Origin of the sequence: Blautia sp. SF-50, assembly GCF_900101315.1 — a bacterium.
GTDB lineage: Bacteria > Bacillota > Clostridia > Lachnospirales > Lachnospiraceae > Blautia_A > Blautia_A fusiformis.
The window spans coordinates 1-57,671 of sequence record NZ_FMUW01000005.1 but is presented as its reverse complement, the minus strand read 5'-3'; the positions used below and the strand labels follow the sequence as shown (position 1 = coordinate 57,671).

Annotated in this window: 47 protein-coding genes, 1 riboswitch and 1 other annotated feature; of the genes, 10 read left to right on the top strand and 37 right to left on the bottom strand. The window is 45.4% G+C overall.

The annotated features are described in order from the left end of the window. Positions 1-118: 118 nt before the first annotated feature. From BLP57_RS04585 to BLP57_RS04515, 15 genes are all read right to left on the bottom strand, one after another. Positions 119-1,495 (bottom strand): radical SAM protein, encoded by a 1,377-nt coding sequence (locus tag BLP57_RS04585; protein WP_021652466.1) that lies wholly within the window; start codon positions 1,493-1,495, stop codon positions 119-121. A gap of 56 nt (positions 1,496-1,551) precedes the next feature. Next, positions 1,552-2,106 carry an HdeD family acid-resistance protein gene (locus BLP57_RS04580; RefSeq protein ID WP_015526279.1) on the bottom strand — a complete coding sequence of 185 codons (555 nt, stop codon included), beginning with the start codon at positions 2,104-2,106 and terminating at the stop codon, positions 1,552-1,554. A 209-nt stretch (positions 2,107-2,315) separates the two neighbouring features. Further along, positions 2,316-2,867, bottom strand: a complete 552-nt coding sequence (locus BLP57_RS04575) for a TetR/AcrR family transcriptional regulator C-terminal domain-containing protein (protein ID WP_092069733.1) — start codon at positions 2,865-2,867, stop codon at positions 2,316-2,318. A 155-nt stretch (positions 2,868-3,022) separates the two neighbouring features. Then, positions 3,023-4,351, bottom strand: a complete 1,329-nt coding sequence (locus BLP57_RS04570; RefSeq protein WP_242872553.1) for a hemolysin family protein — start codon at positions 4,349-4,351, stop codon at positions 3,023-3,025. 262 nt (positions 4,352-4,613) lie between these two features. Then, positions 4,614-6,296, bottom strand: a complete 1,683-nt coding sequence (locus BLP57_RS04565) for a sensor histidine kinase (protein ID WP_330389337.1) — start codon at positions 6,294-6,296, stop codon at positions 4,614-4,616. A 188-nt stretch (positions 6,297-6,484) separates the two neighbouring features. Beyond that, positions 6,485-7,168, bottom strand: a complete 684-nt coding sequence (gene phoU / locus BLP57_RS04560; RefSeq protein WP_059086668.1) for a phosphate signaling complex protein PhoU — start codon at positions 7,166-7,168, stop codon at positions 6,485-6,487. A gap of 4 nt (positions 7,169-7,172) precedes the next feature. Beyond that, complete coding sequence (gene pstB, locus BLP57_RS04555; RefSeq protein ID WP_015526284.1) at positions 7,173-7,931, bottom strand: phosphate ABC transporter ATP-binding protein PstB; 759 nt, start codon at positions 7,929-7,931, stop codon at positions 7,173-7,175. Positions 7,932-7,940: 9 nt separating this feature from the next. Next, complete coding sequence (pstA, locus tag BLP57_RS04550; protein ID WP_021652473.1) at positions 7,941-8,855, bottom strand: phosphate ABC transporter permease PstA; 915 nt, start codon at positions 8,853-8,855, stop codon at positions 7,941-7,943. Continuing rightward, the gene (pstC, locus tag BLP57_RS04545; protein WP_021652474.1) at positions 8,845-9,702 is read right to left on the bottom strand and encodes a phosphate ABC transporter permease subunit PstC; all 858 of its coding nucleotides are present in this window, start codon (positions 9,700-9,702) and stop codon (positions 8,845-8,847) included. The genes pstA and pstC overlap by 11 nt, the downstream gene beginning before the upstream one ends. Positions 9,703-9,825: 123 nt before the next feature. After that, entirely contained in the window at positions 9,826-10,689 is an 864-nt protein-coding gene (locus BLP57_RS04540) for a substrate-binding domain-containing protein (protein ID WP_021652475.1), read from the bottom strand. 154 nt (positions 10,690-10,843) lie between these two features. Next, entirely contained in the window at positions 10,844-11,278 is a 435-nt protein-coding gene (locus BLP57_RS04535) for an RrF2 family transcriptional regulator (RefSeq protein ID WP_021977005.1), read from the bottom strand. Positions 11,279-11,731: 453 nt separating this feature from the next. Continuing rightward, complete coding sequence (cysK, locus tag BLP57_RS04530) at positions 11,732-12,664, bottom strand: cysteine synthase A (protein ID WP_015526291.1); 933 nt, start codon at positions 12,662-12,664, stop codon at positions 11,732-11,734. A 230-nt stretch (positions 12,665-12,894) separates the two neighbouring features. Beyond that, a complete protein-coding gene (locus tag BLP57_RS04525) occupies positions 12,895-13,905 on the bottom strand; it encodes a DUF4097 family beta strand repeat-containing protein (RefSeq protein WP_092069726.1) in 1,011 nt (336 codons plus the stop codon). Beyond that, on the bottom strand, positions 13,898-14,611 hold the full coding sequence (locus BLP57_RS04520; protein WP_092069724.1) for a DUF1700 domain-containing protein: 714 nt from the start codon (positions 14,609-14,611) through the stop codon (positions 13,898-13,900). Before BLP57_RS04520 ends, BLP57_RS04525 begins: the two co-directional genes overlap by 8 nt. Further along, complete coding sequence (locus tag BLP57_RS04515) at positions 14,608-14,928, bottom strand: PadR family transcriptional regulator (RefSeq protein ID WP_021652481.1); 321 nt, start codon at positions 14,926-14,928, stop codon at positions 14,608-14,610. The genes BLP57_RS04520 and BLP57_RS04515 overlap by 4 nt, the downstream gene beginning before the upstream one ends. A gap of 175 nt (positions 14,929-15,103) precedes the next feature. Between BLP57_RS04515 and BLP57_RS04510 the strand changes: the two genes are divergently transcribed. Both BLP57_RS04510 and BLP57_RS04505 read left to right on the top strand, forming a co-directional pair. Then, a complete protein-coding gene (locus BLP57_RS04510; RefSeq protein ID WP_227945550.1) occupies positions 15,104-16,129 on the top strand; it encodes an N-acetylmuramoyl-L-alanine amidase family protein in 1,026 nt (341 codons plus the stop codon). 21 nt (positions 16,130-16,150) lie between these two features. Continuing rightward, a complete protein-coding gene (locus tag BLP57_RS04505; RefSeq protein WP_092069721.1) occupies positions 16,151-17,305 on the top strand; it encodes a serine hydrolase in 1,155 nt (384 codons plus the stop codon). Positions 17,306-17,373: 68 nt separating this feature from the next. Here the strand turns inward: BLP57_RS04505 and BLP57_RS04500 are convergent, their stop codons facing one another. The 10 genes from BLP57_RS04500 to BLP57_RS04455 form a co-directional block, all read right to left on the bottom strand. After that, positions 17,374-18,600 (bottom strand): hypothetical protein, encoded by a 1,227-nt coding sequence (locus BLP57_RS04500; RefSeq protein WP_015526296.1) that lies wholly within the window; start codon positions 18,598-18,600, stop codon positions 17,374-17,376. Between the two features lie 42 nt (positions 18,601-18,642). Then, positions 18,643-19,458, bottom strand: a complete 816-nt coding sequence (locus BLP57_RS04495) for a PP2C family protein-serine/threonine phosphatase (protein ID WP_092069719.1) — start codon at positions 19,456-19,458, stop codon at positions 18,643-18,645. Between the two features lie 30 nt (positions 19,459-19,488). Next, a complete protein-coding gene (locus BLP57_RS04490) occupies positions 19,489-21,438 on the bottom strand; it encodes a serine/threonine protein kinase (RefSeq protein WP_092069716.1) in 1,950 nt (649 codons plus the stop codon). Between the two features lie 98 nt (positions 21,439-21,536). Continuing rightward, a complete protein-coding gene (gene rpoC / locus BLP57_RS04485) occupies positions 21,537-25,235 on the bottom strand; it encodes a DNA-directed RNA polymerase subunit beta' (RefSeq protein ID WP_015526299.1) in 3,699 nt (1,232 codons plus the stop codon). A 17-nt stretch (positions 25,236-25,252) separates the two neighbouring features. Continuing rightward, complete coding sequence (gene rpoB, locus BLP57_RS04480; protein WP_021652198.1) at positions 25,253-29,110, bottom strand: DNA-directed RNA polymerase subunit beta; 3,858 nt, start codon at positions 29,108-29,110, stop codon at positions 25,253-25,255. Positions 29,111-29,335: 225 nt separating this feature from the next. Further along, entirely contained in the window at positions 29,336-31,972 is a 2,637-nt protein-coding gene (locus BLP57_RS04475) for a right-handed parallel beta-helix repeat-containing protein (protein WP_139148824.1), read from the bottom strand. A gap of 149 nt (positions 31,973-32,121) precedes the next feature. Continuing rightward, positions 32,122-32,496: a 50S ribosomal protein L7/L12 gene (gene rplL, locus BLP57_RS04470; protein ID WP_015526302.1), complete on the bottom strand. Its 375-nt coding sequence runs from the start codon at positions 32,494-32,496 to the stop codon at positions 32,122-32,124. Positions 32,497-32,571: 75 nt separating this feature from the next. After that, positions 32,572-33,081 (bottom strand): 50S ribosomal protein L10, encoded by a 510-nt coding sequence (gene rplJ, locus BLP57_RS04465; RefSeq protein ID WP_092069712.1) that lies wholly within the window; start codon positions 33,079-33,081, stop codon positions 32,572-32,574. A 51-nt stretch (positions 33,082-33,132) separates the two neighbouring features. Beyond that, positions 33,133-33,269, bottom strand: a sequence feature (ribosomal protein L10 leader region). Positions 33,270-33,319: 50 nt separating this feature from the next. Continuing rightward, positions 33,320-33,949 carry a uracil phosphoribosyltransferase gene (gene upp, locus BLP57_RS04460; RefSeq protein ID WP_044961929.1) on the bottom strand — a complete coding sequence of 210 codons (630 nt, stop codon included), beginning with the start codon at positions 33,947-33,949 and terminating at the stop codon, positions 33,320-33,322. 157 nt (positions 33,950-34,106) lie between these two features. Next, positions 34,107-34,985, bottom strand: a complete 879-nt coding sequence (locus BLP57_RS04455; RefSeq protein WP_092069709.1) for a Cof-type HAD-IIB family hydrolase — start codon at positions 34,983-34,985, stop codon at positions 34,107-34,109. 322 nt (positions 34,986-35,307) lie between these two features. Between BLP57_RS04455 and BLP57_RS04450 the strand changes: the two genes are divergently transcribed. After that, positions 35,308-36,444: an FAD:protein FMN transferase gene (locus tag BLP57_RS04450; RefSeq protein ID WP_092069706.1), complete on the top strand. Its 1,137-nt coding sequence runs from the start codon at positions 35,308-35,310 to the stop codon at positions 36,442-36,444. A gap of 149 nt (positions 36,445-36,593) precedes the next feature. Here BLP57_RS04450 and BLP57_RS18835 read toward each other — a convergent pair whose 3' ends face one another. Then, positions 36,594-36,743 carry an MGH1-like glycoside hydrolase domain-containing protein gene (locus BLP57_RS18835; RefSeq protein ID WP_412123123.1) on the bottom strand — a complete coding sequence of 50 codons (150 nt, stop codon included), beginning with the start codon at positions 36,741-36,743 and terminating at the stop codon, positions 36,594-36,596. Between BLP57_RS18835 and BLP57_RS18830 the strand changes: the two genes are divergently transcribed. Genes BLP57_RS18830 through BLP57_RS18650 form a run of 3 tightly spaced genes read left to right on the top strand, consistent with a single transcriptional unit; the run spans position 36,734 to position 37,412 of the window. Then, the gene (locus BLP57_RS18830) at positions 36,734-36,862 is read left to right on the top strand and encodes a response regulator (RefSeq protein WP_084449174.1); all 129 of its coding nucleotides are present in this window, start codon (positions 36,734-36,736) and stop codon (positions 36,860-36,862) included. The genes BLP57_RS18835 and BLP57_RS18830 overlap by 10 nt on opposite strands. Positions 36,863-36,901: 39 nt before the next feature. Continuing rightward, on the top strand, positions 36,902-37,189 hold the full coding sequence (locus tag BLP57_RS17970) for a hypothetical protein (RefSeq protein ID WP_092069704.1): 288 nt from the start codon (positions 36,902-36,904) through the stop codon (positions 37,187-37,189). Positions 37,190-37,208: 19 nt separating this feature from the next. Continuing rightward, positions 37,209-37,412 (top strand): helix-turn-helix domain-containing protein, encoded by a 204-nt coding sequence (locus tag BLP57_RS18650; protein ID WP_255363757.1) that lies wholly within the window; start codon positions 37,209-37,211, stop codon positions 37,410-37,412. A gap of 87 nt (positions 37,413-37,499) precedes the next feature. Here the strand turns inward: BLP57_RS18650 and BLP57_RS04430 are convergent, their stop codons facing one another. The 5 genes from BLP57_RS04430 to BLP57_RS04410 form a co-directional block, all read right to left on the bottom strand. Then, positions 37,500-37,751, bottom strand: coding sequence for a hypothetical protein (locus tag BLP57_RS04430; protein WP_044961921.1), 252 nt, complete (start codon positions 37,749-37,751; stop codon positions 37,500-37,502). 108 nt (positions 37,752-37,859) lie between these two features. Continuing rightward, positions 37,860-40,028, bottom strand: coding sequence for a glycoside hydrolase family 2 protein (locus BLP57_RS04425; protein ID WP_092069699.1), 2,169 nt, complete (start codon positions 40,026-40,028; stop codon positions 37,860-37,862). Between the two features lie 9 nt (positions 40,029-40,037). Then, a complete protein-coding gene (locus BLP57_RS04420; RefSeq protein ID WP_092069693.1) occupies positions 40,038-40,880 on the bottom strand; it encodes a carbohydrate ABC transporter permease in 843 nt (280 codons plus the stop codon). Next, entirely contained in the window at positions 40,877-41,749 is an 873-nt protein-coding gene (locus BLP57_RS04415) for a carbohydrate ABC transporter permease (protein WP_015526310.1), read from the bottom strand. Before BLP57_RS04415 ends, BLP57_RS04420 begins: the two co-directional genes overlap by 4 nt. A 59-nt stretch (positions 41,750-41,808) precedes the next feature. Further along, entirely contained in the window at positions 41,809-43,116 is a 1,308-nt protein-coding gene (locus BLP57_RS04410; RefSeq protein ID WP_092069690.1) for an ABC transporter substrate-binding protein, read from the bottom strand. Positions 43,117-43,328: 212 nt separating this feature from the next. On the opposite strand from BLP57_RS04410, the gene BLP57_RS04405 reads away from it, so the two are divergent. From BLP57_RS04405 to BLP57_RS04395, 3 genes are all read left to right on the top strand, one after another. Beyond that, positions 43,329-45,134 (top strand): sensor histidine kinase, encoded by a 1,806-nt coding sequence (locus BLP57_RS04405; RefSeq protein WP_092069688.1) that lies wholly within the window; start codon positions 43,329-43,331, stop codon positions 45,132-45,134. A 1-nt stretch (position 45,135) separates the two neighbouring features. After that, positions 45,136-46,743 (top strand): response regulator transcription factor, encoded by a 1,608-nt coding sequence (locus BLP57_RS04400; protein ID WP_021652212.1) that lies wholly within the window; start codon positions 45,136-45,138, stop codon positions 46,741-46,743. A 183-nt stretch (positions 46,744-46,926) separates the two neighbouring features. Beyond that, entirely contained in the window at positions 46,927-48,300 is a 1,374-nt protein-coding gene (locus tag BLP57_RS04395) for a sodium-dependent transporter (RefSeq protein ID WP_021652213.1), read from the top strand. A gap of 179 nt (positions 48,301-48,479) precedes the next feature. Here the strand turns inward: BLP57_RS04395 and BLP57_RS04390 are convergent, their stop codons facing one another. Beyond that, complete coding sequence (locus tag BLP57_RS04390; protein ID WP_092069685.1) at positions 48,480-51,872, bottom strand: DEAD/DEAH box helicase; 3,393 nt, start codon at positions 51,870-51,872, stop codon at positions 48,480-48,482. A gap of 202 nt (positions 51,873-52,074) precedes the next feature. Next, positions 52,075-53,505, bottom strand: a complete 1,431-nt coding sequence (locus BLP57_RS04385; RefSeq protein ID WP_092069682.1) for an aspartate ammonia-lyase — start codon at positions 53,503-53,505, stop codon at positions 52,075-52,077. 397 nt (positions 53,506-53,902) lie between these two features. Here BLP57_RS04385 and BLP57_RS04380 point away from each other — a divergent pair, with 397 nt between their 5' ends. Continuing rightward, on the top strand, positions 53,903-54,349 hold the full coding sequence (locus tag BLP57_RS04380) for an Lrp/AsnC family transcriptional regulator (RefSeq protein ID WP_021652217.1): 447 nt from the start codon (positions 53,903-53,905) through the stop codon (positions 54,347-54,349). 574 nt (positions 54,350-54,923) lie between these two features. Here the strand turns inward: BLP57_RS04380 and thiE are convergent. The 4 genes from thiE to BLP57_RS17780 form a co-directional block, all read right to left on the bottom strand. After that, positions 54,924-55,565 carry a thiamine phosphate synthase gene (gene thiE, locus BLP57_RS04375; RefSeq protein ID WP_015526321.1) on the bottom strand — a complete coding sequence of 214 codons (642 nt, stop codon included), beginning with the start codon at positions 55,563-55,565 and terminating at the stop codon, positions 54,924-54,926. 16 nt (positions 55,566-55,581) lie between these two features. Next, positions 55,582-56,484: a hydroxyethylthiazole kinase gene (locus BLP57_RS04370; protein ID WP_092069679.1), complete on the bottom strand. Its 903-nt coding sequence runs from the start codon at positions 56,482-56,484 to the stop codon at positions 55,582-55,584. Further along, positions 56,447-57,001, bottom strand: coding sequence for an energy coupling factor transporter S component ThiW (gene thiW, locus BLP57_RS04365; protein WP_015526323.1), 555 nt, complete (start codon positions 56,999-57,001; stop codon positions 56,447-56,449). The genes BLP57_RS04370 and thiW overlap by 38 nt, the downstream gene beginning before the upstream one ends. A gap of 141 nt (positions 57,002-57,142) precedes the next feature. After that, positions 57,143-57,322: a hypothetical protein gene (locus tag BLP57_RS17780; RefSeq protein WP_092069676.1), complete on the bottom strand. Its 180-nt coding sequence runs from the start codon at positions 57,320-57,322 to the stop codon at positions 57,143-57,145. An 18-nt stretch (positions 57,323-57,340) separates the two neighbouring features. Then, positions 57,341-57,443: riboswitch (TPP riboswitch) on the bottom strand. Positions 57,444-57,671: the final 228 nt, after the last annotated feature.

Here is a 57,671-nt window from a genome sequence, read left to right as displayed (position 1 = left end):
ATCTGTCAGTACACGTATCGTGTCTCTTCTGTTTCGACACTCTTATCTGAACTGTTATTTCAGACTCCTGAAAAACGGGTTCATTATACAGTATCCCAACATCTATATCAAGTGTTAATTAACAAGTTGTTGATTTTTTTGCAGCTTTTTTTGCCTGGCTCTCACTCCAGAGCTCATCGGCCTGTTTCTTCCATACCTCTGCATAGTGATCACATTTTGCACAGAGATGCTCTGCTGTTTCCGGAGACTGAAGATCTGTAGATTTCGCTCCTGCACGCTCAACCATCTTGCGGAGAAGCTCAGGATTTTCAAGCATCGGACATGGACGAAGCATGTTTTTGTTGAACGGCTGACCCTTGTGATACTCCATAAAAATCGGGCTCTTCAGCGCCTCAAGGAGTGTACATTCTTTAATGTTCGCATTGGAGAAATGAATGAATACGCAAGGATCCACGTCTCCGTTTGCATTGATATGGAGGTAACGACGGCCACCTGCGATACATCCGCCTACATACTCTGCATCGTTCTGGAAGTCCATAGTGAAGAGAGATTTTGTGGCACGGAATCTGCGGACGCTGTCGTACATTTTGATTCTCTGCTCCGGTGTGGGGAGGAGATCTGCTGCTGCATCATTTCCAACCGGCATATAGTGGAAGAACCATGCAAAATAAGCTCCGCACTCGATCAGATGATCAAAATACTCCTCACTGCTTACTGCATCTACGTTTGCGGATGTGTAGCATGTGGAAACACCGAACGGAAGGCCGTGGCTCTTCAGAAGCTCCATGGCGTGCATAACCTTCTGATATACACCATCACCACGACGTCCGTCTGTAGTTGCCTCTGTTCCCTCAAGGCTGATAGCCGGAACGAAGTTTTTCACACGGAGCATTTCCTGACAAAATTCTTCGTCAATAAGAGTTCCGTTTGTGAAGGAAAGGAACTCGCAGTCCGGATTCATCTCACAGATCTTAATGAGATCCTTTTTGCGGACCAGTGGCTCACCGCCTGTGTAGATGTACATATAGGTTCCCAGTTCTTTACCCTGTTTTACGATAGAATCGATGGTCTCAAGATCCAGGTTCAGCTTGTGGCCATACTCTGCTGCCCAGCATCCTGTGCAATGAAGGTTACATGCGCTGGTAGGATCAAGAAGAATTGCCCACGGTACATTGCAGTCATTCTCTTCTGATACCTTTTCCTGCGTTGCGCTTCCCTTAAGACTGGCATTTACAATAAAGTTGCGGAAAAATGTCTGGCGTACGCCGGCATCCAGCTGATACATACGAAGGATCAGCTGATACCAGTTGTCCTTTGCCTCGATGGAGTGACGGATCGCATTTCTCTGTCCTGCATACCAGCCATCCGGTGTTACTTTATCAACCATTTCCATGATCTTCGGTATGTTTGTCTCCGGATCCTTCTCAAGATAATCCAGTGCTTTTGTTACGGTAGCTGCGATCGCTGCCTGTTTTGCTTTGTCTACGATTCCCATACTCTATTTCCTCCTATGTTATTATCTAAAGTGATTGGTTATTTTTATGTTTATGTTTAAAGCCGACTCTTGATGATCTTGATCGTCAGGATCCCGACCCATAGATTGAGGATCCCTTCCAGTAAAATGGAAAATCCTACCAACACCATCATCATAGCTGCTGCTTCAAATGGTCTGATAAAAACCAGAACTCCGATCACTCCGGTGACCAGTGCGATCAGCAGGATCTGCCACCACAACGCCAGACCGAATCTCTTCGCATCTACAGACATCTGGATCTTAAACAGGGCATCTGCCAGGATCAGGATTCCGAACACGGAAAAAATAAGATCCACTGCGAAATTTTTTCTGGCTATCAGGATCACTCCCACTGCCATCAGCAGGATCCCGAAAGCCAGATCAAACTGAAATGCCAGACAGAAAGCATCTCTCGTGAAATATCCGCTGATCTTAATAGCTCCGTACAGAATCAGCATGATTCCCATGAGCACGCACAGCATTTTTACAGAGCTTTTGGGCCTTGCCATCAGAAAAATACCCAGCACACAGAACAGTAATGACATGACGATGTAGATGTTTTTTACAAGCTTCAGCTGTTTCAGGTCATCCATACGTTCCCTCCTTGATAATTTTTTCTCATTTATTGTACTGAATTATACATCCCTGTGTCGTTTAAAAAAACAGACAAAAAAGAGCCAGTGCCTAAATTTCAGACACCAGCTCAAAATTAACCGTTTCTATACCTTAATAAAATTCGAGGACATTCCTGTTCTACACTAAATGGATATTTTTAATCTTCATTTAGTTGAAATCATAGCTTTTATTTCAGATTTTTGTACTGACTCTCAAGGCTCTTCTCGTAAATATACTCCAGCTTATGCATATCTGACAGGATATCATAATCCATATCATGCCGTAGCCAGTCCAGGATCACTCCCACAAATACACATTTATAATACCGGCTTATAAGATGCCTATCTTCCTGATCCATTTCAAAGTCTCCGACCGCCCTGTTGATCAGCTCCTCCACCACACGCTCTGCGGCATGATCCAGATAATCGGCAAATACATCCCTCTGGATCGAGCGGTACAGATGTATCATGGCTTTTTTGTTCTTCTGAACTGCGTTGACAAGGATTTCCATACAGTCGCTGACTGATTCCGGTACTTTCTGATCCTTCAGAATGTCATTCAGCTCTTCCTTTACCATTGCTTCCACTGCATCCGGAATATCTCTGAAATGGTAGTAAAATGTATTCCTGTTTACTCCACAGCGTTCCACAATGTCCTTTACCGTAATCTTGGACAATGGTTTTTCGTTCATAAGTTCCGTCAGTGTATGCAGTATGATCTGTCTTGTAAAACCTGGCATTTTCTCTCCCCCATCACAAGCTTTCCTCGGGTTATTTCCTTATTATGTCATAAAAATAACATACTTTCAAGCAACAACATGTTCGAAAATGTCCATAAATCCCCGGAGATCTTTCTCCCGATAACTGTCCCATGACCTGGTTGAACAAGGTTTTGTCAGATCTCTTCTTTCTGTTCCTGCACTTTTTTCTCTGGCTGAACATGAACGATTCCCTCCACAACGGTATGGTTTCTGACCTGATTTACCACAATATCCAGGTTTTTCCAGCTGCATCGGAACTGTTCTCCGTCCTCCGGTACACGTTCCAGAACTCCGCAGACAAAGCCGCTGAAAGTATCATATTTTTCTACAGGAAGCTCCACATTTATGACCTCTGCCACATCATCCAGGATCGCTCCTCCCTGTATTTTCCAGATATGTTCTCCTGTCTTCTCAATATCATCCGGCTTCGGCAGATCTGTCCTGTCGTCAATATCTCCCACCAGCGTCTCCACAAGATCATGCAGAGTGACAATTCCTACAAAGCAGCCATATTCATCCAACACTACTGCAAAATAATCCCGTTTTTCCCTCATTTCCCGGAAGATCAGGTTGGCACGCATGGATTCCGGTACAAAAAACGGCGAATAACAGGCATGATGCAGAACAGCTTCTCTGGATCTGTCATCCAGGCGGAAATAATCTCTGGTGTCCAGAATATGGATAATATCATCTTGGTCTTCCCCGCATACCGGATAAAAGGTGTGACGGTTCTCTCTGATGATCCGTTCCCATTCCTCATCAGAGTCTTCCATATAGAGGACAACCACATCTCTTCTGTGTGTACAGATCTCATCTGCCGCAGTATCATCCAGGTCAAAAACATTCTGGATCATCTCGCTTTCTTCCTGCTGGATGCTGCCCTGTTCATTTCCCTCTGTAAGCAGCATACGGATCTCTTCCTCTGTGGCCTGCTCCTCTTTTTCTTCCGGTTTGATTCCCATCAGATACAGCACACCATTGGCAGTTACTGTCAGAAGTGCAGTAGCCGGCCAGACTGCGATCATCGCGATCTTAAGAAGTCCTGCCAGACGCAGAGACAGCTCATCCGGATTTTTCATTCCCAGACGTCTTGGCACCAGTTCTCCGAACAGAAGACTTACATAGGAAAGCAGTATGGTCACAATGATCATGCATACGATCTTCAGAACATTCTGTGGTACATCTATCCCTGACCTTATCAGTGCCTCTGTCATCGGCTGTGCAAAATATTCTGCCGCAAAAGCGCTCTGCAGAAATCCTGCCGTAGTTACCGTTACACGGATCGCTGTCATAAAATGTGCCGGCTGTTCTGTAAGCTTTATCAAAATCTGCGCCCGGTGATCTCCCTCTTCTGCCAGCTCCTTCATCTTCGCTTCATTCATGGACAGAACCGCCATTTCCGCACCTGCGAAAACAGAATTCAGAAAGATCAGGAACACCAGTAAAACAATTGCCTGTATCATATTTTTATTCCCCTCAGTATAGTCGTCCGGAATTATCCCGAACCAATTATAATACAGAAAGCGGACCGTTATCATCCGCTTTCCTGTTGCTTACTCTGATTATTATTACATAAGATAGCATAACCCTTCCGGTCTGTCAAACCATCAACCTCCAACCAGCAATATACTATGATATAAAAAGCAGCAGATACATACAACAGAACGGCCTTTCATCTTCCACTCTGCTGCATGCCTATGAACATCATCGCTGCACGACCTATGTTCACTCTGCTGCTTCCTTTTCCATATGATGTTTCGGAAATTCCATAATGATCTCGGTTCCCTGTCCCGGTTCACTGTTAAGCCACAGCCTGCCGTTCAGAGTTTTTACCCCGTGCTTCACAATAGAAAGGCCAAGGCCGGTTCCGCCGATTTCCTTGGAATGGCTTTTGTCCACCCGATAAAAGCGTTCAAAAATGCGTTCCTGATCTTCCTTCGGAATACCGATCCCTGTATCCCGCACATTCACGCGAACTGCATCCTCGCCATCCTTCAGTCTCACAAAGACCTCTCCACCCCGGCGGTTATATTTGACAGCATTATCGCAGACATTATAGAGAACCTCTTCCATGATCGTCGGCACTGTATCCAGCACTGTACTTCCGCCTTCCATATACATATGCACTTCCTGCTTTTCGGCAGCTTCATGTAAGGTAGAAAAAATATCATGAGTCAGACTGTAAAGATCCAGTTTTTCCCACTGATACGGCAATCCGCCTTCATCCAGACGGGAGATCCGGATCACATCTCCAACCAGACGGATCAGTCTCTGCGCTTCCTTATAGATGCGTCCTGCAAAAACCTTCACATCCTCATCCTTCACAAATCCGTCCTGCATGATCTCAGCAAATCCGGAAATGGAAGTCAGCGGCGTTTTCAGTTCATGGGAAACATTGGCGGAAAATTCTCTTCGCAGCTGTTCCCTTTCTACTTTTTCGGTCACATCCACCAGAAGGATCACCGCACCCTCTGTCTTATTTTCTCTTGTGACAGGATTGGCGATCACCTGAATCTCACTGCCATCCAGACGAAGGATCTTGTTCTCATGCTTTCCTTCAAGGACCTGCCCAACGACACCTCGAAACTCCTCCGAGCGGTTCAGAAGATATACACTTTCTCCTGTTTTGATCTCCTTTACTTTAAGAAGCTTTCCCACACTGGAGTTGACAGAAAGTACCATGGTATAACGGTCGATCACAAGAAGTCCCTCCTGCATGTTCTCCGTGATAATAGAAAATTCTTTCTGCTGTCTTCTGGCTGCCTCAAGCTGCAGACGGATCTGCCGGCTCTGTCTGCCGATCTTGCTAAGAAGCGGCTGTACCTCATCATAGGCATCATTCTCATCCGGATGCTCCAGATCAAGCCCATTAAGAGGTTCCACAACCTTCCCGGAAAGCCTGGATGCAAATACGCCGGACAGGAGCAGCATAAGTATCAGAACTGCAGCAAAAGGCGGAAGCAGCTGCAGGAGCAGCATCCATACAGAAGCCTGGTTACTGGAAACTCTCAGCACATTGCCATTTTCAAGGCGTACTGCATAATACATTGTTTTTTCGGAAAGCGTGGATGACATTCTTTCATCCGCACCTTCTCCGTTGATCTCTGCTTCACGGATCTCCTTGCGATGTCCGTGATTATCCATGCTTTCCACATTTGCCTCATTGTCGTAGATAACTTTTCCACTTTCATCCACATAAGTGATCCTGGAATCCTCATCATTCAGCTTCTTCAGATAATCTGTCCCGGCACTTTCCACACCTCTGGAAATATACACGGCTTCTTTCTTCAGCTCACCCATCAGCTGTCCCTGAAAATAGTGATAAAGGATCCCCACGACAAATGCCAGTCCCAGTACTGTGATCAGTGATGAAACCAGCATGATATACTTAAATATTTTTTTACTCAAAGCTCAGCCCTTTCCTTTCTCCGAAATCTATATAGCATTTTACAAAAGCAATGTAAAAATAATTATCCGGAAAAAGTTAAATCCTTGTAAATTTCATCACATTATAAAAAGTGCTGTGATATCCTTTCAATACCACAGCACTTTTTTTTGCAATAATGCAACTCTTTGCAATCTGCTCTTACTTATTTCTATTCCTCAACAAAATAGTTATCTGTATGACTGGAACCGCTTCTGTGGTTTCCTGTGATGGAATATTCCACCCACTCTGCAATGTTCACAGCGTGATCACCGATACGCTCGAAATATTTTGCAGCCATAAGGATATCCAGACCGATGTTTGCATCCGGCTTTCCGTTATTCAGGACCTCGGCCAGCTTTTCCTTAATATCATTGAAGGCATCGTCCACCTTATCATCATCGTCAATAACCTTTCTGCAAAGCTCAAGATCACCCTTTACAAAGGCATCGATGCTTTCTGTAACCATCCGGACAGTATCCTCTGCCATCTTCCGGATATTAATGATATCTCCGGTAACTGCTTTGTCCTCGATATGCTTGGACAGATCCGCAATATCTGCTGCCTGATCACCGATGCGTTCCATATCGGAGATCATCTTCAGCGCTGCGGAAATGGATCGCAGATCTCCGGCTACCGGATGCTCATGAAGAAGAAGCTTCATGCAGAGATTTTCAATCTCTTTTTCCTGTGCATCGATCTCTTTTTCCGTCTCAAAGATCTTGCCAATGAGAGTCATCCCGCCTTCACCCTGAATAGCTTTGGCAGAAAGTGAAATTGCTTTTTCGCAGAGACTTCCCATGGTGATCAGTTCCACGTGAAGCTCTTCCAGCTGTCTTACAAAACGTTCTGACATAATATCAACCAAACCTTCCTGTAATATAATCCTCTGTACGCTTATCTGCCGGCATGGAGAACAGCTTGTCTGTATCCGCAAATTCCACAACCTCACCAAGAAGGAAAAATGCTGTCTTGTCGGAGATACGGGTTGCCTGCTGCATGTTATGTGTGACCATAACAATGGTGTAATCCTTTTTAAGCTCTACTGCCAGATCCTCGATCTTGGAAGTGGAGATCGGGTCCAGGGCAGATGTGGGCTCATCCATAAGAAGCACCTCCGGCTGTACTGCCAGGGCGCGGGCAATACAGAGACGCTGCTGCTGTCCGCCTGACATTCCAAGAGCACTTTTTTTCAGGCGGTCCTTGACCTCATCCCAGATTGCCGCATCACGGAGAGATTTTTCCACGATCTCATCCAGCTTTGCCTTGGAACGGATACCGTGTGTTCTCGGACCGTATGCAATATTATCATAGATGCTCATTGGGAACGGATTGGGCTTCTGGAATACCATACCCACACGTTTACGCAGAAGATTCACGTCCATATCTCCGTAAATATCTTCCCCGTCAAGCTCTACCTTTCCTGTGATGGTACAGCCTTCCACAAGGTCATTCATACGGTTTAAAGATTTCAGAAGTGTGGATTTACCGCAGCCGCTTGGTCCGATAAATGCTGTGATCTCCTTTTCCGGGATCTCCATATTGATTCCCTTCAGGGCATGAAAGCTTCCGTAATGAAGATTCATATTGTCAATTGAAATTTTTGTATTTTCACTCATGATCGATCATTATCCTTTCGCAATTTTTCTGGCTACCAGACCGGACAGTCCGTTGATAACAAGTACAAATGCCAGAATGACTACTGCTGTTGCAGATGCCTGGTTTACATGAAGTCCCTCACTGGAAAGCACATACATGTGAAGTGCCAGGGTACGTCCGGAACCCATCAGGCTGTTTGGAACTGCCGCAACAGTACCGGAGGTATAAAGAAGTGCTGCAGTCTCACCTACCACACGTCCGATGGCCAGGATCACACCTGCCAGGATTCCAGGAACTGCGGAGGGAAGTACAATCGTAAAAATAGTACGGAGCTTGCCTGCTCCAAGTCCGAAGCTTGCCTCACGGTAAGAATCCGGAACAGATTTCAGTGCTTCCTCAGCGGTACGCATGATCAGGGGAAGTACCATGATCACCATAGTCAGCGCACCGGAAAGAAGAGACATGCCCCAGTGCAATGCAGTTACAAAGAACAGCATACCGAACAGACCATATACGATAGATGGAATACCGGAAAGTGTCTCTGCGGTAATACGGATCAGCTTTACAAAACGGCTGCCTTTTTTTGCATATTCCACAAGGAAGATCGCTGCAAAGATTCCTACCGGAGCGGCAATCGCCAGAGATACCAGTGTCATGATCAGGGTATTGATCAGTGACGGGAGAAGGGAAACGTTCTCTGAGGTATAAGTAAGGCTGAAAAGACTTGCATTCAGATAGGGAATACCTTTTACAAGCACATAGCCGATCAGGAAGAACAGCAGTGCAAAAGTGATCACTGCTCCTAGCAGTGTGAGAAATGCCAGGACTCCTGCACCGGGATGTTTCGCATAGGACTTCAGCTGGTCTCCTATGGTAAGTGTATTTCTTTTTTTCATGTTTGCTTCTGCCGCAGGATCTGCGGCTACAGATACGTTAGTTTGCATACTCCGCCCTCCTGTTCAGCAGTGAAAGACTTAAGTTGATGATCAGGATAAATACAAAGAGTACAACTCCTGTTGCGATCAGTGCTTCTCTGTGAAGTCCTGATGCATATCCCATCTCTGTTACGATGTTTGCAGTCATGGTACGGACACCCTGAAGAAGTCCCTTCGGCATACGTGGCTGGTTTCCAGCTACCATGATCACGGCCATGGTCTCACCGATGGCACGTCCGATCCCAAGGACAACGCCTGCCAGGATTCCTGACTTTGCTGCCGGAAGCATAACAAAGAAAATGCTTCTTTCTTTTGTTGCGCCAAGTGCAAGTGAGCCTTCATAATAGCTTTCCGGAACGCTTCGTACTGCCGATTCCGTAACTCCGATGATCGTCGGAAGGATCATGATTCCCAGAAGGATACATGCTGCCAACATACTGCTTCCGGTTCCTCCGAACAGCTGGCGGATCAGCGGCACCAGGAGAACCAGACCAAAATAGCCATATACGATGGATGGAACGCCTGCCATAAGCTCAATACCGGATTTCAGTGGTTTATAGATTTTTTTCGGGCAATATCTTGCCATAAATACGGATGTAAAAAGTGCGATCGGAACTCCGATAAGGATTGCTCCTGCAGTTACATAAATACTTGCCACGATCATTGGCAGGATTCCAAATTTATCGTTTGTTGGTCTCCATTCTGTTCCGAAGAGGAATTTTAAGGGACCGATCTTTCCCATTGCAGGAAGGCCGTTTGCAAAAAGGAACACACAAATAAGAAATACTGCAAGAACCGATGCACAGGCCGCAATGAGAAAAACGACCTTCATGGCCTTTTCTCCTAAATGATTCATAAGACACCTTTCTCTCTGTTCCAGTGGATATCCACTGTGCTGATATATAACGGAGCGGCTTTCCTGACCTTGTCATGATCGCCGCTCTTTGTAAGATACTTCAATCGTTTTTTACCTGGGAATTTATTTGGTCACGTCTTCCCAGTCTGTGATATCACCTGTGAAGATGGATTTTACCTGGTCACTTGAAAGCTCCTCAAGGTCATTGTCGTTATTTACGATGACTGCGATACCATCTTTTGCGATCTCTGTAGCTTTAACACCTTTCTCTGTTTCCTCGTCCTTCAGCTCACGGGATGCCATTCCGATATCACATACACCCTCTGTTGCGCTATTGATTCCTGTTGTGGAATCGCTGACCTGAACTTCTACTGTGATGTTTTTGTTTGTTTTCTGATATGCCTCCGCAAGCTTCTCCATTACAGGTCCTACGGAAGAAGATCCCATAACTACGACTTTGCCTTTTGCATCTCCGGCTTTGTATGCCTCTGCTTTTTCATCTACTTTGATGTAGCCTTCTTTTTCGATGATGTCCTGTCCGTCAGAGCTCATGATGTAGTTGATGAAATCCTGTGCTGCATCACTGAGCTTGTCGCCTGTTACGATGTTGAACGGACGTGCTACCTTGTATGTATCATCTGCAACGTTCTCTGCTGTTGCCTCTGCTCCATCGATCTTTACTGCTTTTACTGTATCGTTGAGGGAACCAAGGGATACGTATCCGATAGAGTTCTCATCGCCTGCTACTGTGGTAAGCATTACATCTGTGTTGTTTGTGATACTTGCTTCCTGTGTTGTCATATCTACTTTCTCGCCGTCTTTTTCTTCTTCGATCCCAAACAGCTCTACGAATGCTCCACGTGTTCCGGATCCATCCTCACGGGAAATTACGTCAATTGCTCCGGATGGTGCTGCCATTACGACTGTTCCCATTACTGTAGTTCCGATAAGTGCTGCTGTTAAGATACCTGCGATTCTTTTTTTCATAATTTTTTTCTCCTCATTTCTATGATCATTCTTACTTGCTTACTGCTTAAATACAGGTGTTATTATAGGAATGGAAGGTAAAATATAAAATCGCGGTTTTGTAAAATGTTAGTAAAAAAATGTGATATAAAAAAAGCTGCTTGCGCAGCTTTTTTTATATGATGTATTCGTCTGCCTTGACAGATTGCCAGTTCATCAGGTCTTCCAGTGTTATATGATCCACCACACCTTTGATAGCATCGTCCAGCTTTTTCCAGAGGATCTGGGTGACACAGTTCTCCTCACGTTCACAGAAGGCTCCGTTGTCGTCCAGACATTCCACAGGGGAAAGGCTTCCTTCTGTGAGGCGGAGGATCATTCCGACCGTGTATTTATCCGGGGTCTGCTGCAATGCATAGCCGCCCTGAGGGCCACGGACACTGCGGACAAAGCCTGCTTTGTTCAGAATGGAGATGATCTGCTCCAGATATTTATCGGAGATCTCCTGGCGCTTCGCCACATCCTTCAGGCGGATCGGTTTTCCTGTATAATTTGTAGCAAGATCCAACATCAGTCTCAGCGCATATCTTCCTCTTGTAGAAATCCTCATGTAATATTTACCTCCAATATTTCAGTATTCTTCTGATTTATAGCCTTTTGCTCTTTCTGTTATTGTGTAGCTGTTCAGCCGGAAATATTCCTCTGTATTCCATAACCGGCACCCTTCTCTGTGATACACAGGCAGCTTCCTGTATCTTCTTTCATAGGAAGCAGAATCTGCTTTGCAGACTTTATTCTTTATATTGTTAATAGGTTTTGTTTGTTTTCTCTATTATACCTGAAAAAGCTACAAGATACAAGCAAGTCCACACACACTGCTTATTGCTTTTCGCGGGACCTTACCAGTGAACAGTAACCACAGCCCCACAGAGGGCTTACTTAATTCGATGAAATCAAGAATAAAACCGGCGCTCCGGCAGCCTGCTTGGACAGGCATTCAGGAGCGCCGTAAATAATCCCGCAGAATCACGCTTCGGGGCAAAAGAAGCGGTCTTCGGATCGATTATTTTGTAAACAGTGGTGTGGAGTAGTAACGGTCTCCACTGTCCGGAAGAAGTGCTACGATCACTTTCCCCTTGTTCTCCGGGCGTTTTGCAAGCTGGATCGCAGCATAGAGAGCTGCACCGGAGGAAATTCCTGTAAGGATTCCCTCTTTCTTGGTAAGGAGTTTGGATGTTTCAAATGCATCCTCGTTCTCTACCGGAATGATCTCGTCATAAACCTTGGTGTCAAGTGTGTCCGGAACAAAACCTGCGCCGATACCCTGGATCTTATGCGGGCCTGCTTTTCCCTCAGAAAGTACAGGAGAAGTTGCAGGCTCAACAGCAACTACCTTCACATTCGGGTTCTGGCTCTTCAGGTACTCACCTGTACCGGTGATCGTTCCGCCTGTGCCGACACCTGCTACGAAAATGTCTACCTTTCCGTCTGTGTCATTCCAGATCTCAGGACCTGTTGTTGCTGCATGTGCCTTCGGGTTAGCCGGGTTCTCAAACTGTCCCGGGATGAAGCTTCCCGGAATCTCCTTGGCAAGCTCTTCTGCCTTGGCAATGGCCCCCTTCATTCCCTTGGCTCCGTCTGTGAGAACCACCTCTGCACCATATGCCTTCAGGATGTTTCTTCTCTCAACACTCATGGTCTCCGGCATGGTGAGGATCGTCTTATAGCCCTTGGCAGCTGCGATGGCTGCAAGTCCGATTCCTGTGTTACCGGATGTTGGCTCGATAATGGTTGCGCCTGGTTTCAGGACACCTTTCTGCTCTGCATCCTCGATCATTGCCTTACCGATTCTGTCCTTAACGCTTCCTGCCGGGTTAAAATACTCAAGCTTGGCAAGTACTGTAGCCTCAAGTCCCTCAGACTTCTCTACGTTCTTAACCTCTACAAGCGGTGTGTTTCCGATCAGTTCCAGTGCGCTTCCGTAAATTTTACCCATGATGATATCCTCCTTATTTCCTTTATGTCCATTTCCTTATTTCCTAGTAACTATATATGTTTTCTGTGATTTGATTGAATTATATCATAGTACAGGGATTTGTCAATACATTTCAGCCAAAAAACGCAGGAATTTTTCTCCGGAAAAACCCCTGCGCTTCATATAATTTCATTTATTCTTTTTTAGGATTTTTACAAGCAGATGCATAGTCAGACGGATATTCATATTCTTTATTTTTCAGATTCTGTTAATGTAATATCCCCATCGCTGCATTCCACATTTAAAGTCGGTGCTGAAGCACCGGCCTTGTTCTCATAAACAGAGGTGTCTTCCTCATTGTCGGTTTTTCCCCTGGAAAGCCCCTCCGTGTCCACATCTCCGTCTGCAGCTTTCAGATAAATATTGGTTTTCTCTGCACTGCCGTTCTTCATTTCTACAGAAACATCACCGCAGGAGCTATTGATCTTCATATCTCCGTTAAAGCTGCTGTTGTCTATCTGAATATCTCCGTCGCTGAGAGCTATCTGCCCATCTGCAAGCTCTGCCTTTTTTATGGTCACATCTCCGTTTCCGGATTTCAGCTGCATGTTATCTGTACACTGAAGTTCTTTTACATTCAGATCCCCGTCGGAAAACTTTGCATCAAACTTTTCGAACTCGCCCTTATCCAGCATCAGATCTCCACTGAGAAGTTCCAAGGTCATTTCTTTACACAAAAGCTGATCAGCAGCAAGATCCCCGTCGGAAAGCCGAAGCTCCGCTTCGGAAAGCTGTGCCTTCTCCGGAATATAAAGAACCACCGTATTCAATGCATCTTTCTTTTCTGTTAGATCCGCATGTGTAGAGAATATCCCCAGATCATAGGTTATATAATAACTTCCACTGCCGCCTGCAGGCTCCTCAAGCGTGAGCTCTCCATCCTTATCCTTCCAGGTCAGAGGATTTTTCCTCCCGTTTTTCTCAAGCTTATATTCCATATAATAATGGTCATCATCTGAGGTACGGATATCCAGATCAAAATCCTCAAAATCCACATTCAGCTTCGTAAAATCATCAATCTGTTCTTTTTTCATTACTGTAAGATTTTTACGACTGGAAGAATTTCCTCCGGATACATACATATGATCTGAAGTATATGTGAAATCTTTTCCCCCTGCAAAATATCCTGCTGTGGAAAGAACAACTCCCGCTGCACAGAGTGCTGTACCTGTCATCAGCACTGTTTTTGCAATCTTATTCATTTTTATGCACCTTCTTTCTTACAAGTCTGTTAACCAGACGGCCGATTCCCATTGCACACCATTTACATATATATATGGTAAGTACTCCAACGAGGATTCCCGCACCTGCCATCAGAAATCCACTACCGACCATCATGCAGGCTGCTGCCAGAGATCTTGCGATCAATGTCACGCCGAAACCTGTGAGCACGATACCTCCGGCAATTGCTGATACACCTGTAACTGCCATGGAAAAGATCACTGCTGCGATGACAAGCACCACTGCTGCCAGTACTGCAAGGCCTGCAAACAGCAGCGCAATGCTCACCGGCGATGCACAGATCACCAGAAATGCGAGAAGAATGATCTTTCCGGGGGAACGCTTCTTTCCTGCGGATGTACTGTACCCTGTTGTACTCAGGTTTCCTGAATCTGTCCGGCTATGTGCATGGGAGCTCTCTCCGTAATATGAACCTGCTGCCGGCAAAGCTGCTGTTTTTTCCTCGGTGATGTCTTTACTGTCACCAACACTCTCCTGTAAAAGGTTCAGAAGCAGTTCCCTTGCCGCCTCTTTAGGCTGTCCCAGTTCTTCCATAACCTGCTGTTCATTCTCAGGTCCAGCCTCATCGAAGTATTCCGAAAAATACTCAATGGCATTGTCATAATCTTCTTTTGGAAGCCGCTTCAGATATTTCTTCAGCTGCTCCATATACTCTTTTCTTGTCATTTTCGAAGTCTCCCTTCCACAATATCGTCTATAGTATCGCGGTATTCTCTCCACTCTTTCCTCAGATATTCCAGCTGATCACGCCCGGCTTCTGTGATGGAATAATACTTTCGCTTCCTGCCCTGGAACTCTTGGGAATACGTTGTAAGATAACCACCTGTCTCCAGCTTCCGCAGGATGGGATACAGGGTAGACTCCTTGATGGATGCAACCATCTTTACAGTCTGGCTGATCTCATATCCGTAGGAATCCTGCTGTTCCACAACAGAAAGGATCAGACATTCTGTCAGCACAGCTGATACCGGATAGTAATACATACGCTCACCTCTTTATGTAATTATTTTATATATAAAATTTTTATATATAATTATTTTACATATATAGTATCATATTTTCCCCTGTTGTCAAGCCCAATTTCACAATTGCTTTTTCCTATCTCCTTATTTATAATATTTACAAATGCAAACACCCACCAAGAAAGGACGTATTTTTATGGAAAAAAAGCCTCATCTGATGGCGATCGTCCTGTTTCTGACGGGTCTTATCTGTATTGGACTGCTTTTTGGACTCAGCTATAAAACCTACCGGAAGATCGATGCCGTTGACCAGAAAATGGCCTCCGTGATCAAACCGGTCCAGAAAAAGCAAAAATCCATGAAAGAGGATATCGAACTTTATACAGCCAAGATCGAAAAGAAACAGGCAGCCAACAAATACCTGCAGCAGCGGGCACAGACAGAAAAAGCTGTCAAAAACAACACTGGTGAACATGAACGGGCACCGGAATCCGAAAACAGTCAGAAAACGACCAAACCCTCTGTTTTCAGTGAAGCTGGTGGTGAAGGATTCACCGATGGCGGTAATGATACCTCTTCTGCTTCCAACAACGGCCATATCGTCGGGATCGATCCCGGACATCAGAGTGAAAATGTTGATATGAGCGCCACAGAGCCGAACGGCCCCGGTTCCTCCACCATGAAGGCCAAGGCTTCCACCGGAACCAGAGGCTCCTTCAGCGGTCTCCCGGAGTATCAGCTGAATCTGGACGTTTCTCTTCTGCTTAGGGATATCCTGGAACAGCGTGGATACCAGGTAATAATGACAAGGACAGACAATGATACCGCTATCAGCAACAAGGAGCGTGCAGAGCTGGTCGCTTCCCAGGGTGCGGAGATCTGTGTCCGTATCCATGCAAACGGAGATGATTCTGCAGATGTCTCCGGTGCTCTGACCATGTGTCCGTCCCAGCAGAATCCTTATGTTTCCAGTCTCTATGACAGTTCCAACAAACTATCCAAATGCATTGTGGATTCCTACTGCGCAGCTACCGGCTTCCAGAACCGCGGGATCATCTACACAGATTCCATGACAGGTATTAACTGGAGCACGATCCCGGTGACGATTGTGGAAATGGGATTTATGACCAACCAGAGCGATGATCTGAAAATGGCGGATTCCTCCTTCCAACAGACTATGGCAGAAGGGATCGCCAATGGAATCGATGCTTATTTCCAATAATAAAAAGGAGTTTGTTTATATATGAAAAAAAATACATTTCTGTATATTGTGATCGCAGTGCTTGTCATCGCACTGGCAGGACTTGGGGCACTGAATGTCCGCTCCCTGGACAAGCTTGCATCTCTCCAGACAAAAGTTAACAAGCTGCAGAAAAGTGTGCAGGAGGTTTCTGATTCTGCCGCTGAGCTCAGCAGCAAAGCCGATCAGCTGGATGCTCTTTATCCTGATGATCCTACCGTTTCCAGCGCTGCTGCCGCAGCATCTTCAGCTGAGGTCCAGGGTCCTTCCGCACAGGAAGAATCCACAGATACATCTGCAGCCTCCGATTCTTCCGAAGCTTCTGGCAGCAAGGACAGTTCTTCTTCCACTCAGGAAGAAGGAACTCTTTCCCCATCCAGCGGAAGCACTTTCACAGACAATTCGGATTCCAGCATGGACAACCTTCTGAACCAGGTACAGTCTCTTCTTCCCACCGATAACGGAACCTGGTCCGTATATGTATGCAATCTTGCAAAAAATACCGAAGGTACCATCAACGATCAGCAGATGCAGGCTGCCAGCCTGATCAAGCTCTATATCATGGGTGCCGTATATGAAGATTATGACAGTCTTTCCTCCAAATACAGCAAGGATCAGCTGGACAATGCACTGAACTCCATGATCACAGTCAGCGACAATGATGCTGCCAATACACTTGTCAATTATCTTGGCGGCGGGGATGACGCAGCCGGAATGGCCCGTGTGAATAAATTCTGTCAGGATCACGGATACACCAGCACTTCCATGGGACGTCTTCTTCTTGCAGATAATTCCAATGGGGATAACTACACTTCCGCAAAGGATTGTGGAAAATTTCTGAAGACCATCTATCAGATCGACAAGGGTACTGCTACCGATAACAACGATACTCTGGCAGGAGCCGAATATATGTATCGTCTTCTGAAAATGCAGACCAGGAAAAACAAGATCCCGGCTCAGATGCCTTCCGAGGTAAAGGTTGCCAACAAGACCGGTGAACTGGATCACGTAGAAAACGATGCCGGCATCATCTATGACACAGCAAAGGGGATCGACCTGGTAGTCTGTTTTATGTCACAGGATCTTAACGATACCTCTGCTGCACAGAACACCATCGCACAGGACAGCCGTGCGATCTATGGATACTATAACGAATAACAAAATAACAGACTTACCGGATCGGACAAAAAAAGGATGATGCGTCACCGAAACGCATCATCCTTTTTTCAGTTCTTTTCTTCTCCCTCTTCATAGGATTTTTCCCAAATCTCGGAAAATACTGCCAGCGGACAGTCTGTCAGCAGGCACATCAGAAGAAAGCACTCATATGGATTCACTATGTAGATCTCACTCATTTCGCAGCGGGCCAGGATCTCCTGGATCTCCTCCAGGAAATGGCGATATCTCGTATACGGATCATCCTCTGCCATCTCCTGAGAGATCACAAAAAACTCCAGCGTGATCAGATCAAACCGCTCCACCGGAAATTTATGGTTCAGGATATTGTTGATCCTCTGGCGGCTGAAGCGCTTCTGGCTGAAATGCTTTGCCAGAATGGATGCAGACATCTTTTTGAGATTTCCCATTTTATTAATAGGGATCCCGCTGCAGATAACCTTTTCCAGATCCGAAGCACTGATATTCTCAGGCTTCCAGATTTTTTTGCCACCGTTTTCTTCCTCATCTTCCTGATACATGGCTGCAATGATCTTCCTTGCCCGCTCCAGAAGGATCATAAATTCCTGAAAAGCCTGGCTCTTCTCTGATTTCGGATCATCATGTCTTCCTTTCAGAAAAGCCAGATATTCCAGAAGCTTTTCTTCACTGTCCAGACAAAGCCCTGTGCCATACACGATCTCTCCGGTCTTTTTTTCCACCGGAGTCATCTGTTTGTAAGTTTCTTTATATTCCTCCGCTTTATAATAGCCAAGATGATTCCGGTAACAATACCAGTAGATCACTTCTTCCGGATTATGGAAATCAAAATCCTGCTCACGAAGCACCCGGGTCAGAAAATCTGAAACATCCTCTGTACTCATCCGAAGTCCGAACCCCAGCAGAAAAACTGTTTCACGCTTCACAGATGCCTGAGTCAGCCAGTTATTCACCAGAGAACTCAGCTTGGCTGATGTAGGTGACATGGATTTCGGTGTGTAGGTTTCCTTGAAGGATTCCACAACGATCTCTCTGTAGACTTCCTGCGGCACCTGGGAAAAAGGCTCCTCAAGCTCTGCACGCTCATACACATATCGTTTCAGATAGTCACCAAAGGAAACCAGTTCCATTTCCTTGTAAAGATAATGAAAAATAACATCTGCATCCTCATCCTCAAAGGAATCCAGACTGACAACCTGGCGGAACTTCTGTGCCGCCTTTCTTGTAAATTCAAAGTCCTTCACTGAATCGAAGGCAACTGTCTGTTCAAAATCAAGATCCTGCATTCGATTTCTCATCGCAAATTTTCTCCTTATCCCTTTTCTTACTCCCCGGGTTTATTACCGTCCGGTACTGTGGCGCTCTGCCCAGCGTTTGAGAATATTTTTTTCTTCATAGCCGCTGATCTGTGCAAGGACCAGTGTCACATTATCTCTGCCGCCTCTTTCCAATGCCTGTTCCAGGATCTTACCTACTTTTTCTTCTGCGGTTTCTGTCCCGTCAAGGATCTTCTGAAGCTCCTGATCAGAAAGCATGTCTGTCACTCCATCTGAACAGATCAGATACGAGCTTCCCGGCTGATAACCGATCTCCACGATAGAAGGCTCCAGTGCCATGTTTTCTTCCTGGAAGCCCAGATACTGCGTCAGCGGAGCTTTTCCCAGCATTTTTCCGCCGATCACATGGTCCGTGGAAATCTGCTGAAACTTCCCCTGAAAATGACGGTAGATACGGCTATCCCCAAGGTTGCAGGCATAGATCGCCTTTTCACTGAAAGACAAAAGTGCCATGGTTGTTCCCATGCTTCTGATACAGTTTTCATTGTTGTAGCGACATACTGCCTCATTCATATTTTCGCAGGCTTCTGTCAGAAAAACCACAGGCTCTTTTTTCAGGGTCTTTTTGTTTTCTTCATAGAAGCCTCCCAGCGCTTCCACAGCTGCAGAAGCTGCCATTTCACCGCAGCTTTCTCCGCCCATGCCGTCAAAAACAGCCAGCATTGGAAGCTGCCAGTGCTGTGTATGACCTGCCAGGATTCCGTCAACCCCCTGGTTGTGCACCGGCAGGCGCACTCCGCAGCACCAGAAATTATCCTCATTATTTGTCCTCACCTTTCCGGTGTGACATGTATACGCATAATCAATCTGATAGGCCATTCTTTTTCCTTTCGTAAAAACCCTTCGACATTACTGCTGAAGCTCCACTACAGAATTACTCCAGTATTTGTCTCCCAGTTCTACATATTTGTCGTTATCGCTCTCTTTATCATGAACCTTACCATCTGCATCGATCCATCGGATCAGAAGGCCGTCCTGATAATAAAAATACTGCTTCTCATCTCCGTCCCATACATAAGTATAAAACATCTGCTCGCCCCAGTAAAAATATTCCTCATAAACGCCATCTGCGGAACTGCCGGGATATACAAGTACTTTGGCGATCTCTCCTGATCCATTATAAAAGCGCAGGCGATCCCCCTCTGTACCTTCACGTCTATAGCTGTCCAGAGCATTTTCTATGGTTGTCGCATGGTCACGTATCGTTTCCATTGCCTGTGCGAAACTTTTATCCGAATTGTCTGCAGTACCGAAATTTCCTTTGTTCAGAGCATCAGAATCATCGGAATCTGTATACGAAGGTTCCCCGTTATCCACAGGTTTCCGTATCGTTCGTACCGCAAGGATCCCGCCGATCAGCACAACAAGGATCCCGGCTGTTATAAGCATTCTGAAAATACCTTTCCGTTTCCTTCTGTCATCGTCATTTCCGTCATTCTCTGGTACGGATCCTTCCCACTCCTGGAGATTCTGGTCACGGTCGTCTTCCAGATCTGTGATAGAGGTAACTCTGGGCTTTACAGCTCCGGTTTTTCTTATACCGGGATCTGACTGACGGGAACGTCCTGACGGATAACCGGACAGGCTATCCTTTTCGGATGCTGTTTTTCCGGATGCAGATTTCTGAGGCTTCTGTATTGTGCTCTGAGCCTTTGGCGTATTCCGGGCTGCATTTTTTGCTATTTCTCCGGCTATCGGTTTATCCGGCTGTATGGATACCGGCACAGGATTTTTACGTGCCTGACGGATCGCATCCGTATTCAGCTGACTCGTTCTTGCCAGCTGTCTGGCTGCACCCTCCTGGAGAAACTTCGGCATGGACTCCGGAACAGGTCTTTCCTCCACTGGTTTCGGTTTCTCATGAACTCCCTGTTCTCTGTTTGCTGCTCCATACCGGATTTCTTCCAGTGCTTCCCGAAACTTCTCAGGAGTCTGATATCGTTCTTTTGCATCATAAGCACAGGCTTTTAAGATAACGGAGCCGAAAGCCTCTCCTGCATCCACAGGTGGTGGCGGTGTTTCGCCTGACATCCTCCTCGTGAGTGCGTTTTCCTTATCTCTGTATGTGATCAGCTGTTTTTCAAGATTCAGAAACGGAAGCCTGTTATGATTCATCAGTTTATATAACACCAAGCCAAGTGCATAAATGTCCACTCTGCTGTCGTACTGTTCTCCCCTGTACATCTCCGGCGCCATATAGGAATAAGTTCCCTTTTTGGAAAGGGTACTCATAGTTTTTTCCAGTTCTCTGGCGATTCCAAAGTCCCCCAGTTTGAAATCCCCGAACCTGGATACAAAAATATTCTCAGGTTTGATATCCCTGTGGATGATGTGAAGCTGCCCACAGTATTCCAGTGATCTGCAAAGATCGATACCCAGCTTCATCACTTCTTTTTCTGTGAGATTTTTTCCCGCATAATATTCCATGAAGCTTGTGAGATATTCCATGCGGATAAAAATATCCCATCCGATCTCGTCCAGATATTCCATCACCTTGTAATCCTCTACAGATACAATATGGGAATTTCCCCGGAAATACTCCATGGTGCTTACTTCCTGAATGCACTCCTCCACCAGATTTTCAAAATAACCGCGGACAGATTTTTCATCACCGGATTCTGAGCGCACACTGTCCAGCTCCCCTTTACTGGCGGGGATTGTGATTATCTTAATTGCCGAGTAAAAAGAACGTCCCTTCTCAGTTCTCTGAGCTTTATACACTCTTCCAAAAGAGCCTTCCCCGATCTTGCTTACGATCTTCCATTCCGGCCACGGGGAAATTGGCAGTTCCTTGTCCATCGCAATCCCTCCTCTCTCAGAAAATCCCTGCTTATAAACAGAAATCTCCCTCCGGATTTCCGGGGGGAGATTTATTTATATTAGCAAGGTATATCGACTTATTCTTCTACCGGTGCAGTTTCCTCTGCTGTCTCTTCAACAGCAATGGTCTCTTCCTCCGGAGCAGTCTCAGTCTTCTCTTCCTCTACGGAAATTTCCTCTGTATCCTCAGGCTCCTCGGAAGCTGTTTTTACCTCCGGCATTCCTGTGTCAAGACTGATCTCACTGTAACGCTTCATACCTGTACCTGCAGGAATCAGCTTACCGATGATAACGTTCTCTTTCAGACCAATCAGCGGATCGATCTTACCTTTGATAGCAGCCTCTGTCAGGACTTTTGTTGTTTCCTGGAAGGAGGCTGCTGACAGGAAGGAGTTTGTAGCAAGGGATGCTTTGGTAATACCAAGCATAACCTGTTTTCCCTCTGCCGGCTGTTTGCCCTCTGCCTCAAGTTTCTCGTTAACTTCCTCAACATCAAGGACATCAACAAGTGTTCCTGGCAGGAACTCTGTATCTCCGTTATCCTCGATACGGATCTTCTTCAGCATCTGATGAACGATAACCTCGATATGCTTATCGTTGATCTCAACACCCTGCAGACGATATACACGCTGAACCTCACGGATCATGTAATCCTGAACTGCACGCACACCCTTGATTCTCAGGATATCATGCGGATTTACACTACCTTCTGTCAGCTCATCGCCGGCCTCAAGAACCTGTCCATCAAGGACTTTGATACGAGAACCGTATGGGATCAGGTAAGTCTTGGAATCGCCTGTCTCCGGATCGTTTACGATGATCTCACGTTTCTTCTTAGTGTCGTTGATCGTGGCAACACCTGGGATCTCTGTGATGATCGCAAGACCTTTCGGCTTTCTTGCCTCAAAAAGCTCCTCGACACGAGGAAGACCCTGTGTGATATCTCCACCGGCAACACCACCGGTATGGAAAGTACGCATGGTCAGCTGTGTACCTGGCTCACCGATAGACTGTGCTGCGATGATACCAACAGACTCACCAACCTGTACCGGCTCACCGGTAGCCATGTTCGCACCATAACATTTTGCGCAGACACCAACCTTGCACTTACAGGAAAGGATGGTACGGATCTTCAGTTTGTCGATCGGTCCGCCTGTCTGGTTGCTTACGCCCTCTTTCATGATACGGGCTGCACGCTTCGGTGTGATCATGTGGTTTGCTTTAACAAGGATTTCTCCGTCTTTATTCTTAACTGTCTCACAGGAGAAACGTCCTGTGATACGCTCCTGAAGGCTCTCGATCTCTTCTTTTCCGTCCATGAATCCACGAACGACCATACCGGAGATCTCTGCTCTGTTCTCACAGCAGTCCGCCTCACGAACGATCAGATCCTGGGATACGTCAACAAGTCGTCTTGTCAGGTATCCGGAATCGGCTGTACGAAGAGCGGTATCAGAAAGACCTTTACGAGCTCCATGAGCGGACATGAAGTACTCCAGTACGTCAAGACCTTCACGGAAGTTCGACTTGATCGGGAGCTCGATGGTATGACCGGTTGTATCAGCCATCAGTCCTCGCATTCCGGCAAGCTGTTTGATCTGCTTATCGGAACCACGGGCTCCGGAGTCAGCCATCATGAAGATGTTGTTGTACTTATCAAGACCTGTAAGAAGTGCCTTTGTAAGCTCATCATCGGTCTTCTTCCAGGTATCAACAACCTCTTTGTAACGCTCTTCCTCTGTGATAAGACCACGTTTGTAGTTCTTTGTGATACGGTCAACAGTATCCTGAGCCTGCTTGATCATCTCCGGCTTCTGCGGCGGCACGGTCATATCGGAAATGGATACGGTCATGGCTGCACGTGTGGAGTATTTGTAACCCATAGACTTAACGGAGTCAAGTACCTCGGCTGTCTTTGTTGCACCGTGAGTATTGATAACCTTTTCAAGGATCTGCTTCAGCTGTTTCTTACCTACAAGGAAATCAACCTCAAGAAGCAGTTCGTTTCCAGGTACGCTTCTGTCCACAAATCCAAGGTCCTGCGGAAGGATCTCGTTGAACAGGAAACGTCCCAGTGTGGACTGAACATTGCCGCTTAAAACAGTTCCGTCCGGCATTGTCTTATGACAATGGACAATGATCTTTGTCTGGAGTGTGATGACCTTGTTCTCATATGCAAGAATTGCCTCGTTGACGCTCTTAAAGAACTTGCCCTCACCCTTGTTTCCAGGTCTTTCCTGTGTCAGGTAGTAGATACCAAGGACCATATCCTGTGAAGGAACGGCTACAGGACCACCATCTGACGGTTTCAGAAGGTTGTTCGGTGATAACAGAAGGAAACGGCACTCTGCCTGTGCTTCCTGGGAAAGCGGAAGATGTACAGCCATCTGGTCACCATCGAAGTCAGCGTTGAACGCGGTACAAACAAGCGGATGAAGCTTGATCGCCTTACCTTCTACAAGGATCGGCTCGAATGCCTGGATACCCAGACGATGCAGTGTAGGTGCACGGTTCAGCATAACCGGATGCTCCTTAATGACGTCCTCAAGGACATCCCATACTGCCGGCTCAAGCTTCTCTACCATTTTCTTGGCATTTTTGATGTTGTGGGAAGTTCCGTTGGCAACAAGCTCTTTCATAACGAAAGGTTTGAACAGCTCGATAGCCATCTCCTTCGGAAGACCACACTGATAGATCTTCAGTTCAGGTCCTACGACGATTACAGAACGTCCGGAATAGTCAACTCGTTTACCGAGAAGGTTCTGACGGAAACGTCCGGATTTACCCTTCAGCATATCGGAAAGGGATTTCAGAGCTCTGTTTCCAGGGCCTGTTACAGGACGTCCGCGGCGTCCGTTATCGATCAGGGCATCTACAGCCTCCTGCAGCATACGCTTCTCGTTGCGGACAATGATATCCGGAGCACCAAGCTCCAGAAGTCTTTTCAGACGGTTGTTTCTGTTGATGATCCTTCTGTAAAGATCATTCAGGTCAGATGTTGCAAAACGTCCTCCGTCCAGCTGTACCATAGGACGAAGATCCGGCGGGATAACCGGGATAACGGTCATGATCATCCACTCAGGACGGTTGCCGGACTCACGGAAGGACTCCACAACCTCAAGACGTTTGATGATCCTTGCACGCTTCTGGCCTGTTGCGTCCACAAGCTCTGCCTTCAGTTCTTCAGAATCTTTTTCAAGATCGATAGCCTGAAGGAGCTCCATGATGGACTCGGCACCCATACCTACACGGAATCCTTCTCCGTAAGACTCACGTGCTTCCTGGTACTCACGCTCGGTGAGTACCTGTTTGTACATAAGTCCGGAATCTGCAGGATCCAGAACGATATAGTTAGCAAAGTAAAGCACTTTCTCCAGTGTTCTCGGAGAAATATCAAGGATCAGACCCATACGGGACGGAATTCCTTTAAAGTACCAGATATGAGACACCGGAGCTGCAAGCTCGATGTGTCCCATACGCTCTCTACGAACGGCAGATTTGGTTACTTCAACACCGCATCTGTCGCAGACAACGCCTTTATAGCGAATTTTTTTGTACTTTCCACAGTGGCACTCCCAGTCCTTGCTCGGTCCGAAAATCCTTTCACAGAAAAGACCATCCTTCTCAGGCTTCAAGGTTCTGTAGTTGATCGTTTCAGGTTTTAAAACCTCACCGTGTGACCACTCTCTGATCTTCTCAGGGGACGCCAGTCCGATCTTGATGGCATCGAAAGTCATTGGCTGATATGTTTCATTGGCGTTGGTTGTTTCTGCCATGTATTCTTTCCCCTTTCTTATTCCTCATCATCAAAGGACTCTTCAAACTCGATCATATCATCTTCGTCTTCCATGTCCTCATCTTCTTCTACATTGACAAGCTCTTCTCCGCTGAACTCCTGCTTGGTGTAGCCGTGTTTACCGAAGGACTCCTCATCTCTGCGTCCTCTGGAATCGCCCTCGATGACATGACGAAGATCAGTATCTCCGTAATCAGAGGTTTCCATAATGTGTACCTCTGATCCGTCTTCGCTGAGCACACGTACATCCAGACCAAGAGACTGAAGCTCTTTAAGAAGTACCTTAAAGGACTCAGGAATACCTGGCTCAGGAATGTTGTCACCTTTGATGATCGCTTCATAGGTCTTAACACGTCCGATCACATCATCAGACTTCACTGTCAGGATCTCCTGCAGTGTGTAGGAAGCACCATATGCCTCCAGTGCCCAAACCTCCATCTCTCCGAAACGCTGTCCACCGAACTGAGCTTTACCACCCAGAGGCTGCTGTGTTACCAGGGAGTATGGACCTGTGGAACGTGCATGGATCTTATCATCTACCAGATGATGCAGCTTCAGGTAGTGCATGTGACCGATAGTTACAGGGCTGTCGAAGTACTCGCCTGTTCGTCCGTCACGAAGTCTTACCTTACCGTCTCTGGAGATCGGAACGCCCTTCCAGAGTGCTCTGTGAGCTTTATTCTCATCGAGATACTGCATAACATCCGGTGCAAGGATGTCTTTATATTTCTCACGGAATTCCTCAAAGTCTTCCGTATTAACATAATCGTTGGCAAGCTCCAGAGTATCCTGGATATCAACCTCGTTTGCGCCATCGAATACAGGTGTTGCAATATTGAAGCCAAGTGCTTTGGCAGCAAGGCTCAAGTGGATCTCCAGGACCTGTCCGATGTTCATTCGGGAAGGTACACCCAGAGGATTCAGTACGATATCAAGAGGACGTCCGTTTGGAAGGAATGGCATATCCTCAACAGGAAGTACACGGGAAACGACACCCTTGTTACCATGACGACCAGCCATCTTATCACCAACGGAGATCTTTCTCTTCTGTGCAATATAAATGCGTACTGCCTGATTTACTCCAGGGCTCAGCTCATCGCCGTTCTCTCTTGTAAATACCTTGGCATCTACGATAATACCATACTCACCGTGCGGTACCTTAAGGGAAGTATCACGTACCTCTCTTGCCTTCTCACCGAAGATAGCACGAAGGAGACGCTCCTCAGCAGTAAGCTCAGTCTCTCCCTTAGGAGTAACCTTACCGACAAGGATATCACCGGCACGTACCTCAGCACCGATACGGATGATACCGCGCTCATCCAGATCCTTCAGAGCGTCATCGCCGACACCCGGAACGTCACGTGTGATCTCTTCCGGTCCCAGCTTGGTATCACGGGATTCTGCCTCATATTCCTCAATATGGACAGATGTATAAACATCATTCTGTACCAGTTTCTCACTAAGAAGAACAGCATCCTCGTAGTTATAACCCTCCCAGGTCATAAATCCGATCAGCGGGTTCTTACCAAGTGCAAGCTCACCATTGGATGTAGACGGGCCATCCGCGATAACCTGTCCTGCCTCAACATGCTCACCCTGGAACACGATCGGTCTCTGGTTGTAGCAGTTGCTCTGGTTGCTTCGCATGAATTTAGTCAGATGATAATCATCTTTTGTTCCGTCATCATTCTTGATAGAGATATCTGTAGATGTGGAACGAAGTACTGTACCTGCTTTTCTTGCAACAACGCATACACCGGAGTCAACAGCTGTCTTGGTTTCCATACCTGTACCAACAACCGGAGCCTCTGTTGTAAGAAGCGGAACGGCCTGACGCTGCATGTTGGATCCCATCAGCGCACGGTTCGCATCATCGTTCTGCAGGAACGGGATCAAGGCTGTAGCAACGGAGAATACCATTCGTGGAGATACATCCATGTAATCGAACATGTGCTGCTCGTACTCCTGTGTCTCCTCGCGGTAACGACCGGAAACGTTCTTATGAATGAAGTGTCCCTCTTCATCCAGCGGCTCATTCGCCTGTGCTACATGGTAATTATCTTCCTCATCCGCTGTCATATATACAACCTCATCGGTTACACGCGGGTTGGAAGGATCTGTTTTGTCAATCTTTCTGTACGGAGCCTCTACGAAGCCGTACTGATTGATCCTTGCATAGGATGCAAGGGAGTTGATAAGACCGATGTTCGGTCCCTCAGGAGTCTCGATCGGGCACATTCTTCCATAGTGGGAATAATGTACGTCTCGAACCTCGAATCCGGCTCTGTCTCGTGACAGACCGCCAGGTCCCAGTGCGGAAAGTCTTCTCTTGTGAGTCAGCTCTCCAAGCGGGTTGTTCTGATCCATGAACTGTGACAGCTGAGAAGAACCGAAGAACTCTTTTACTGCTGCAGTTACAGGTTTGATATTGATCAGGGACTGCGGAGAAATACTCTCTGTGTCCTGTGTTGTCATTCTCTCACGTACCACACGCTCAAGTCTGGAAAGACCGATGCGGTACTGATTCTGAAGCAGCTCACCGACAGCACGGATACGACGGTTGCCCAGGTGGTCGATATCATCATCGTTACCAAGGCCATACTCCAGATGCATATTGTAGTTAATGGACGCAAGGATATCTTCCTTGGTGATGTGTTTCGGGATCAGGTCGTGGATATCACGTTTGATCGCATCACATCTGTCCTCAAATGTGTCATTTTCTTCCAGAATTTTTTCGAGCACTGGGTAGTATACTAATTCTGTAACACCCAGGGACTTCGGATCCTCAAGCTCCGGCAGATAGTGACGGATATCAACCATAAGGCTGGAAAGGACTTTGATCTCTCTCTCCTCACCCTGGATCCATACGTACGGAACTGCGGAATTCTGTAATGTATCAGCAAGCTCTTTTGTAACAAGTGTCTCAGCCTCAGCAAGGATCTCACCTGTTGTTGTATCTACAACATCCTGGGAAAGCTTGTGGCCTACGATACGTTTATTGAAATGAAGCTTCTTATTAAATTTATAACGTCCGACTTTGGCAAGGTCATATCTTCTCGGATCGAAGAACATTGCCATGATCAGGCTCTCTGCGCTCTCTACTGCAAGCGGCTCGCCCGGACGGATCTTCTTATACAGCTCAAGGAGACCTTCCTGATAGTTTGTGGAGGTATCCTTTGTAAAGCTGGCAAGGATCTTTGGCTCTTCACCAAACAGATCAATGATCTCAGCATTGGTTCCAATGCCCAGTGCACGGATCAGAACAGTGATCGGAACCTTTCTTGTTCTGTCTACACGTACATAAAATACATCATTTGAATCTGTCTCGTACTCCAGCCATGCACCTCTGTTCGGAATTACAGTACTGGAAAACAGTCTCTTACCAAGCTTATCATGAGCGATCGCGTAGTAGATTCCAGGGGAACGTACTAACTGGCTGACAATAACACGCTCAGCACCATTGATAACAAAGGTACCCGTAGCTGTCATCAGCGGTAAATCTCCCATGAAAATCTCGTGCTCGTTGATCTCTTCTGTTTCCTTATTGATCAGCCTTACTCGAACCTTCAAAGGTGCGGCATAAGTCACGTCACGTTCTTTACACTGCTCGATGGAATATTTTGCATCTTTTTCATCGTATGTGAAATCGATGAATTCCAGACTGAGCTTTCCGCCGTAATCTGCGATCGGAGAAATATCATCAAATACTTCTTTTAAACCTTCGTCAAGAAACCACTGGTAGGAATCTTTCTGAACTTCGATCAGGTTTGGCATTTCCAGGACTTCTTTTTGTCTCTGGTAGCTCATACGCATGCTTTTTCCAGTTTTTACAGAACGAATTCTGTTTTTTTCCATTGACGTTTCACCCCTGTTTTTTTATTATTTATTACAACATGATCCCGCCTGACCTTTAGGCAGGCATATCTAGCCATAATATAGCATCCTCCACTTTAACATAAGAAAAAAAGTGTGTCAAGCACTTTTTTTGATTTTTTTACATTTTTCAAAAAAAAGATTCTGTTCCTTCTATACATACGATGTATGGATATCCGGAACAGAATCTTTTTTTATCACACATACTTACTTCACAACAGTATTTACTGTTACTGTATTTCCGTATTTATCTTTTGAGACAAGTTTCAGAGCAGTATTCTTCTTTTGCTTCTTTATTTTAATAACGTACTGTTTCTTTTTGTTTACGGATGATACACCCAGCTTTGTCTGTTTTCCGGAACGCCGCGCATAGGCAATAACTGTCTGGCTGCCTGATGCAGTTCCGCTTATAGCTGTACTTCTTGATGTAACAGCTCTGCATGAAGGACGGTTGATGCCGGTCCATCCTTTGCAGCTTTTTACATATACCGCCTGAACCTTTCCGTTTTCACAAAATGTATTCTTTTTCATGACCGGTATTACAGATGCATATGCATAAACACCATTCCCCGTATTTTTCTCCGCACGGTTTCCTGATACTTCGGATACTTTTGATTTCCAGAGCAAAATACCACTTTTTGCATTTGATGTCACACGATTGCTTTTTACCCTGACTCCGCCGACCACATACTCAATTTTCACGCCATGATTTTTGTTAGATAAACAGGTATTACCAAGAACATTATTGTTCTTTCCTGCATTTACACGTATTCCCGAGCCGACCGCTGATTTAACAGTATTCTTCTGTGCAGTGGATGAAGTATTTACAGATTGCAGATAAATTCCATCTCCGCCTGCTCCAGAAACAGTATTCTGCTCTACAAGATTTCTCTGTTCTGATCCTGCTGCATAGACAGAACCGGAGAGATAAATTCCCGTATTTGCAGTTCCGGACACTGTATTCCTGCTGATAACGCTTCCTCTGGAATCCTGGGCATAAATCCCAAAATTGGAATATGAAGAAGTTTTTTTCATTGTTACCTGATTATCTATTACGGTATCTGTGTCAGTAAGAGACATGCTGATTCCGTTTCCATATCCGCTGATCTGATTATCTTCTACAGTCACACCTTTCACCGGATATATCTTTTTAGGGAGCACAGCTCCATCTTTTTTCATATTATAGCCTGAAACTTTTATACCACTGCAGATCCATGCAATTCCACCAATGCTGGTAGTTCTGGCAAGACTGATGTAGTTTCCTGCCACACGAAGATTCCCGTTTTTCAGCATGTCCGGCCCATCATCATAGCCTGGCGTCTGGTGTGTATTGCTGCTCACAGAAGAAATGTCCACTCCATTTCCCACATTTACCATGGTATTATTTTCTGCTGTAGAATCTTCATAATTCATAAACCTTATACAGCGTTTTTTTACATTATGGAAAGTATTATTCGTAACTGTGATCCTTTTATATGTTTTTCCGGACATCATACTGTGCGTTCCCAGCCCTGTAAAGACATCTTCGAACACATTTCCATCGATCACAAAATCTTCACAGGTCGTTCCATCATAAGGTCTGTACTGCGGAAAAACATTGCTCTCATCTGTACAGCAGTCGATCTGAATACATTCCTGTCCGCCTTCCACATAATTCTTATAATAGCCACTGAATGTACAGCCTGTGATCTTGGCATTTTTCACTCCGCCAAATTCCAGAAAATGAGATTTCAGATTATTAAGAAATGTAGCATTTTTAATCGTAACATTCGTAGCATGTCCAATGCAAAATCCCACAAATCCGCCTGGTGCATCCTTATTTTCCACACACTGATAATTGTAGTCCCAGGTTCCTCCATCGATCACAATGTTGCGATATCCATCATATCCGCCTTCTGAATCTTTGGTATTTCCAAGACGGAGGATCAGATGTTTGGTGGTAGACGTTTTTGTAATATTAGCGTCTCTTGCATATAAGTACATATTACTGTACATGCAAAGTGTACCTGTCAGTTCATAATTTCCCGGTGGAATTATGATCTTGCAGGGATTTTCATCTGTGGCCTGATCTTTCAGTTCAAGAAACAGTGTGTTCAAGGGTGCTGTGATATCCTGTCCTTCCTCAACTTCCAGAGTCACAGTCTGATAAGTTCCAAGTTCTCCATCTGAAGCATCTCCTGCGGAAAAATCCCCAGCAGCATTGGCATCATCTGTAAAATCAGTCTGTGCCTGACCTGCGCCTTCATCAGCTTTATTATTATCCGGCTCTGCGACGTTTTCTACATTACCATTTTCCTGCTGAAGCTGAAGTTCTTCGGAACCGTTATCGCCGTTCTCCGTTCCTTCGGAAAAATCTGCCGGCAATTCTCCGCTGATACTGCCATCTGCTGTCTGAATATCCTCACTGCCAGCTTCCGTTGCTGCATTGTCAGAAATATTCTTATTTGTGTCAAAATCTCCATCTGTGCTTCCATCTGAAAATGTGTCTTCAGTTGAATTTTCCGATATTTCCTCATCCCCCGGTGCCTCTGATACATCCACTGCTTCTACAGCACCTGACTCTATTTTTGTCCAGGATGCCTGTGATGCAGGAACCACACTGCCATCGTTATCCAGCACAAGCGGATCCAGATCCTGTTCTGGCATATTTTCCTCTTCTTCAAGCTCCTCCTGCTGCTGCATTGCAGCTTCCTGAGCCCGAAGTTCATCCAGAGGATTTTTCACGTTTACAGTTATATTTTTTACATTTTTTCCGACAGACACTGTCTTGGCTGCCGTCGGAAAAGAAACTCCTGTGATTCCCAAAGCAGCAGCAAGGATACAGGCCATTATTTTTCGTTTCATATTCCATCCATCCTTTCCTGTCTCCTTTATTATCCTTTCTTTTTCTTCAAAAAGCAAGATTTACCCTGGATTTTTTCACTAAAAAAGGCTGCTGTGCCGCCGGTAAACCGGCAGGCACAACAGCCTTTAAAACTTCTGATCTGATCGGATTATTTAAGTGTAACCTTAGCTCCCTCAGCCTCAAGTTTAGTTTTGATGTCCTCAGCCTCAGCTTTGGATGCGCCCTCTTTAACAACCTTCGGAGCACCATCAACGATAGCTTTAGCCTCTTTAAGTCCAAGACCTGTAACCTCACGAACAACTTTGATAACTTTAACTTTGTTAGCGCCAACCTCTGTAAGCTCTACGTCAAACTCATCTTTCTCCTCAGCTGCCTCGCCTGCTGCACCTGCTGCTGCTACAACAACACCTGCTGCTGCGGAAACGCCGAACTCTTCCTCACAAGCTTTTACAAGGTCATTTAACTCTAATACAGATAATTCTTTGATTGCTGCAATAAATTCTTCTGTTGTTAATTTTGCCATTTTAATTTCCCTCCATTTATAAATTTTAATTAATAATCATGCGGTCGTTATGCCGCCAATTGCACGTTGCTGGGATTACTCAGCAGCTGCTGCGTCAGCTCCGCCATTCTGCTCTGCGATCTGATTAAGCACACGAGCGAAGTTTGCAATCGGAGACTGCATACTTCCAAGCAGTTTTCCAAGAAGTTCCTCTCTTGAAGGAATTGTGGACAGTGCCTGAATTCCGGCCTGATCATTGTAGTTACCTTCAACTACACCTGCGATCAGCTCCAGTGCCGGGAACTGTTTTGCATATTTAGCAAGGATTCTTGCCGGAGCAGTTGCGTCTGTCTCGGAGATAGCGATCGCATTTGTGCCATGTAAATGATCACTGAGGCTCTCAAATGCTGTACCCTCGAATGCACGACGCATCATGGTATTCTTGTATATCTTGTACTGAACACCAGCTTCTCTTAACTCTTTACGAAGAATTGTATCCTGCTCAACTGTAAGACCGCTGTAGTTTACAAGTACAACAGACTGTGCGTCTTTAATGCTGTTAGAGATCTCTTCTACGATTGGTTGTTTCAGTTCTACTTTTGCCATGAAATGGTACACCTCCTTATAGATTTTGTATACCGCCGTCGCAATAAGTCAATCTGTTTAAAAAAAGACCTTACTGCTTCGCAATAAGGCCTTGTGTAATCTTAACTCAGAATACTTGGACCTCGGTAGGCGTTTTGATCCTTATGCCTTACGGCACCTACTGTCTTCGGCAGCGTTCTTAGGTACAATACCATAACAGTGCCGGGTGTGTCAAGTATTTTTTAAGATTTTTTCAAAATTATTTAGTACCAAAAATACGGTCTCCGGCATCTCCAAGTCCCGGGCAGATGTATGCGTTCTCATTGAGCTCTCTGTCAAGGGAACCACAGTAGATCTGTACATCCGGATGTGCCTCGTGAAGTCGTTTCAGTCCCTCAGGAGCTGCGATGATGCACATAAACTTGATATTCTTTCCGCCCTGTTTCTTGACAAAATCAATGGCAGCTTCGGCAGAACCGCCGGTTGCAAGCATCGGATCAACGATCACTGAAATACGCTCGTCAATAGATTCAGGAAGCTTACAGTAATACTCATGGGGCTCATGTGTTACCGGATCACGGTAAAGTCCCACATGTCCGACCTTTGCAGACGGTACCAGTGTGAGAATGCTGTTTACCATTCCAAGTCCTGCACGGAGGACCGGGATCACTGCCAGCTTCTTACCTGAGATCATCGGTGTCTTACAGGTTTCTATCGGTGTCTCGATTTCCACTTCCTCTGTAGGAAGATCACGAAGCGCCTCATATCCCATCAGGATTCCGATTTCCTCCACCAGTTTACGGAACTCGTTTGTTCCTGTATTTTTATCACGGAGCATTGAAATTTTGTGTTTGATCAGCGGGTGATCCATAATATAAACATTTTTCATTTTTTCCATCGTGATTTCCTCTCTTTGTCTGTGTTTTTTGTAAAGCGAAACTTCTCATTCCACTCTGCTTCATACACCGGAACGCAAGCCTTTCGCTTTTCTGTATTCATCTTTCTACATTATAATATATATGGCACTTTTTCAAAAGGGGGAAAAACTATTTTCCCTGGCGTTCCAAAACCTGATCGATAGCATAGGCCACACCAAACTCATTGTTGCTCTTTGTGATGTATTTTGCTGCCTTTTTGATCTCCGGAACTGCATTTTCCATTGCAACGGTTGCGCCGAAATCCATGGAGATCATGGAATAATCATTAAGGCTGTCACCAAGGACCATCACCTCATCCATGGTATAACCCAGAGACTCGATATATTCTTTCAGCACCGGGCCTTTCTGCGCCTCTACTGCTGTAATCTCCTGATTATATATAAAGGAAGAAGCCACTGCAACGGCTGGATTTTCTTTCAGCTCATCGCTGAGTTTCTCCAGCTGCTCCACATCTGCCGCAAAAATGAAGATCTTATATATCGGCGCACCGCTGCTCTCCAGGGAACGGATATCGGAAATCCCTTTCGTGTTTCCGGCGATCCTGCGGTACTGCGGGGATTTCCGTACAATCTCCTCGCTGGTATCTATGTCCATATTGAAAAGACGGATCTGCTGAATGATCCCGTCTTCAATTTCTTTCTTTGTTCCAATACGGTAATCATAGCGATCCGTAAAAAATGCTACAGATACCGGGTATTTTTTTGCCGTATTGTAGACCTCCTCACACAGCTCAATAGAGATCGGTGTACTCTTTACAACCTCCTGCTGCGGATTCCGTACTTCAGCACCGCTGCTCACCACATAATCACAGGTCAGCTCTGTTCCCTTCAGCTCCTCCATGGCACCGGGGAAATTCCGGCCGGTGGCAACCATAAAGCGGATTCCCGCATCGCAGGCACGCCTGACCGCCGCAAGGGTTTCCGGTGCGATTCTATGGTCATCACCAAGAAGTGTGCCATCCATATCACTTGCAATTACTTTTATCATGAAAAATTTCTCCTTTTATCTGTAAAAATTCCGGTCAATCATTCGGATCCATAGCAAATATGTCCTTTTTTCGGAGAAATTATATCTTATATTATTGCAAAATACAATGATTTTTGCGACAGGCATATGCCTTTCTGATTTCAGAAATACATGGTATAATGAGATTTCATAAATCTGTCCGATGTCGGTCAAGCGTATATCCGCAATCCGCGTCGCTGCTTGATCCGGTTAAGTGAATAACCCCATCCACATGTACTACATAGATTTGCATCAAATAAATGCTCTTCAGTTAAGTCAGTCAATCAGAAAACAGGAGAATATTATGTCAACTTATTTTTTTCATTCCAAAAGAAGCCGCTCGCATTCCCGTTTCTTCTATTTAATATTGTGCACAGTCCTTGTCTGTCCAATACTCCTTTTCACAGGCTGCGGAAATATCACGGATGCAGATACATCCACCACCGGAAATGAGCCTATCAGTATCAGCAGTATCAAATTGAATACAGCTGTACAGATCACAATTTACGATTCTCAGGATAAAGCTCTCCTGGATGACTGTCTGGCACTGTGCGATAAATATGAGCTGATCTTCAGCCGGACAAATGAGAACAGCGAGCTTTATAAATTAAATCACCGCAAAGATACATCGGATAAAGATCCCAATGCTGATGAGCAGACTATTCCATATCCGATCAGCGGCACAGCAGACACCTGGCATATATCTGAAGACCTTGCCGCTCTGCTTTCTGAAGGACTCGATATCACCAGGGAATCCGACGGTGCCTTTGACATTGCCATTGCGCCTTTGACCTCTCTCTGGGATTTCACAGCAGAAGACCCGAAGGCTCCGGATGATGCAGCTATTCAGAAAGCACTCCCTCTGTGCAGCTCTGATGGTGTTACCATTGATGGTCAGGATATCACACTTCCCTCTGATGATATCCAGTTCGATGTCGGCGCCATTGCCAAGGGCTATATCGCAGATCGCATGAAAGATCTTCTGGTAAAAAAAGGTGTAAAGAGTGCCATCATCAACCTTGGCGGCAACGTCCTCTGCATCGGTTCAAAGCCTGACGGCACTCCCTTCAAGATCGGCATCCAGAAGCCTTTTGCAGACCGCAATGAAACCGAAGCCGTTATGGATATCACCGGAAAATCCGTTGTATCCTCCGGAATTTATGAGAGGTGCTTTAAGCAGAACGGAAAATTATACCATCACATCCTGAACCCCAAAACCGGCTATCCATATGACAATAGCCTGATCTCTGTGACGATCATCTCCGACCAGTCTGTGGACGGCGATGCCTTAAGCACCACCTGTTTCGCCCTTGGTCTAGAGGACGGACTGAAATTTGCGGAGAAAAAAGGAGTGCAGGCCGTTTTTATCACAGAAGATTATGAACTGCATTATACGGACGGATTCCAGGATGAGATCAATGTCACTGATGTGGAATCCTGAACCATGAAATCTTTTTCAGTAACAACCAAAAACCTTACGGATAGACCATATTTGTCACATAAGTCTGCGGATAATCTTTCAGAAGATTTGCCATTGCTGTCTGTGTCTGTGTCGTTGAAAATGGCTAGGATGGACCGTCCCACAGACATTCATAATCTGCCTCCGTACCGTGGATGTCTCTGTTCCGCAGTTGTAGGGCCACAGGGGGAGGCAAAACCTTCCGGATTCACAATCTGCTCCCAAGCTTCTTCATATCCCTTATCCGGAAGTTCAAAACACCATGGGATAAATCCGAGCAAACAGTGATCTTCTGGAAGCAGATAATGCCGAAGATGGCCTGAAGATCATTCTCAAAGAGCATCCTGACATTATTATCACAGATATGAAAATGCCCGTCATGGACGGAATACAGCTCTAAAAAAAGCCGGAAGAACTTCACATCGACAGCAAAATCAGTGTGATCAGCGGATTCAGCGATTTCAAATATACAAGACTTGCGATCCAGGCCGGTGTTATTGATTACATACTGAAGCCTGTTGATCCCCAGAATTTGAACAATGCGCTTTCAGCCACAATTTCTCAGTTGAAAAGTGAAGCAGGCAAAACTGGGACTTCCGATTCTGCTTCATCACCCGAACCCTGCTCTGCGTTCACCAGTAGGGTAATCAGTGATGTTTTTGATTATATCAATGCACATTATCTGGAAAATATCTCCCTGGCCGATATTGCAGAATCTTTTTTCTAAGTAAGGAGCATCTGTCCAGATTGTTTTAAAAAAACGTCAGAATCTTTTTTCCTATACTATGCAGTTAAAGCTCACCGAGGTGAAACGGCTTCTGCAGTCTACGGATATAACTCTCGACGACATTGCCTGGCATCTTGGTTTCAGCAATGGAAATTACTTCAGCAAGGTTTTTAAAAAGAACTGTCAGATGTCTCCCAGTGAATACCTGAACGTACAGCTATAGTTCTTCAGAAAACTTTTCTCCGATAAAAAGTAGCTGTAACTGAGCGTATCCGTTCAGTTACAGCCACTTTATTCAATATTATTATATTCAGTTATTGATCATATCCGGCCAGGAAAGAATCTCTGCAGAAATCTTCTCTTCATAATCTCCGTCAATGTCCTCACTTCTTCCAGCCGCATAAATATTGGTCTCGGCACCCCAACCGTTGTCCTCGTATTCCCATACATGGAATTTCAGTCCACGGAACATGAAATCCAGACTTCCGCAACCATCTTCCTCTGTGTATTCGAATTTGATATTTTTTTTGTTCAGAGCATCCTGTACTTTCTGTAAACGCATATAATATCGCTCCTTCCACGCCTAAAATCTTCCTTTATACACAAAGTATAACATGTTGTGATTTTTGACACAAGTCAAGGATGAAAGTGCCTGTGAGCTGCAGATAGCTCAGGCCCAGTAGAGTCTCATTCCAAACTCATGGCTCATACGGTCCGGATGCCCATCAACTCTTGAAAGCAAAGTACAGATATCCTGATAGGTATTCTTTGCCATACATTTACCGCTATTATCAGAAAGAATTAGTGTAAGGTTCCACTTCTTGCCTTTTCCGTATTCTTTCTCAAAGGTTTTTACCATGACACGGCTGTCTGCCGGAACTTCTGCTTTAACACTTCCCTTTTCCACCAGTTCTCCGTTCAATGTTTCTGTAATGATCCATGTAAGTTCACACTCTCCCAGAGCTCCATCTGTATCATTTACAATATACAGACTGTCCAGATGATCTTTGTGCTTTGCAAAAACACCCACTGGTGCGTTGCTTTCCAGTATAGCCTGAAGACCCTTTTTGGGAATTCCCCACCAGTCATATAAACCGTAGAAGCTCTGAGGACACAGGTCGATAAACATAAACTGTACATATCCTGAGCAAGGTTCATATTTCTGGATCCTGTAATGCTCTGTATAATATTTCAGAAGCTTATACTGATATTCCTGGATCTTCGGGATATCATCCACCAGTTTTTCCAGACGATGATATACCGCCGGAACAGTTTTCAGATTTTCACTGCTGCCCGGTGCATCAAATCCGTACTCTGTATTCAGCTTTTCTGTCTGCTCATAAATATCTGCATATTCTCCACCGCTTAAAGAACCCAGATAATTGTGGCTGTCCCCGCTAAGCGGATCATCTTCGCAGAAAGAACCCTTGATGATCGGTCTGCCCGGATCCATCTTCTGTACCTCCCTATACAGAGCAGGTCCCGGATTTTCCTCCATAAATCTCCTTCTCACATTTCCATCCGGATCAACACATCCCGGTTCATTCATAATGATCCAGCAGATCAGAGACGGATGATGCTTCAGAAGTTTCACATTTTCTCTGTAAACATCTGCAAATCTCTGCGCCCATTCATCTGTTGAAGGATGCGTCCAGTTGTACTCCGAATCCTGAAGAACTGCAATTCCCAGCTCGTCACACAGATCATAAAAAACTTCCTGCTCTGTGTGGACATGTACTCGTACCAGGTTAAAACCTGCCGCCTTTACATTAAGAAGATCTCTCAGGTACCGTTCCCTTGTCATTGCGGAAATATAACAATCCGGAAAATAAGAGGTTCCTCTTATATACAGCTTCCTGTTATTAAGCCAGAATCTTGTTATTTTTTCATTACGCTCAATCTGAATGTCCCGGAAAGCAAAATTCGTTGTTCTGCTGCTCAGTATGTCTTTTCCCCTGCTTAACGTAAGTTCTGCCTGATACATCCAGGGATAACCATGATCCCATGTGGACCACAGTCTGACATCTTCCACTTTAAGCTCACATTTAAAACCTGTCTCTGCTTTCTCTGCCATTATCTGAACAGTTTTTTCTGCCTTTATAAGACCGGACTCTTTTTCCCGGATCTTTACATTAAAATCATATGTCTCCCCGGATTTCAGACCTCGCGCTTCAGTTTCCACATATACGTCTGCTTTCTTTCCATCTGGATCCAGTTCATACTTCAGATCTGTCTGATCTTCCAGAACACCTTCTTCTGTCAGGATCAGCTCCACTTTTCCGTAGATTCCTACAGGATTTACATCTCTCTGGATAAATGTATCAGAATGTTCGTAGGTACCTTTTACCATATTTCTTTTTACCAGGGTGGTTCTGGAATCCTGTGCATCCAGCTCCACCTCATCATCCCATGGAGAACTTACCTTTACAATGAGATAATTTTTCTTTCCAAAAACAAGCTTATCTTTTACATTAAAGGAAAATGGAGCGGAATATCCTTCATGCTCTCCAAGAAATTCTCCGTTAAGCCATACTTTTCCATAATAATCCACATTGGTAAATTTAAGGACAGCATCCGTAACTTTCTGATCCGGAACTTCAAACTCTGTTTTGTACCACCAGGGTGCCTGATTGAAATATCTCAGTTCACGCCCGAAATATGGCTGTCTGGCATAGATAAGCTGCAGATGTTTCAGTTCCTCCAGTTCCTCCCATTCAGACACCTGGGAACCTACGGAAGTATCTGCTTCCCTGGCAGCATAAAGCCCGATCTTTTCCCCTGTATCATGAACATCCTGCAAAATTTTCCATCCTTGTTTCAATTCAATCCTTGTTTCCATTTCAGCCTCCTAACTCTTGACCGCACCTGCAGCCATACCTTCGATTATGTTCCTGTTAAGAATAAAATACACGATCAGTGTAGGCAGGATCGATATTACGATCGCCGCAAATGTACTTCCCCAGTCCACTCTTCCGAACTGCCCCACAAAGTCATTCAGGCCAATTGGCAGAGTTTTCATATCAGAAGATGAGATAAACGTATTGGCATAGGTAAATTCATTCCATACAAAAACAAAATTGTATGTAAGAACTGTCATTGTAGTATTTTTAGCCATAGGTACCACGATCTTGCGGAATGTGGTTCCCATTGTGGCACCGTCAATAACTGCCGCTTCCAGAAGAGAATCCGGCATAAATTTAAAAAATCCGGTGTAAAGATAGATACACATTGGAAGTCCGAACCCGATCTGCGGAAGCACCAGTGCCCAGTATGTATTTCTCAGTCCGATCCTGTTATAAATCTGGAACATGGGTATAAGGCAGGAAAAAATAGGCACCATCATTCCAAACAGGAAAAATGCCATCAGTGCATTGGCATATTTTACCTTTACCTTACTGATCACAAATGCAACCGGGCATCCCAGGACTACGATGCCAAGAAGTGTGAGAACTGCCACAACCGTACTGTTAAGAAAATATCTTGGAATGGATGAGATCGTCAGTGCGCTGATATAGTTTCCAAGATAAAATCCTGATGGCAGGGCATACTGTGCAGTATATGTCATTTCATCCGGTGTTTTCAGACTGGAGCAGATAACCCAGAAAATAGGGTAGACCTGTATCATGACAAAAATAAGGATCACTACATAGAACACAGCACGAATAGGTATATTTTTTCTTGATTTTATCATTCTGACCCATCTCCTTTCGCCGATCCCAGGCATTTCTGTATAATCCCTACTGCTACCAGACATTCAATGACCAGAAAAACGGACAATGTACTTCCATAGCCAAAGTCAGCCGAATTAAAAGCGGTTTTATACATATAAGTTGCCACCATCTCTGTTGATCTGGATTTATTGTCAAGAATATAGAATACATCAAAGGTTTTCAGACAACCATTTACAAGCATTACAATGACAATGCTGAATATATTTTTCACCAGTGGAAGCTTTATGTAACGATACTGTTGAAAAACATTGCAGCCATCCATTGTAGATGCCTCGATCACATCCTTTGATATGGATACAAATGCGGAATAAAAAATGATCATGTACAGACCACAGTATTTATATCCATCGATCAGGGTTATGGTAATCAGCGCTGTATGGGAATTTGCCAGCAAAGCGATAGGTTCCATTCCCAGTTTTTCCATCACATAGCAAACCAGGCCCTGGGGCTGGACAGAAAGCATTTTGGAAAAAATCTGGCAGATCGCCATAGATGAAATGATACATGGAATAAAATAAATAACCCGCAGAATATTTCCACCTTTGGAAATATGTGTAAGCAAAATTGCCAGGATCAGTCCTGCACATAACTGGAACAAACTTCCCAATACAACAAATTTAAGATTATTTACAACAGCCTCACGAAATGTCTCATCCTGAAACATCCTCACATAATTTTCCAGTCCGATAAACTTCATATCACCGATTCCATTCCAGGAAAAAAGGCTGTAACCCATTGACCACAGAATTGGGATGATAACAGTAAGAATATATACGAACAGTGCAGGAAGAACAAACGGTAAAGGCTGGATTTTATTTCTGGGCTTCATATCCTCTCCCCTTTCATACGCAGATGCAGATAAAATTCCGCATCTGCGTATTCTCTCAGTTATTCTTCAGTGTCAAAATAATCAGATGCATACTGTTCTACAGCTTTGTCCATGTTTTCGCAGAACTCTTCAGGAGTTGATTCTCCCATTCCAAGGCTTGCCAACTCTTTTCTGTAAACCTCGTTTGTAGAAGGATCCAGACGAACATCCCAGCACTGGGCAAAAGTGCCGCAGTTCTCAAGATCACTTAAAATCTGCTGTGTAAGCTCCGGAAGCTTCTCCGAATCACTTGGCATCATGGATGGAAGCATATTGAACTCATACATTGCCGTATCAGCAAAATTATCCCATACATAACTGATGAAATCTTTCATCTCATCACTCATGGAATCCTTGAGAATGGCAGTTCCGATTCCACAATTCGCATAGTAATCATTTTCTCCTGTAGCGGTTCCTTCGCTGTCTACAGGAAGTTTGAACATGGAAATGTCATCTTTAAGATTTCCCTCATCATCTACAAGATCCGGTGTATCCCATGTTCCGGTGTATAACATTGCCGCACCACTGTTCAGAAACAGATCCATCTGTGCGGTAGTATCTGAACTTGTCCATCCTTCACTGAAATACTGGGCTATATCCTGTGTATACTGGGCTGTTGCGATACCTGTCTCAGAATTAAATTTTTCTTTTCCCATTCTTGCATTGTCAATGAAGTCATTTCCTTCCAGTCTGAAAGCCTTAAATGCAGGATAACGCATGATCATGTCGTAATTTCCTGCGGATATCGGGGTCATTCCCGCATCTTTCAGCTTCTTGCACACATCCAGGAGGTCTTCCAGTGTCTGAGGTGTTTCAGTAATTCCGGCTTTTTCAAACATGTCTTTGTGATACCAGAAATACTCTACATTTCCCTGCCAGGTCATAAGGTAATTGCTTCCGTCACTGAGTTTCGGATAATTCAGTGCAATATCAAAGAACTTGTCTTTGATACCCAGTTCATCATAAAGGTCATCCACACTGTAGATCAGATCCTTTTTGCAAAGTCCTTCAAAAAATGCCTCCGGATCTGCGTCAAACCAGTCCGGCAGTTCATTGCTGGATGCAAGGATCTTGATCTTCTGAAGATATGTTTCTCTGTCTGCAATAGACTCTACATTGAATTCAAAATCCGGGTGATCTTTTTTATAATCTTCTGCAAGCTTCTTCAATGTTTTCAGTGCCGCATCTGTTTCGCCCCTGGCACTGATATAATTGATCACAAGTGGTTCGGAATCCTCTTTTTTATCTGCCCACACATTCATCATGCTGAATGAAGAGAGACACATCATTGTGGCAAGTGTAGCAGCCATCACTTTTTTTAATTTCATTTTCGTCCTCCTTTTGGTACATTTCTATTCATCCGGATTGAATATTTTGTTCCGCTTTCCTTATCGATGAGACCATTATATTAAATCCGTCCGGAAAAATACATGGAAAATCTTCGCTGTACCTGGAATATTTTCTCCAATCTTTCCCCCACACTTGTGAGAATTTTTCCCTTATTATATAATGTAGCCAATAAAACCAGAGGGGGGATTCCATGATAGAAAATCTGAAAAAAAAGGTGTTTCACTTATTTTTAGGAATCAGTCTGAAACGCAGGCTTTTTATTACATATCTGCTGCTCAGTTCTCTGATACTCATGCTTACTTCCGTGTTTTTTTATACTGCATCCAAAAAAGTACTGATCAAGCGTGCCGCACTTTCCAGTCAGCAGCAGCTATCCCTGATCACCAGCAACCTTGGAGAAAAGATCGATAATATATCAAACTATGCCATCACCCTTTCCATCAACAGCAATATCGCCGATGTTTTAAAAGAAAATCCCACAGTTCCCGAAAACACACTGGAACATTTTCTGGTAAATTCCGAGCTTACAGACCAGGCCCAGCGTATCATCGGACTTCACAAAAACATCTATGCCTGGGATATCCTGGATACAGAAAACCACTGGTTTCACAGCAGTACCACAGAAACAGATCAGCTTGATTCCATTTTAGGTCCCGAAGTCCTTGACAGCCTTCAGACTAATCTGGCCTTTCAGTTTCTCGGACCCTTCCAGATAAGTGGGGAGCCAACCTTTGTAGCCTTAAAAAGTATTACAAACATTGATAACACCAAATATCTGGGCGCCCTGGTCCTTCTGATCAGAGAAACAAATATTTCCTCTGCATTCCGCGACCTTCCGGACAGCTCTTCCAGGGATTTCTATATTACTGATGAAAATGGACAGATACTTTCCTCTTCTTCATCCGGAGGTATTTATAAAGACTTCTCATCCTATACAAAAATCAGTTCAGAGAATTATAAAACCCTGACAGAAACCGACAGGCAGTTTTTTTCCGTAGACGGCACTGACACTCTTTTTATCTGCAAATCCTATCCTGACCTGAACTGGAATGTGATCAACCTGATCCCTCTGAAAAGCCTGCCTCTGGATCATATGGTGATCCTGCACAACATTCTTCTGATCAGCATTGTGGTGTTCATTTTATCTGTATTCTTTTCCATATTATGTACAGGTACTGTCACCGCACCTATACAGAGACTTGTAGAAAAAATGAAATCTGCATCTGCCGGAAAGCTGAATATTTCTGCCAGTTACTCTTCAAATGATGAACTTGCAGTTCTCTATAACCAGTTTAACCTTATGATGCAGAAGATCCAGACATTACTTAACGATATCTATGAGGAACAAAATGCCAAACAGAAAATGGAAATACGTCTTTTACAGTCCCAGATCAATCCCCATTTTCTTTATAATACTTTAAACACCATCAAGTCTCTCATAGAAATTGATATGAATGATACCGCAGTAAAAGCAGTGTCTGCCATGTCATCTTTCTACAGAAACTCTCTTTCAAAGGGACAGTTTATCATTCCTCTGCGCCAGGAGCTGCTTCTTACAGAACAGTATCTTTATATCCAGAATCTGCGGTATATGGATTTTGTTGATTACGAGATCACCTATGAGCCATCCTGGGAGGATCATGGGGCAGAGATACCCAAGCTGACCATACAGCCTGTTGTGGAAAATATTTTTGTCCACGGACTTACCAGCCAGATGTGCCATATTCACTTAAACGTTTCTATCAGAAATGGCACCATCTGTATTTCTGTTTCTGATAACGGTTCCGGTATCCCGCCGAAAAAACTTGCCGAGCTTAACCGTTCTATCAGAGACTTCAAAACTGCCCGACATTCTTTCGGGCTTCCAAGTATCAACCACAGGATTGCTCTTCTCTACGGTGAGAATTACGGACTTACCATCGAAAGTTCACCTGAAAAGGGAACCACTGTAACCATAGTAATACCTGACAAAAATCTGATCGAGGGGGAAATATAAAGTGAAAACACTTGTAATTATTGACGACGAAGTTTTTTTCAGAAAATCTCTGATCAATTTTCTTGAAAAACAAAACCTTTATAACATTGCAGGGGAAGCTAATAACGGACAGGCCGGAATCCGGCTTATTGAAAATGTTAAACCCGATATTGCCCTTGTGGATATATCCATGCCGGTTATGAGCGGTCTGGATATGATCGCAGCTCTTGGAACAGACTGTCATACCAGGTTCATCCTTTCCACAGGATACGAAGATTTTGACTATGCCAAAAAAGCCATCTCTCTTCAGGTCCGCGGATACCTCCTGAAGCCATTGGATCACCGGGAGCTTATGGAGACACTCCAGAAAGTAAGTGACGAGATCGATCAGGAAAATTCCAGAAACAGTTATGTGAATAATTATTTTCAGTTCCGCGATCTGTATACACGGCAAATGCAGCTTAATTTCTTCCAGAAGGTGATCAGCGGAACAACCATTTCCCCGGATGATCTGGAAAAAATTCCGATTCATAAAACTTCCGATTATCTTACCATTCTTATGGAGATCCACAATGCCAATCCGGAAATATGGGATGAAAAAGGTGATTTTTCTCTGCTCCACACCATCCTGGAAAATATATGCAGGGAAATCTTACAGCCTGTGTGCAAAGAGCTTATTTACATTGACTATTCTCAGATGAGACAGTATATCATCATGGAAAAAAGCTCTGATTTTTCTTTTACCGATCTGGAACAATCCTGTCTCAGACTTGCCGGGATATATGATAATATCGCACAGATTTCCACTTTTTTCTGCTGTGGAACACCTCATGAAGGCGTGGAAGGAATCCGCTATTCCTATGAAGAGGCTCTTTCTGTTTTTCATAACAGAACTGCGTCTTCTTCCGGATTTCTTTATTTCACGCCCCAGTCCCATTCCGGTGATTTTACATTAAAGCCTCTGGTTTATAATGATATCCTGATCTTTCTGCGCCAGCAAAATTCACCGGCTCTCTGTAAATATATTGATGAATATTTCAACGATATCATCACCAAAAAAATCCATATCCGGCAGACCTGGAGTGTAGCTGCTGCTTTTCTTACTGTACTTGACGGTTTTATCACGGAGTGCAGTCAGCGTGAAACGCTTTTTCCTCTTCTGGAAAACGCCCTGAATACTTACCAGAACTGCCAGAGTGCCCTGCAGTTAAAACAACTGCTCCAGTCTACCTGCAAGGCAGTTCTGGATTCTCTTGCTGATGAAAAAAATCCGCGGAAGTCAGCTCTTGTATCCCAGGTTCAGGAATATATCTGTCTGAATTTTAATCAGCCGGATCTTCGTCTTGAAACCATTGCTTCCCATTTTTTTGTCAATCCCCAGCATCTCTCTGCTGTATTCAGTCAGGAATCCGGAGTTACACTTACCTCATATATCAATGTCTGCCGCATGAAAAAAGCCAGACAGTTTCTTCTGGAAGACAGCCCTTCCATTCAAAATGTAGCTTCTTTATGCGGATTTTCTGATTCCGGATATTTCAGCAAATGTTTCCGGAAATATTACGGAATCTCTCCAAAAAACTTTGTATCCCTGACTGAAAAGAACAGTTATCCAGGTTCTATCGGCATATGATCTTCATTTAATTAAAGCGTAACGTTTCACCGCTTCATCTCATTAAAATTACATTTTACTCTAACATATGTTTTATGTAAAATGCAAGTTCTTTTTATTGTGCAATATCCCGGAATGTGTTAAGATAAAACCTGCGACTTTATACAAATAGCAGTTTACCATACTGCAATAATGAGGTGAGTTATGAAAGAAAGAGAAAAACTTGGATCCCGTCTGGGATTCATTCTGATTTCTGCTGGCTGTGCCATCGGAATCGGAAACGTCTGGAAATTCCCTTACATGGCCGGACAGGGCGGTGGCGGCACATTCGTACTGTTTTACCTGATCTTCCTGGCCCTTCTTGGACTTCCTGTTATGACTATGGAGTTTTCTGTTGGACGTGCCAGCCAGAAGAGTCCTGTCAAAGCATATTACGCACTGGAAAAACCAGGACAGAAATGGCACATCCATGGATATATCACTCTGATCGGATGTTATCTCCTGATGATGTTTTACACCACTGTTACAGGCTGGATGCTGAATTACTTCTATATGACAGCCACCGGTAAATTCCAGGGACTTGATTCCGACGGTGTTGCAGGACAGTTTACCAACATGCTTGGCCAGCCCGTTACTATGGGATTCTGGATGATCGTTGTTGTTATTGCAGGTGTTTTTGTCTGCTCCCGCGGTCTTCAGAACGGCCTTGAAAAAGTTACCAAGGTTATGATGATCTCTCTTCTGGTGATCATGGTTGTTCTTGCCATCAACAGTTTTACCATGGATGGTGCCAAAGAGGGACTGAAATTCTACCTGATCCCGGATTTCGAGCGTATGAAAGAGATCGGTATTATTTCTACCATTACCGGTGCTATGAACCAGGCATTCTTTACTCTCAGCCTTGGTATCGGTGCTATGGCTATCTTCGGAAGCTACATCGGAAAAGATCATGCACTGCTTGGTGAATCCATGAATATTGCGCTTCTGGATACTTTTGTTGCGATCACCTCCGGACTTATTATTTTCCCGGCATGTTTCACATTCAATGTTGACCAGACTTCCGGACCGAGCCTGATCTTCATCACACTGCCGAATATTTTCAACCACATTCCGCTTGGAAGACTGTGGGGAAGCCTGTTCTTCATCTTTATGTCATTTGCAGCTTTCTCTACCATCCTGGCTGTATTTGAAAATATTATTTCCTGCGGTATGGAGCTTACCGGCTGGAGCCGAAAAAAATCCAGTCTTGTAAATGCCATCGCCATCATCCTTCTGTCTCTGCCATGCGTACTTGGATACAATGTATGGTCCTGGGACTGGCTCAAGGTATTCGGCGGCGCAATTCTCGACCTTGAAGATTTTCTGGTAAGCAACATTCTGCTCCCGCTTGGTTCTCTTGTATACCTGCTTTTCTGTGTTTCCAAACGGGGCTGGGGCTGGGAAAACTTCACAAAAGAAGCCAACACCGGAAAAGGCATGAAGATCCGGAAATGGATGCGCGGATACATCACTTATATCCTGCCGCTGATCATTCTGTTTATCTTCTTCTTTGGTCTGTACGACAAGTTTTTTGCATAAAATAAAACACCCCTGACGGATATCGTATGTGATTTACACACGCGATTTCCATCGGGGGTGTTTTTGTTGAGTCAGGCGGATATTCACAGCCTGCATTCTTCCCGATACAAGCAAGTCCCCTCACCGCGTATTGCTTTTCGTAATTGAAGCAGGGAACTTACTTGATTCGGTTAAGAATTTTACCTGCCTAGCAGCTCCAGTACTTCCTCTCTGCTGATCAAAGCCTGGCCGATTCCCTCGCCGCTTAAGATCTCATCAGCCAGTTCCCGTTTTCTTTCCTGAAGAGCCCGGATTCGTTCTTCTATGGTGTCTTTCATAAAGAGGCGGTAGACACTGACAACGTTCTGCTGACCGATGCGGTGGGCACGGTCTGTTGCCTGATTCTGCACGGCAAGATTCCACCAGGGATCGTAGTGGATCACAATATCAGCTGCCGTAAGATTCAGGCCTGTTCCTCCTGCTTTCAGAGAAATGCAGAAAACAGAAGTATCATCCTCATTAAATGCATGTACCATCTGCGCCCGTTTTTCCTTGGAAGTCGATCCGGTCAACATATAAAAAGAAACTTTTGCTTTTTTCAGACGGACAGCCAGCACATCCAGCATGGTAGTAAACTGGGAAAAAAGCAGGATCTTATGTCCGCCGTTCACCGCATTCTGAACCAGCTCCATGCACATCTCCAGCTTGGAAGAATTCCCTTTGTATCCTTCATATACCAGCCCCGGATAACAGCAGATCTGCCGAAGCCTTGTGATCTCTGCAAGGATCTGCAGTTTTGAAGTACGAAATTCCGCATCGGACTGCATTCCAAGCATCAGGCGGAGCCGTTCCGTATGGGCCTCATACAGCTCCTTCTGCTCGCTTTCCAACGGGGAAAACATATCTTTTTCCAGCTTATCCGGAAGATCCTTCAGCACATCCCTCTTCAATCTCCGCAGCACAAAAGGACGGATCATTTTCTGCAGACGCTCCATCGCATCGGAATTGCTGTACTGCACAGCTGGAAGCTCTATTTCCTTGCGGAATTTCTCATAAGAATACAAAAATCCCGGCATCAGAAAATCAAAAATACTCCACAGCTCACTAAGCCTGTTCTCCACCGGTGTACCGGTCAGCGCAAGCCTGAATTCCGACCGAATCTCTTTCACAGCCTTTGCCACCTGAGTTCCGTGATTCTTGATATACTGCGCCTCATCAATGATCTGCACAGCAAAATCCAGGTTCTGATAAGCCTTCAGATCCCGTTTCAGAAGGTCATAGGAGGTGATCAGAACCTCTCGTTCTCCCGCATTTTTGATCAGTGCTTTCCTCTCCTTCACATCACCTGTCACAACGGTAGCCGGAAGTCCCGGCGCAAAACGTTCGATCTCGTTCATCCAGTTAAACACCAGCGAAGCAGGCGTTATCACAAGGGCACGTCTGTTTTCTCCCGGCGCAGATTCCTGAAATTCTGACCAGAGAAATGTGATCACTTGGAGGGTTTTTCCAAGTCCCATATCATCTGCCAGGATCCCTCCAAACTGATTATGCTTCAAAGTTTTGATCCAGTAAAAGCCCTCTTTCTGATAGCCCCGGAGGATTTTTTCCTGCTCCCTGGGAATCTGAAATTTATGTTCTTCCATTGTCTGCATGTTCCGGATCAACGCACGAAAGGCATTGTCCTTCTCTACCTTGATCAGATCGCCGCCCTTCAGCTGACTGTCCAGATACATAGCACGATAGGCCGGAACCTGAGTCTTTCCTTTTTTCAGTTCACGATCACTGATCTGCAGTCCATTTTTCAGAGCAGAAAGCTCCCTGAGCTGACCATCGGAAACATCCAGAAAGCTGCCATCCTTCAGGCGGAAATATTTTTTCCTGCGATCGTACCTGGAAAGAATATCAAAAAGCTGCGCCTGATCCATCCCCTCCACATCCAGATCCAGGTTCAGAAGTCCGGCTGACAGAGAAACGCCAAGACGGATGTTTGGCAGCTTTGTCACCCGCATCTGTTTGATGGACTGGGAAATATAGACAGCTGCAACTTTCTGCATGGCGGGGATCCCTTCAGTAAGAAGCTGGTAGAGCTTTTCTTCGGAAGCTTTCACACTGTCGGGCTTCCCTGAACCTTCCCTGCACAAAGATTCCAGTTCCTCGGCACGACAATCCAATGCCAGCTCCATCCTCTGTGCATCATATCCGTTAAAATATTTTGACAGCAGCGCAAACACACCAAGCTCTCCCGGAATATCCCTGGTGCGGGCAGACACATCTCGGTCAAAAATCGAAAATTTATCCTTCCCGTAAACAGAAAATGCCTTACAGGTGATCCAGTCACGCTCCGGCGCATCCAGATAGATCTCATATGCAGCCTTGTAGCATTCAAGACCTGTTTCTTCCGAGAAATCCCTGAGATCACAGTGAAAAAATTTTTTCAAGGAAGGAAGCAGCTCACGCACAAACGCAGGCACATCCGGTTCATCAATAAAGCCTCGGCCTGCAGGAAGCCGCTCCAGACAGGTAACAAATTCCTCCACTGCTCCAAGCTCCTGCCTGGAAACCAGATATACCTTCGCATTATCAAAATACATATGATACCGTATGCCTGTCACACTGTATACCGGCGCGATCTCAAGAGATAACCCCTGATCCTTCTTCCGGATCATCAGCGTCCTGTCCGGAATTTCTCTGACAGAATGCCATGTTGTCTCCGGATCATTGTTCATTTTGAACTTGAAACTTTTTTCGCCAAGTATAAGAAGCAGATCCTCAAGTTCTTTTCTGTCAACGGTAAGATCCCTCACCTTTTCCACAGCTATATTCTTCAGCTGTTCATATCTGGACATGTAAGTGCCGTGATGATTCTCGACCCATTCCCGGATAAAGGCCAGCACGCTTCTGGATCCTTCTGAAAAGGCTTCATCGGAATGGATAAATTCCAAATTTTTTCCATAAGAAACCTTCTCATTATGATCCAGATTCCACACAAAGGCCAACACGTCCTTGAGGATATATTTTTTCTCACAGCCAACGCGGAATTCCACGGTAAAACAATTTCTCACAGAATTAAATTTCAGGCAGGTTTCCAGCTCCACCCTGCCAAAATACAGATCCCCGGAAAACGGAAGCATACGGCTGTATAGCTGGCGATTAAGGAGGCTTTTCAGCTCAACGGTGGTTTTCGTTGCAGGCTGCCCTGGTCCGGATAAAGCAGCCGGAAATGCTGTTCCGCTGAATAACTCTGCCTGCTTCTGTTCCTCATCCTGCTGTCTGCGGATTTCCACACGCTCATAGGCCTTACGGTCTCCATATTCCAGAAGCACTGCCACGCAATGCTTGCAGATCCCGGAATAGCTGCGAAAGGCCGGGCAGTCACAGTATGCTTCTTTTATGCGGTCCGCTTCTGTATCATACTGAAAGCCTGTATTGTATACATTACGCCCACTTCCCTTCACTGCTGCAGATATTTTATCCACAGCTCCTTCCGACTTAATATCCAGCGACTGGATCCTCTTTCCGGTACGGTAAATATCAAGACCTCTCTGATATGCCGTTGTATTACAAAGTGCCCGTATGGCTGTTCGTTTAAGCATGCATCTTTCCCTTCTTTTCTTATCGCGTTTCTTCCATTATAAAAGGAGACCTGCACTGTGACAAGTCTCCTTATAGTACTCATTGATATCTCATTCCTGATCTGCCTATAGCATTTCCATAAAATCCCGCATCAGGTTCAGCTGCTCTGAAATGAATTGCTGCATCAGACGTTCCCGTCATACGTTGGTACAGATAACTTTCTCAGCAGGCTTTCCTTCTTGCTTCATCCTCTTTCCGCTCTTCTCCGACTTCTGTCATCAGATACGGATCCAGAACCTCTTCCAGCTCTTTCTCAGTCATGATCCCTTGTTCCAGAACAAGTTCCCGGACAGACTTGCCAGTTTTTACTGCAGTTTTTGCGATGGTTGCAGACGCCTTGTAGCCAATATGCGGGCAGAGAGCCGTTGCGATTCCTGCACTGCTTTCCATCAGGTCTTTGCAGTGTTTGCGGTTTGCGGTGATTCCTGTGATGCAGTTTACGATCAATGTATCCACTGCTTTTTCCAGAGTCGTAATGGATTCAAAAAGATTACAAAATACAACCGGCTCAAAAGCATTCAACTCCAGCTGTCCGGCTTCTGCCGCCATGGTAATGGTGGTATCATGTCCTACGATGTGGAAAGCAACCTGGCTTACTACCTCCGGAATGACCGGATTTACCTTACCTGGCATGATGGACGACCCATTCTGCTTCGCCGGAAGGTTGATCTCCCCAAATCCGGTTTTCGGGCCGGAGGACATCAGTCGAAGATCGTTGCACATCTTGGAAAGATCCACCGCACAGGTTTTTACCACACCAGATACGGCAACAAAACCGTCCAGATTTTCTGTTGCATCAAAAAGGTCCTCAGCCTGTTTCAGCGGATAGCCTGTAAGCTTTTCCAGATTTGGCACGATCTTATAAAAATAAGAATCGGACACGTTGATAGCAGTTCCCACTGCAGTTCCTCCAAGGTTTACAGTGTACATTTCCCTGTGAGCCTTTTCGATACGTTTCCGGTCTCTGGAAACCATGGACGCATAACCGTGGAACACCTGGCCAAGACGGATCGGAACTGCATCCTGAAGCTGTGTACGTCCCATAGTGATCACATCATCGAACTGCTCTGCCTTTTTTGCAAGCTCCTTCTCAAGTCTTACCAGTGCTTTTTCCAGAGGTGCAAGAAGATCCAGAACGGTAAGCTTACCGGCCGTCGGGATCACATCATTGGTGGACTGTGCCATGTTTACGTGATCATTTGGATGGACCATTTTATAGCTTCCCTTCGGACATCCGAGGATCTCACCGGCTCTGTTTGCGATCACCTCATTCATATTCATATTTGCGCTGGTTCCGGCACCACCCTGAATGGCATCTACGATAAATTCCTCAGCCAATTTTCCTGCGATCACTTCATCACAGGCTCTGACAATGGCGTCTGCCTTATCCTCCGGAAGAAGCCCTGCATTATTATTAGTGATAGCTGCTGCTTTTTTAATCTGTGCCAGGTTCCTGATAAATACCGGATGAAGCTTTGTACCTGTAATAGGAAAATTCTGTTTTGCCCTTAAAGCCTGAACTCCGTAATAAGCCTCTGCAGGCACTTCCATAGTTCCGATCGAATCTGCTTCCAGTCTTGTTTCTGTTGTCATTTTGTCATCCCTCTTCTTTCTTCTGATCCTGTGCACATCTGATTTGCTCCGCCCTCTGATCTTATTTTTTCAGTCCGACGGATATTCACTGTTTACAAATCATTCTGTTATTTTCATTTTTATCAGCAGCTGTTTTTCTGATGCCTAAGAAACTAACACTTTCTTTGTAGCTTGTAAATACTTTTAATGGAAAACCACGATTATCCGTGTTTTTCAATAGTTTACATTAATCTTTTTAAGAATTTCTTTTATTTTTCTTATTTTTATTAAGTCGTTTCTTGTGTTGTGATAACACACGCAGTATAATCAATACAGAAAAACATATTTTCAATCCACTTCCCTACGCAGCTCTGTACCAGTTACAAATAACATTTTTCATCGAAAGGATACATTCTACATGGAACACAAACTCGACAACATCGACCGAAAGATCATCGAAATGCTTCAGAAGAACGCCCGCACTCCGGTAAAGGAAATCGCAAAGGAAGTCTTCCTCTCATCCCCCGCTGTCTCCGCCAGGATCGAACACCTCGAAAAAAACGGGCTGATCACAGGCTACCACGCCCAGATCAACCCAGTATTTCTCGGTTATCATATAAAAGCATTCATCAACCTGGAAGTAGAACCCAACCAAAAAAAAGACTTCTATCCCTTCATCCAGTCCATCCCAAACGTCATCGAATGCAACTGCGTCACCGGCGATTACTCCATGCTCATCGAAGTAGCCTTCCGCTCCACCATGGAACTGGACCACTTCATCAACGAACTCCAGCAGTTCGGCCGCACCAAAACACAGATCGTATTCTCCACCAGCGTAGAACACAGAGATCTGCCGGTGGAGTAACCCCCACCGGCATTTTTTATAAACCATATCACATCGCTCTACCAGCCGACAGCGAAGCGCCTCGGCCAGCCTACCGTCAGACAACCGGAAACTCAGCCTTTCCTCCCAGCTATCCAGCGCAGCGCTGATAGCTCATCCATCTCCCGGCAAACCACAAGGAAACTCAGCCTTTCCTCCCAGGCATCCAGCGCAGCGCTGATGCCTCATCGCATTCCCGGCAGACCACTCAACCCAACATTTACACCCAAACTCCCGAGCAGCCACCCTCCCCTGACGCCTTGAAAAACCAGCCCGTGAGGCGTGTGCTGCCTGTCGCCGGACTCTGCAGGAGGGGAGCTGATTCTTGGCTGGCGGAAATCTGCGTTGTTTTTCAAAAGTCCGCTGTCTGAGCGGCTGCAAGACGCGAGTTCGGACTTTTGGAAAACGGTTTTAGCAGAATTCCGGCAGCCTAGAAGCCAGCCCCCGACGAAGCCCCGGCGACAGGCAGCACACGCCTCACGGGCGTCCGTATTTCAACAAAAAAAGAACAGCAATGAACCTCAAATCCACCACTGCTCTTCACTCATGTCCTAAATCACTTTCCCATCAAAGCAACAATCTTCTCCTTCAGCTCCCGCGCATTCTTCTTCGGATCCTCCGCCTTCATGATCGCAGAAACAACCGCCATACCACTCATACCGGCGCCCTCAAGCACATCCATATTCCCGGCATTCAATCCCCCGATCGCAACCGCCGGAATCGGAACCGCCTCACAGATATCCTTCAACGTAGAAACCTTGGTAAGGATCGTCACCACCTTAGTAGTAGTAGGATAAATCGCCCCCACACCAAGATAATCCGCACCATCCTCATAAGCCTTCACAGCAGCCTCCACCGTCTTGGCAGTAGCCCCCACGATCTTATCCGGTCCCATCAGCTTCCTTGCCACAGCAACCGGAATATCAGAAGCCCCAACATGCACACCAGCTGCATCACAGGCCAGCGCCACATCCACGCGATCATCAATGATCAGTGGTACATTGTAACGATCTGTGATCTCCTTCACCTTAAAAGCCTTATCCAGATACTCACGTCCACCCTTATTCTTCTCACGAAGCTGGACCAGAGTCACACCACCCTTACAGGCCTCCTCAACTGTACGGAGCAAAGACTCCTCCGTATGATAAGAACTATCCGTTACCAGATACAACGTTACATCCAAATCTTTTCTGTCCATCCTAATTCCCTCTTTTTCAGTACATTTCAATCTTCAACAGATCCAGCAGCTGCCGATCCGAAAGCCCATAAATCTCATCCAGCAGATTTACCTGAAAACTTCCCGGACCGCGGGAAATCTTCTCCGCTTCCTCACCGGCGATACCCATAAGTGCAGTACCAAGAACTGCCGCAGCCAGATAATTCCCGGATCTCTCATTTAATCCTATCTCACCGCCAGACCAGACACCTGCCTCTATACTGTCCGTCATCTCTTTCGCAATATTATCTTCGCGCCCCGGCAAAAATGCCGCAGTCAGTGCACCAACCATACAACCGGTTCCTGTGATCCCGGACAGCGCCGCACTACCATTTTGCACCAGAACAACCCGTTCACCATCCGTAACAAAATCCTGTTTCCCGGTTGCCAGCACGATCGCCTGATTATTTCTGGAAAAAGCCTTAAGCACCTCACTGACTCCATCGATATTTTCCTCAGTCAGGGCATCCTCGACACCCGCATCGATCCCGATCGCATGGGACGGCAGCCCGGAGACAGCAAAAAGCTCTGACATATTTCCCTTCAATACCGCCGGATGGCCGATGCTTAAAAGCTCTCTCGCCAGATCCAGCCTGAGATCACTGCATGCAACCCCTACCAGATCCAGAAGAACCGGGATCTTTTTTTCCATCGCAGTTCTCATAGAACGCTTCATTGACTCGATCCTGGCATCGGTAATATTCCCGAGATTCAGCATCAGCGCACCAGCCGATGCCGTAATATCTGCCACCTCTGCCGGATGCTCTGCCATGATCGGCCTTGCACCCACTGCAAGGATCACGTTGGCACAATCATGGATCGAGATCGGATTGGTGATACAATGAATCAGCGGCTTTTTTTCTTTAATTAGCTTTCGCAGTTGTAAAATTCTTTGTCTCATATGTTTTTGAACCCAAAGCTGCCTGGAATTTCACCAGAAGACCTGCTTTACTCAGAGCCTTCAGGAAAATATAGGCAACACATCCTCCCATTGTGGTTGCTGCAAGGAACATCGGCGTATAATAAAATGCTGTCAGTCCACCTCTTCCCATCAGGAATGCCATCACCGGATAAGAAACCATAGACCCGATGATACCCGTTCCAAAGATCTCACCGATCACCGCACAGATGATCTTGCCTTTGGAAAGTCTGTAGAACACACCTGAAAGGAACGCGCCAAATACTGCACCGGTCAGTGCAAGTGGCGGGATTCCCATAAACATCATACGGATCACGCCGATCATGGTCGCACAGAGAAGAGAGTACCACGGTCCCATCAGAACCGAGCATACGATATTGACAAGATGCGCCGTGGGGCACATTCCCTCAATCCTCAGGATCGGTGAAATAACGACACCGATCGCAACCATCATTGCCAGCATTACCATACGAAGCGTGTGCATCCTTTGTTTTTCCATTGTGTTTTCCTCCCTGAAATATCAGGCAGATCCCTGTCAGATCCCGGGCAAAAACTTCCCGTCTGCTGCAGTCTGCCCTTAGATTTTGGCGGTCGAAGTTCCCTTACTTCCTCTCACTCCGAAAACACGGATTCCCATCGCTTACATGATCCTTCCGGAAAAATCCTCCGGAATATCACTCCCCTGCCAGACATTAAGGCGCTCCCCTTCCTGCCCGCTCGCCGCAGAAGCTCCACATGCAGTCTCTGTCACCTTCATATCCGCAACACATTGCCGGATCATCCCAGTTCCATCCCTGCATCGAAAAAGAGCGCATCCCATGGCAAACTCCACGGAGACACGCTCTTATATCACAATCCCTCCGTTGGCATTACCCAAATCAGGTACGGTCGAAGATCTATCTTCCTCTCAGCCTGTCACACAAGCTCCCGCTGGCTCTTTTCTTTTCTGTTTTTCAATATAGCACACACCTATCCCGTTGTCAAACCTCCACTGCTTATTGCTCTTTGCACTCCCGCCGGAAACGTTACTGTTCACTCCGTTCTCAGCAACACGCTTCGCGATGCACAGAATTTATGCTAATCGCATAAATTCGCGCGGTATGTCTCGGGTTTTCTGTGACCTTCGCTCACAAAAAACACCTCGCGGAATATTACCAGTGAACAGTAAC

Coding starts and splice junctions, on each gene's coding strand:
- BLP57_RS04410 (WP_092069690.1), bottom strand. CDS start 43,116: ATGAAATTAAAAAAAGTGATGGCTGCTACACTTGCCACAATGATGTGT.
- thiW (WP_015526323.1), bottom strand. CDS start 57,001: ATGGAAAAACAAAGGATGCACACGCTTCGTATGGTAATGCTGGCAATG.
- rpoC (WP_015526299.1), bottom strand. CDS start 25,235: ATGGCAGAAACAACCAACGCCAATGAAACATATCAGCCAATGACTTTC.
- BLP57_RS04580 (WP_015526279.1), bottom strand. CDS start 2,106: ATGGATGACCTGAAACAGCTGAAGCTTGTAAAAAACATCTACATCGTC.
- BLP57_RS04380 (WP_021652217.1), top strand. CDS start 53,903: ATGGAACACAAACTCGACAACATCGACCGAAAGATCATCGAAATGCTT.
- BLP57_RS04525 (WP_092069726.1), bottom strand. CDS start 13,905: ATGAATAAGATTGCAAAAACAGTGCTGATGACAGGTACAGCACTCTGT.
- BLP57_RS04370 (WP_092069679.1), bottom strand. CDS start 56,484: ATGAGACAAAGAATTTTACAACTGCGAAAGCTAATTAAAGAAAAAAAG.
- BLP57_RS04570 (WP_242872553.1), bottom strand. CDS start 4,351: ATGATACAGGCAATTGTTTTACTGGTGTTCCTGATCTTTCTGAATTCT.
- BLP57_RS04390 (WP_092069685.1), bottom strand. CDS start 51,872: ATGCTTAAACGAACAGCCATACGGGCACTTTGTAATACAACGGCATAT.
- BLP57_RS04455 (WP_092069709.1), bottom strand. CDS start 34,985: ATGATAAAAGTAATTGCAAGTGATATGGATGGCACACTTCTTGGTGAT.
- BLP57_RS04510 (WP_227945550.1), top strand. CDS start 15,104: ATGGAAAAAAAGCCTCATCTGATGGCGATCGTCCTGTTTCTGACGGGT.
- BLP57_RS04540 (WP_021652475.1), bottom strand. CDS start 10,689: ATGAAAAAAAGAATCGCAGGTATCTTAACAGCAGCACTTATCGGAACT.
- BLP57_RS04415 (WP_015526310.1), bottom strand. CDS start 41,749: ATGAAGCCCAGAAATAAAATCCAGCCTTTACCGTTTGTTCTTCCTGCA.
- BLP57_RS17780 (WP_092069676.1), bottom strand. CDS start 57,322: ATGGGATGCGCTCTTTTTCGATGCAGGGATGGAACTGGGATGATCCGG.
- BLP57_RS04500 (WP_015526296.1), bottom strand. CDS start 18,600: ATGAGAAATCGAATGCAGGATCTTGATTTTGAACAGACAGTTGCCTTC.
- pstA (WP_021652473.1), bottom strand. CDS start 8,855: ATGCAAACTAACGTATCTGTAGCCGCAGATCCTGCGGCAGAAGCAAAC.
- BLP57_RS04495 (WP_092069719.1), bottom strand. CDS start 19,458: ATGGCCTATCAGATTGATTATGCGTATACATGTCACACCGGAAAGGTG.
- BLP57_RS04420 (WP_092069693.1), bottom strand. CDS start 40,880: ATGATAAAATCAAGAAAAAATATACCTATTCGTGCTGTGTTCTATGTA.
- rplJ (WP_092069712.1), bottom strand. CDS start 33,081: ATGGCAAAAGTAGAACTGAAACAACCAATCGTAGAAGAGATCTCTAAC.
- BLP57_RS04585 (WP_021652466.1), bottom strand. CDS start 1,495: ATGGGAATCGTAGACAAAGCAAAACAGGCAGCGATCGCAGCTACCGTA.
- thiE (WP_015526321.1), bottom strand. CDS start 55,565: ATGGACAGAAAAGATTTGGATGTAACGTTGTATCTGGTAACGGATAGT.
- cysK (WP_015526291.1), bottom strand. CDS start 12,664: ATGGGTAAAATTTACGGAAGCGCACTGGAACTGATCGGAAACACACCG.
- BLP57_RS04505 (WP_092069721.1), top strand. CDS start 16,151: ATGAAAAAAAATACATTTCTGTATATTGTGATCGCAGTGCTTGTCATC.
- BLP57_RS04575 (WP_092069733.1), bottom strand. CDS start 2,867: ATGCCAGGTTTTACAAGACAGATCATACTGCATACACTGACGGAACTT.
- rpoB (WP_021652198.1), bottom strand. CDS start 29,110: ATGGAAAAAAACAGAATTCGTTCTGTAAAAACTGGAAAAAGCATGCGT.
- upp (WP_044961929.1), bottom strand. CDS start 33,949: ATGAAAAATGTTTATATTATGGATCACCCGCTGATCAAACACAAAATT.
- BLP57_RS04475 (WP_139148824.1), bottom strand. CDS start 31,972: ATGAAACGAAAAATAATGGCCTGTATCCTTGCTGCTGCTTTGGGAATC.
- phoU (WP_059086668.1), bottom strand. CDS start 7,168: ATGTCAGAACGTTTTGTAAGACAGCTGGAAGAGCTTCACGTGGAACTG.
- BLP57_RS04490 (WP_092069716.1), bottom strand. CDS start 21,438: ATGGACAAGGAACTGCCAATTTCCCCGTGGCCGGAATGGAAGATCGTA.
- BLP57_RS04535 (WP_021977005.1), bottom strand. CDS start 11,278: ATGAGGATTTCTACAAGAGGAAGATATGCGCTGAGACTGATGTTGGAT.
- BLP57_RS04425 (WP_092069699.1), bottom strand. CDS start 40,028: ATGGAAACAAGGATTGAATTGAAACAAGGATGGAAAATTTTGCAGGAT.
- BLP57_RS04385 (WP_092069682.1), bottom strand. CDS start 53,505: ATGACAACAGAAACAAGACTGGAAGCAGATTCGATCGGAACTATGGAA.
- BLP57_RS04520 (WP_092069724.1), bottom strand. CDS start 14,611: ATGACAAGAAAAGAGTATATGGAGCAGCTGAAGAAATATCTGAAGCGG.
- BLP57_RS04395 (WP_021652213.1), top strand. CDS start 46,927: ATGAAAGAAAGAGAAAAACTTGGATCCCGTCTGGGATTCATTCTGATT.
- BLP57_RS04405 (WP_092069688.1), top strand. CDS start 43,329: ATGATAGAAAATCTGAAAAAAAAGGTGTTTCACTTATTTTTAGGAATC.
- BLP57_RS04515 (WP_021652481.1), bottom strand. CDS start 14,928: ATGTATTACTATCCGGTATCAGCTGTGCTGACAGAATGTCTGATCCTT.
- BLP57_RS04430 (WP_044961921.1), bottom strand. CDS start 37,751: ATGCGTTTACAGAAAGTACAGGATGCTCTGAACAAAAAAAATATCAAA.
- pstB (WP_015526284.1), bottom strand. CDS start 7,931: ATGAGTGAAAATACAAAAATTTCAATTGACAATATGAATCTTCATTAC.
- pstC (WP_021652474.1), bottom strand. CDS start 9,702: ATGAATCATTTAGGAGAAAAGGCCATGAAGGTCGTTTTTCTCATTGCG.
- rplL (WP_015526302.1), bottom strand. CDS start 32,496: ATGGCAAAATTAACAACAGAAGAATTTATTGCAGCAATCAAAGAATTA.
- BLP57_RS04450 (WP_092069706.1), top strand. CDS start 35,308: ATGTCAACTTATTTTTTTCATTCCAAAAGAAGCCGCTCGCATTCCCGT.